We start from the raw sequence: 55988 nt of genomic DNA on the forward strand, positions 1-55988 counted from the left end.
GACGAGGTGTTCGAGCTGGAGGACATCAACTCCGAGTTCGCTCAAGCCGACGTGGCCTTCGTCATCGGCGCCAATGACGTGACCAACCCGGCGGCGAAGACCGATCCGACCTCGGCGATCTACGGCATGCCGATCCTCGACGTGGAAAAGGCCAAGACCGTGCTGTTCATCAAGCGCGGCATGGCGGCCGGCTATGCCGGCGTCGAGAACGAGCTGTTCTTCCGCGACAACACGATGATGCTGTTCGCCGACGCCAAGAAGATGGTCGAGGACATTGTGAAGAACCTCAACCACTGACGCCTTTGCCGCGAAAGTTGCCCGGCTTTCGCGATCAGCAAGGACGTGGGGAAGGAGGGGGCGGTTCGCCCCGGTCCGGGCAAACGCGAAGGTTGGCCGCTTTGGCCGCATCGGCCGGATCGTCCACCTCACTGCACTCACGGGTCAGCCAGAAAATACCGGAAAGGCCCGCCCAAAGGCGGGCCTTTTTCGTCTGTGCGGGCGGGGGCGGGTGGGTCCGATGCTGCGCTGCCGCAACGGATTTCATTGACGTCGTGTGTATTGCATACCAGACTTAGACCAAAGAAGAAGAAGCGTGACAGTTGAGGCTCCACCCAGAGGGATACGCCATGCTTGTCGCCGATCTCATGAAGCTGAAAAGCGCCCGCGTGCCGACCATCCGCATGGCCGAAACCGTTGAAATGGCAGCGACATTACTCAACCGCGAGCGTATCGGCGCCGTGGTGGTGAAGGACGCCTGCGGCTCCGAGGGTGTCACCGTCGTCGGCATCTTCTCCGAGCGCGACGTGGTGCGCGCGGTCGCCGAGCGCGGCGCGGCCGCCCTGCGGCTGACTGTGGGCGACCTGATGTCGCGCAACATGATCTCCTGCCGGATGGAAGACAGCGTCGACCATGTCCGTGCCCTGATGGAGGAGCACCATGTGCGCCATCTCCCCGTCATGGAGGAGCATCAACTGGTCGGCGTGCTCAGCATCCGCGACGTCCTCTCCCACGATGTGCGGGCGGCGGCGACGCTGTCGGGCGAGGCGCGGGCGGGCGCGACGGCGCCGCCACTCCCGGCATAACTCCTTGAGATAAAATAAAAACCGCCCGGCAGGCCGCCGGGCGGTTTCACGGTGATACAGGCACAGAGGCGCCGTCACATGGCGGGCGAATGGTCCTGCCGCATCGGCGCCGTCTCCATCTGGTGCACGCGGTCGATCACCGCCTTCTGCACCTTCTCGAACGCCCGGACCTCAATCTGGCGCACCCGCTCGCGCGACACGCCGAACTCGGAGGCAAGGTCCTCCAGCGTCATCGGGTCGTCGGACAGGCGGCGGGCTTCGAAGATGCGGCGCTCGCGCTCATTGAGCACCGACAGGGCCCCGGACAACGCGCTGCGCCGGTTGTCCATCTCCTCATGCTCGACCAGCACCGATTCCTGGCTGTCGCTGTCATCGGCCAGCCAGTCCTGCCACTCACCCCCACCCTCGACATCGCCGCGCAACGGGGAGTTCAGCGAGGCGTCGCCGCCCAGCCGGCGGTTCATCTCGATCACTTCCTGCGCGGTGACGCCGAGCTTGGTCGCGATCTGCTGCACCTGGTCGGGACGCAGATCGCCTTCCTCCAGCGCGGAAATCTGGCTCTTGGCCTTGCGCAGATTGAAGAAAAGCTTCTTCTGTGCCGCCGTCGTGCCCATCTTCACCAGGCTCCACGAGCGCAGGATGTACTCCTGGATCGAGGCCTTGATCCACCACATGGCATAGGTGGCGAGACGAAATCCCTTGTCGGGCTCGAAGCGCTTCACGGCCTGCATGAGGCCGACATTGCCCTCCGAGATGACCTCGGAGATCGGCAGGCCATAGCCGCGATAGCCCATGGCGATCTTGGCCACGAGACGCAGATGGCTGGTGACGAGACGATGGGCGGCGTCGGGATCCTCGTGCTCGCGCCAGCGCTTGGCGAGCATATATTCTTCCTGCGGCTCCAGCATGGGGAACCGGCGGATTTCCGCGAGGTAGCGGCTCAGGCCACCTTCGGCGGACGGTAGGCTCATAGCGGAACGGGCCATGACTGCACCCTCCTTGTCTCACGGTCCCCATCAGCGGGCGACCGGCATGCGGCCGCTTTGCAGCCGGCCTCAACGTATAATAGCAGGAAGAAGCCATTTTTGCGAAAGCGCAAGGCGCGGCGCGGTCACGAAGCGTTGAGCCGGCGGCTGGTCAGCCGCCGGCCGCGAGTGTCTCCTGAAGGCGGGCAAGGTCGGCGGGCAACGGGCTCTCGAATGCCATGAAGTCGCCTGTCGCAGGATGCTCGAAGCCGAGCCGGGCAGCATGGAGAGCCTGCCGGCCAAGTCCGTCCAGCGCCTGGCGCGTGGTATCGGGAAGCCGGCTGGCGCGGGTGCGCTGGCCTACTCCATAGACCGTGTCGCCGAGAAGCGGGTGGCCGATATGGGCCATGTGGACGCGGATCTGGTGGGTGCGTCCGGTCTCCAGCTGGCACTCGACCAGGGACGCGATCGGGCGGCCCAGCGTGTCGGCATAGGTGGCGAGGCGCTGCCAGTGGGTGATGGCGAACCGCCCGCCCGTCCGCACTGCGATGCGCTCACGGGCCACGGGGTGGCGGGCAAGCGGCGCGTCAACCGTGCCGCTGGGCAGATCCGGTGCGCCCCAGATGAAGGCGAGATAGGCCCGCTCCAGCGGGCCGGTGCGGCCGTGATCGGCGAACTGGGCGGCGAGCCTCTTATGGGCGCGGTCATTCTTAGCCACGACGATGAGGCCGGACGTGTCCTTGTCCAGCCGGTGGACGATGCCGGGGCGTCGGACCCCGCCAATGCCGGACAGGCTGGCCCCGCAATGGAACAGCAGCGCATTGACCAGCGTGCCGTCCGGGCTGCCCGGCGCCGGGTGCACCACCATGCCGGCAGGCTTGTCGACGACGATCAGATGGTCGTCCTCATAGACGATGTTCAACGCGATATCCTGCGCCGCCGGCGTGGCGTCCTCGGGCTCGGGCACCTCGACACTGTAGCTCTCGCCCGCAACCGCCTTCGCCGAGCCGCCGGCAATCGGCTGGCCGGCGCGCTGGACCCGTCCCTCGGCGATCAATGCCTGCAGGCGGGTGCGGCTGAACTCCGGCAGGTGCCGCGCCAGAACGCGATCGAGCCGAAGCCCTTCATCCTCCGGCCCGACGGTGATATCGACGCGCGTCGCGACCACCTCCGGCGCGACGTCGTCCATCTCCTCGTTGAGTTCCGGTGCCGGCATGACTTCTCCTGATTCAGACGACAAGCTCGACCCTGCGGCCGAGCGGGTGCTGCGCCGGATGCGCCGCTTCGCCGCCTTCTCGGGGCTTATCATGCTTCTGGGCTTTCTCGCCGTCTTCGGTGCCATCGGATACAAGCTGATGAGCGGCAGGAAAAGCACCCCGGCTGAAATCGCCGGCACGATCCAGCTGCCAAAGGGGGCTGAGGTACGCGCGGCGGTCGTCTCCGGCGATCTCATTGCGGTGACGGTAGCGCGCGAGGGCCGGGTCGAGACGCATCTGTTCGATCTGGAAACCCGCGCGCCGCGCGGCGTGCTCGGCTTCGCCAGCGCGCCCTGAGCGCGGACGGGGAGGGCTGTCCTGCACAGTGCCGGTGGAAAAACCGCCGCCACCCGGCCATGGCGCTTGATCACGCGGCCAAACCGCTCTATGAGACCGGCCTGCCTAGATGCGCCCATCGTCTAGCGGTTAGGACGTCGCCCTCTCACGGCGAAAACCGGGGTTCGATTCCCCGTGGGCGCGCCAGCACTTTCAAAGGGTTAGCTCCCTGCTGGCTGCGGAAAATCAAAACGTACGGAAGATATGTGGAATAGGTGCTCCCATGCTCATGGGAGCCCTGGTTAGCTTCCGCGCTCTTCAGACAAAAGGCGACGGGCCTTCGGCTGTCGCCTTTGGATGGAAGCGGAAGTCCGACCCAACTCTCCTCGTCATCCTCCGGCGGGTTGACGACGACCGACATGGCGCTGCCTGCATTGCGTGATCGGCAGCGAGAGTGGGTTCTCAGCGTCGCCCTGGAGCCTGACCTTGTCGTTGAACATGCCAAGGTGACGGGCCACGTTCTCCATCCCTTGTCGCGGTCGCGCAGTCTGACCTCAGTCCGTCCCTTGTGGCCTTGACCCCATTGAACAGCCGAAGGGCGGAGCCGGACAGCTGGTTCGTGTCCGTCGCCTGGGCCCGACCAATACCCCGGCCATTGCACTTCGGACATCGCGGGTGCGGGCTAAGCGTGGGGGCACCCCAGGCGTCGAGATCACAAAATGCCGGGTCGTTCACGTGGCGGAACAAGTCGCCCTCTCGGGAGGAAACTGGCGGCGCTCCGTCGACGCCCTGAGGTGTCTTGAGGTCGACGCGCGCGATCGGCCCGGCCGGAGCGGTTAGCTTCTCTGCCTAGGCGCATCGACCTGTGCCGCGCATTCCAAGAGCCGTGCGCAGGTAGGTGGCGCGGGTTGGATCTCGGCAGGCGTTGTGTCGACATGCCTGCCTTTGGGCGGATGATCGGGGCGTCGGTCAGGCGGTCGCGCCCCGTGTGTGTGTCTGGTGGATCTCGATCAGGCTGGGGCCGTTGCGCTCATTGGCCGAGGCGAGCGCGGCGGCCAGTTCCTCGACATCGGCGAGGCGCGTGGCCGGCACGCCATAGGCCTGCGCCACAGTGAGAAAGTCCGGCGCCGAGGGCTTCACCCCTTCCGGAGTGATGCCGTTCTCGATCATGTAGTTCTCGATCTCCTGATAGCCGTCATTGTTCCAGACGAGGAAGATCACCTTCGCCCCCGCATCCACCGCCGAGCCGATTTCGGCGAGGGAGAACTGGAAGCCGCCATCGCCGGTGAGACAGACGATGGGGCGTCCGGGTGCGCCAAGCGCGGCGCCGATGGCGGCCGGCGGCCCATAGCCCAGCGCGCCAAAGCCCGTTGCCGCGTTGAACCAGGAGAGCGGGCGGCCGAGATCGAGATAGAGATTGCCGGCATAGACCGCCTGGGTGGAATCGCCGACGACGATGGCGTCGGGCAGGGCGGCATAGATCGCGCCAATCACGCCGATCTCGGTGCGGATTTTCGGCGTCAGGCCTTGCCACGCCGCCTCGCGCACTGCCGCCGCCCGCGTCGCGCCGTCGCCCGTGCGGGCGGTGACGAGCGGGGCGAGGCCCTCCGCCACCGCTTCCACCGTGGAGAGCACGGCGATATCGGCGCGGGGTTCGCGGGAGAGCTGGAGCGCGTCGATGTCGACGCGCACAAAGCTGGCGATCGGCGGGAAATGGCCGTCGGCATACATGTCGTAATCGGTCTGGCCCATTTCTGTGCCCAGCCCGAGGACGAGGTCGGCGCCGGCGATGAGTTCGCGGGTTGTGGCGAGGCTCGGGCTCGCCGGCACGCGCAGTGGATGGCCGGCCAGCATTCCCCGCGCATTGACGGTCATGACGACAGGCGCGTCGAGCCTTTCCGCCAGCGCCTGCACCGCGCCGGCCGCCGAGACGGCGCCGCCGCCGCACATCAGTACGATGCGTCGGGCATGGTCGCACAGCGCGGCGATCTCGCGAAGCGTCGTCGGGGCCGCGCCGGGCCGGGCGGGCAGGGTGGCCTTCGCGACGACCTCGCTCGCGGGCAGTGGCATCACATCGGTCGGTATCTCGATATGCACCGGCCCAGGTCGCGCCGAGCCCATGACGGCGAAGGCCTGCGCGACAACCGAGGCGAGCTCCGCCGGATCGTTCAGCGTCCAGGACGCGGTGGCGAAGCTCTTCATCAGCGCCGACTGATCGGGCAATTCGTGCAGGCACCCTAGGCCCTGGCCGAGCGAGGAGCGCCGGTTGACGCCGGAAATGACCAGCATGGGCACGGAATCCTGCCGTGCCTGTGCCATGGCGGTGATGGTGTTGGTGAGCCCTGGGCCGGTGATAACAAGCGCGACGCCCGGCTTGCCGGTGACGCGGGCATAGCCATCGGCCATGAAACCCGCGCCCTGTTCATGGCGCGGCGTGATGTGGCGGATCGCCGACCCGGCGAGCCCGCGATAGAGCTCGACCGTGTGGACGCCGGGAATGCCGAACACCACCTCGACGCCATTGGCTTGCAGGAGGTCGATCAGCACCTCCCCGACCGTCTTAACACCCATGCCCGTTCTCCAGATCCGCCACGCCGCCGCTGTCGCCCAATCGTTCCTAGGCCCGCCGGACCTTCCGCCGCCCCGAGCGTGCGGCCAGCGCCGCCATCCGCCGGCACGCTTCCTCGATCCTATCGTCCGGGACGGTCAGGCTGAGGCGGACGAAATTGTTGCCGCCGGCGCCGAAGGAGGAGCCCGGCATGACCGCGACCTCCTCCTCGTCGAGCAGGGCCCGGGCAAAGTCCTCGCCACTCATGCCGGTGCCGCTCACATCGACGACGATGAACATGCCGGCCTCGGGCGGGAAGGGCACCAGCTCCGGTGCGCCCGACAGCGCGGCGAGGATGATGTCGACGCGCCGGCGATAGGAGCGGCGCATGATCTCCGACGTGTCGACGGGGTTATCGAGCGCATAGGCGGTCATGTCGGCGATGAAGGGTTGCTGCCCGAACAGCATGGTCTCGGAGACCGACAGCAGCCGGGAGCACAGTTCCGCCGGCCCGATCGCCCAGCCGCTGCGGAAGCCAGGCGCGGCGTGCGACTTCGAGATGGAGGAGCAGGCGATGGTGCGCTCGGCCAGCGCGGGCATGTCGAAGGGCGAAGCGAAGCGGCCCTCAAGGATCAGTTCCTCATAGACTTCGTCGGAGACAATCCAGAGGTCGTGCCGACGGCACACCTCGCCAATGGCGGCGATCTCCTCGGCGGTCAACACGGCGCCGGTCGGGTTGTGCGGCGTGTTGAGCAGCAGCACACGGCACTGTGGCGTGAGGACCCGCTCAAGATCCTCGGCCTGCATGTGGAAGCCCTTTTCCGGGCGCAGCGGCACGGGGACCATGTCGGCACCGGTCGCGCGGACCACGCCTTCATAGGTGGCGTAGAACGGATCGCCCACCAGCACCGCGTCGCCTGTCTCGACGAGACCGAGCATGACGGCGAAAAGCGCCGTCTGGGTGCCGGGGAAGCACAGCACGTTCTCGGCCGTGACGCCCGGCCGGCGCCGGGCATATTTGCGCACCAGCGCGTCGACGACGGTCGGCTCGCCGCGTCCGTTCGAATAGCGGTGGCGGCCGGCGGTCATGGAGCGGGTCGCCTCGGCGATCAGCCGCTCATGCGGCGGAAGGTCGGGCTCGCCGATCGTCAGCTCGATGATCGGCACCCCCTTTCCCTTGCGACGGCGCGCCTCGACATGCACCGCCCACTTCTCGGAGCCGAGGCGGGCCAGCCTATCGGTGATGGATGCGTAGCGCATCGCGGTACTCCCGGTCCGGCTCGGATTGGGTTGGCGCGGCGATCGGGTGGCCGATCAGCGCCTCGATGGAGGAGAAGGCGATCGAGACCAGCTCGCCCTCCCCGAAAAGTTCACCGGCGAGGCAGCCTTCCAGCCAGAGGCCGTCGAGGATGCCGTTCATGGCGATGGCGAGGGTGCGGTCGCGCGCCGGATCGGCCGCCATGCCCCTGGCGGCAAAGAAGTCCGCCAGAAGCTGCTCCAGCTCCTGGCGGAAGCTCAGATAGCCCTCGCGGTGGATCGCCGCGAGTGCCGGGTCGACGCTGACCCGGCTGATGAAGGCAGCCCAGAGCGACAGGCTCCGGCTGTTGGCAACCGGCTCGGTCAGGTTGACGAAGATGAAGCTGGAAAGCCGCTCCTCCGGCGTGCCGTCCAGGTTCTTCGCCTTCTCGGTCAGCCGGGCGATGAGCACCTTGTAGGCTTCCTGGAGGATAACCTCCTTCGACGCGAAGTAGTGCCGGATCAGGCCGGCCGTCACGCCGGCCTTGTTGGCGATCTGGCGCACGGTTGCGCCCTGCAGCCCGGCTTCGGAAATGCAGTCGAGTGTCGCCTCGATGAGGTCGTGACGCCGCTCGGCCTCGGTGGCCCTATGGAAGTCTCGGCGGCTCATGCCGCTCGACGCAGCACGGGCCGCGTCAGGCAGGTCGGGCCACCCTCGCAGGCGATGCATAGCGCGTCGGCGGCGAAGGTCGAGACGGTGCAGCCGGCGGCCTCCATGGCGGCCTTAGTCGCGGGGAAGCCCTCGACCATGATCACTTCGTTCGGCCGGGTGGGCAGCACGTTTAGCGACAGGCCGTTGCTGGCGTGGAACTCGTCGGCCGGCGCCTCGATCAGGCGAATGCCGCGCTTCTTGAGCAGCTGGTGGAACGCCGCCGGCAGCAGCGGCGCGAAGACGAGCGCGAGGTCGTCGGCCAGCGGGCTGATGACGCTCATGAGATGCAGGCAGGCCTCTTCCCCCTGCCAGAGCGGCAGGTCGAAGCCGAGCACGGCGACGCCGTGGGGCGCGAGGAGGGCGCCCAGCTGGTCGATACCCTCCTGATTGGTCCGCACGCCGCGCCCGACGATGAGGGTGCGCGCATCGAGCCACACGCAGTCGCCACCTTCCACCGTGCCAGGGGCCTCGATGCGCCCGAGGATCGGAATCTGCCGCTCGGCATAGGCCTTCTCATGCAGCGCGGGCTCTCCGGCGCGCAGCGGCTTGCCCATGCGCAGGATGATCGCACCATGGTCGGACATCAGCGAGGGATCATGGGTGAACATGGCGTCGGCCAGCCCATCGCCTTCGTCGTCGAGCCAGAGGATCTCGGTGCCGGACTGTTCGACGAGTTTAGCGAAGGCGCGATACTGGTGGATCGCCTTGGCGCCGTCGAAGGTCGGGCCGTAATGCCACTGCGCCGGGTCCGCCCGCATCAGGCTGGGGCCGGGCCGGCGCATCAAGACGCGCTGCAGCGGCGCCGACATATCCTGAGACCCGAAAGCCGACATATGCTACCTCTTTGACCATGAGCTGCCGAAATTTTGGCACTGCACAAAAACATCGCCTATCGATTTGTTATACGCTTGAATAACTGCGAGGGAAAGTGCACGTTTAGGCTGTGAGATGGGTGCGAGGGTCTGCGGCCCGCCATTTGCGTCGGGATTTCCAGGACGCAGCGGGTGGCGGATTCGGCAGGGAAGGGGAGACGGCATGAGCCAGATGCCTTGGTGTCAGCCTCCGGAGGCGCCCCTCCGATGACGGAGCGCGCCGAAGCCATCGCCGTTCGCGACCTGTGCAAGCGCTTCGGTGCGCTGGAGGTCCTCAAGGGCATCTCGCTCACGGCGCGCGAAGGCGAGGTCATCGCCATCATCGGCGGCTCGGGCTCCGGTAAGTCCACCTTCCTGCGCTGCATCAACCTGCTGGAAGTGCCGAGCAGCGGCTCGGTGGCGATCCGTGGCGAGCAGATCGCCCTGCGCGCCGACCGCCATGGCGGCCTCGTCCCGTCGGATCGCCGTCAGGTGCAGCGCCTGCGCGCGCGCCTCGGCATGGTGTTCCAGAGCTTCAACCTCTGGCAGCACATGACCATCATCCAGAATGTCATCGAGGCGCCGGTTCACGTGCTTGGCGTGCCGAAAGCCGAGGCGATCGAGCGCGGCGAGGCGCTGCTGCGGCGCGTCGGCCTGTTCGACAAGCGCGACGTCTACCCGGCCTTCCTCTCCGGCGGCCAGCAGCAGCGCGCAGCCATTGCGCGGGCGCTGGCGATCCAGCCGCATGCGATGCTGTTCGACGAGCCGACCTCCGCCCTCGACCCCGAGCTGGTCGGCGAGGTTCTGGGGGTCATCGGCGATCTGGCGAAGGAGCAGCGCACGATGATTCTCGTCACGCACGAGATGAAGTTCGCCCGCGACGTCGCCAGCCACATCGTGTTCCTCGCCCACGGCGTGATCGAGGAGCAAGGACCGCCGGAGCAGATTTTCGGCGACCCGAAGTCGGAGCTGCTGAGGAAATTCATCAGCTCCAGCCACTGAAAAAGCCCGGGAACCAGAGGGGAAAACCATGAAACACGCATTCAGGACGATGATCGCCGCCGCCGTCATCGGCATTGCCGGCGCCTGTGGCGCGGCGGCCGAACCGCTCAAGGTCGGCTTCGCCGCCGAGCCCTATCCGCCCTTCGCCTCGCCGGACGCCGGCGGCAAGTGGGAAGGCTGGGAAGTCGAGTTCATGCAGGCCATGTGCAAGCAGGCCAAGCTTGAATGTGTCATCACCCCCGTCGCGTGGGACGGCATCATCCCGGCGCTGACGTCGAAGAAGATCGACATGATCGTCGGCTCGATGTCGATCACGCCGGAGCGCCTGAAGACCATCGACTTCTCCGACAAGTATTACAACACGCCCACCGGCGTTATTGGCCCGAAGAGCGAGAAATTCGCGGCAACGCCTGAAGGGCTCAAGGGCAAGACCATCGGCGTGCAGGTCGCCACCATCCATCAGGACTACGCCAACAAGTATTTCGGCGGTGCGGGCGCGACCGTGAAGGAATACCAGACGCAGGACGAGGCCAATGCCGACCTCGCCGCCGGCCGCCTGGACGCGGTGCAAGCCGATGCGATCGCGCTCGACGCTTTCCTCAAGTCCGACCAGGGAAAGCAGTGCTGCGACCTGAAGGGCAATGTGAAGGATGACCCGGAAATCCTCGGGGCCGGCGTGGGCGTGGGCCTGCGCAAGGGCGAGACCGAGCTGAAGAACAAGATCAACGCCGCGATCAAGGCGATCCGTGCCGACGGCACTTATGACGCCTTCTCGAAGAAATATTTCGACTTCGACGTCTACGGCGGCTGATCGAAGGCGGGCCGGGCCGGCGCCTGGCGCCGGCCCGTGCCTCCCCAAGGCTGGGAGGGCACTATGGCGGCAGACATGATCAATTGGAGCCTGCTGGCACTCGAGCCGCCCGGCTGGGGCGGTGTGCTGCTCGCTGGCCTGATGAACTCGATCAAGATCGCGCTTGGCGGCTATTCGCTCGGGCTCGTGCTCGGTACCGGCGGCGCCTTCGGCAAGCTCTATGGCGGCCCGGTGACGCGGGACCTCATGGAAGTCTACACCACCGTCGTGCGCGCTGTGCCCGAACTGGTGCTGATCCTCCTGCTCTATTACGCCGGCACCGACCTGCTCAACCGCGTCAGCGCTGCGCTCGGCTATGGCTCGGTCGACATTAGCGGGCTGGCGGCGGGCATTTTCGTCATCGGCGTGGTGCAGGGGGCCTATTCGACCGAGGTGCTGCGCGGGGCGATCCTCGCCGTGCCGGCCGGCCAGATGGAGGCCGCGCGGGCCTTCGGCATGTCGCCGTTGATGATCATGCGGCGTGTCACCCTGCCGGCCATGCTGCCGCATGCGCTGCCGGGGCTCTCCAATCTCTGGCTCATCTGCACCAAGGACACGGCGCTGCTCGCGGTGGTCGGCTTCAGCGAACTCACTCTGGTTACTCGGCAGGCGGCGGGCACCACGAAAGCCTACATGCTCTTCTTCTGCGCCGCGGGGGTGCTCTATCTGCTGCTGACGCTGGTTTCCGGTCTCATCATCCGCGTCATCGAGGCCCGCGCCCGGCGCGGCTGGGCGGCGCGATGACAAAGCAGCAACGCGCCGCTACGCCCGAGGCGAGGGTCAAACTGCCGGCGGAGGAGAGCACCCTCGACGCCACGGCGCTGACCAGCCTGCCGAGCGGGCGGGCCCTGCTGGAGCCGCACCGCATCGTGCTGATGGCGGTGGGGGCGGGCATCATCTTCTGTGCGGCCTGGTTCCTGCGCTGGGACTGGCTGCCGAACTATGCCGGGGCCATTGTCTCTGGCGTTGGCGTCACGTTGCTGATGCTGGCGAGCACGTCGGTGCTCGGCTTCTTTCTCGCCGTGCCGCTCGGGCTGGTGCAGGTGACCGGCCCGTGGTGGCTGAGCCTGCCGGCACAGGGCTTCTGCACGGTCATTCGCGGCACGCCGCTGCTGCTGCAGCTGTGGCTGCTCTATTACGGGCTCGGTTCGCTATTTCCGCAATTCCCGGAGATCCGGCAGTCCGTCCTCTGGCCGTATCTGCGCGAGGCCTGGCCCTATGGCGTGGCGGCGCTGACCCTCTCCTTTGCGGCCTATGAGGGCGAGGTGATGCGTGGGGCCTTCGCCGGCGTGCCGAGGGGCGAGCTGGAGGCGGCCCGCGCCTATGGCATGAGCCGCTGGAAGCTGTTCTGGCGCATCTGGCTGCCGCGCGCCGTGCACCGTGCGCTGCCCACGCTCAATGGCGAGACGGTGCTGCAGCTGAAGGCCACGCCGCTGGTCGCCACCATCACGGTGATCGACGTCTATGCGGTCATTTCCAAGGTTCGGCAGGTCACCTTCCTGACCTATGAGCCGCTGCTGCTGCTGGCGCTGATCTACCTGATCCTGACCGCCCTTCTCGTTGCGGCGTTCCGCTATTTCGAGAAGAGAATACCAACCCGGAGTGCCTGAAGATGAACGTTCGCGCCATGCTCACCAACGCAATGCCCGAGCTGGTCGCGCTGCGCCGGGACCTGCACGCCCATCCCGAGCTCGGCCTCGAGGAGGTGCGCACCTCCGATGTCATCGCCCGCGAGCTGGACGCGCTCGGCTACCATGTCACGCGCGGCCTCGCCCGGACCGGGATCGTCGCCACGCTGTCCAACGGCACCAGCGGGCGCTCGGTCGGCGTGCGTGCCGACATCGACGCGCTACCGATTCATGAGGAGACAGGCCTGCCCTACACCAGCAAAACGCCGGGGTTGATGCATGCCTGCGGCCATGACGGCCACACCGCCATGCTGCTCGGCGCGGCGCGGGCGATTGCCGAGCGGAGAAATTTCGACGGCACCGTGCATCTCATCTTCCAGCCGGCGGAGGAAAATTTTGGCGGCGCGAAGATCATGGTGGAGGAGGGGCTGTTCGACCGCTTCCCCTGCGATGCCGTGTTCGCCCTGCACAATGATCCCGATGTGCCCTTCGGCACCTTCGTGTTCCGCGACGGGCCGATCATGGCGGCGGTCGACGAGTGCCGCATCACCGTGAATGGCCGCGGCGGGCACGGTGCCGAGCCGCAGGCAACGGCCGATCCCATCCTGGCGGGCGCCTCCATCGTGATGGCGCTGCAGTCCATCGTCGCGCGCAACATCCACCCGATGGACCCGAGCGTGATCACCGTCGGCGCCTTCAATGCCGGGGCGGCGAGCAATGTCATCCCCGCCCGTGCCGAGCTCGTGATCGGCATCCGCTCCTTCGATCCCGCCGTGCGCGACGAGCTGGAGCGCCGCATCAGGCTCATCGCCGAGGGACAGGCAGCGAGCTATGGCATGAGCGCGACGGTGGACTATCAGCGCAGCTATGACGCCACCATCAACCACCCCGCCGAGACCGCTTTCCTGCGCGACCTTGCCACGCGCTTTGCCGGACCGGAGAAAGTGCGGGAGATGGCGCGCCCCAGCATGGGAAGCGAGGATTTCGCCTATATGCTGAAGGCGCGGCCGGGCAGCTATTTCTTCCTCGGCGGACGGGCTTCGGAAGATGACCGGCCACTCCATCACCCCGGCTACAATTTCAACGACGACCTGCTGCCGATCGGTGCCGCCTTCTGGACCGAGCTGGTCGAAACCTATCTGAAGCCGGTGTGAGCGGGGGCGCCGCGCGCGAAGGACGACGACCGATGCGGCTACCCTCGACGCAGGCCCTGCGCGCGCTCGAAGCCTTCGCCCGGCATGGCACCGTTTGGCAGGCCGCCGCCGAATTGAACATCACACGCAGCGCAGTCAGCCACCAGCTGCGCTTCCTGGAACAGGATCTCGGTTTCGACCTGCTCCAGCGCGCCGGCAAGGGCGTGATGCTGACCCCGCAGGGCAAGCGTTACGCCGCCGATGTCCGCACCGCTCTTGCCCTGCTCGCCGATGCCGCCGTGCACTATGGTGACCGGGGGCTGCTGCAGGGCGCGATCACGGTCAGCTCGACCCCGGGCTTTGCCACCTTCTGGCTGTGCATACATGTCGCCGAGTTCCGCCAGCTGCATCCGGGCGTGACGTTGCGCATCGTCACGCCGCCACGTCTGGAGGATGTCGACGCGCCGGGCGTCGACGCCTTCATCGCCTATGGTGATGGCGACTGGCCGCGCCACAGCGTGGAACTGCTCAGCGTCGTCGACTTCATGCCGGTGTGCAGCCCGGTGCTGCTCAATCAGCTGGGCGGCCTCAATGAACCCGTCGACGTGCTCCGCTCGGTGCTGCTGCATCTCGACGGGCTCGGTGACTGGCTGACCTGGCTGACGGCGGCCGGCGTGGTCGGGCCGCGCACGGACCAGGGGGTGATCTTCTCCGACATGAACCTCGTGCTGGCGGCGGCGCTGGCGGGGCAGGGGATCGCCATCGGCGACAATTTCGTCTGCCGGCAAGCGGTCGAAACCGGGCGGCTGGTCGTGCCGTTCGAACTCACCATCCGTGCCGCGCGGGCCTATTATTTCGTCACGCCGCGCGACCGTCCCGGAAATCCGGCGATACAGGCCTTCGCGGCCTGGCTGAAGTCGCGGCTCGTGCAGACGGCGCCTGTCATGCGTAGTTGATTGATGCATTCATAGGCGACTTGTCTTCGGTGCCTAGGTCGTCGGCAATGAAGTGAATATTCTTCACGCCATGCGGGATTTTAATTCATTTGAGGTGAGAGGATCGCCAGATTAGGATTTCTACATATAACGGAGCGCGCAGCGAACGTGAGCAAACGGGCTGTCGGGTTGCAGGTGATCGGGATCGGCAAATCCTTCGGCCACTTCACCGCGCTGAAGGACATCACGCTTGACATCGCGCCCGGCGAGTTCCTGACCCTGCTCGGCCCCTCCGGCTCCGGCAAGACCACGTTCCTGATGTTGCTTGCCGGCTTTCAGGCGGCGAGCGAGGGCCAGCTTCTCAGCGACGGCGTCGACATTACCAATAGCCGGGCGGAAGATCGCTCCTTCGGCATGGTGTTCCAGGGCTACGCCCTGTTCCCGCACAAGAGCGTGGCGCAGAACATCGCCTTTCCGCTGCAGGTGCGCGGCATTGCCCGCGAAGACATCGCCCGGCGGGTCGACGCCATCATCGCCCGTGTCGGGCTGGTGGGACATGAGAACAAGCGGCCCGCCCAGCTGTCGGGCGGGCAGCAGCAGCGCGTGGCGCTGGCCCGCGCGCTGGTGTTCGAGCCGCCGGTTCTGCTGCTGGACGAGCCGTTCTCCGCCCTCGACAAGCATTTGCGCGGGCGCATGCAGGAAGAGGTGGCGCGCCTGCATGGCGAATTCGGCACCACCTTCGTCTTCGTCACCCATGACCAGAGCGAGGCGCTGTCGCTGTCCTCGCGCATCGCCATCTTCAACCATGGCCGCCTGCTTCAGCTCGGCGCGCCGCGCGACATTTATGAGCGGCCATCGAGCCGGTTCGTCGCCGAGTTCCTCGGCGAGATCAACCTGCTGCCGGTCGGCGGCATCGGCCATTGCGCGCGCGGCACCAGCGGCATGTTCGAGGGTGCGCGCCTGACCGCGCCCCGGCACGACCATCTCAACGGCAGCGCCGTGCTGGCGGTGCGGCCCGAGCACATGTCGGTCAGCGCCGAGCCGCCGGAAGAGGGCAACGGCGTTCCCGCCCGGCTTGCCGGCACCACCTATCTCGGCTCGGCCATGCGCCTGGCCTTCGCGACGCGCAGCGGCACCCCGCTCACCGTGACCCTGTCGAGCGAGGCTGCCGGCCGGATCCTCGATCGAGGCCCGGACTTCTGGGTCACCTGGTCCTTTGAGAATGGCTTCCTTCTTCCAGAGCAAAGCTGAAAACAGCAGGAGCACGCCGTGAACGACGCCTTCCGGAAAGACTGCCTCGACATCCTCGCGGCGAAGGCCGCACGGGGAGACATCAGCCGCCGCCGCTTCACCCAGCTTGCCGCCCTGATCTTCGGCGGCGCCCCGCTGCTGCTGCGCACGCCGGAGGCGCTGGCGCAGGTGCGCCAGCTCGTCCTGGTCAACTGGGGCGGCGACGCGCTGAAGGCCTACGACAAGGCCTATGGCCAGCCCTTCGAGAAGGCGACCGGCATCGTCGTCAAGGAGGACGGCACCGGCCCGACCGAGGGCGCCATCGCCGCCCAGTTCAAGAGCGGCAAGCCGACCTGGGATATCGTCGATGCCGACCCGTTCTCGGCCATCTCGCTCGGCAAGCAGGGGATGATCGAGCCGATCGACTACAGCGTCGTCGACAAGGCGAAGATGCGCCCCGGCTTTGACTGGGAATACGCGGCCTCGACCTATTTCTTCTCCTATGTCCTGGCCTATGACGCCGAGAAATATGGTGCCAATCCGCCCAAGAACATGGCCGACTTCTTCGATGTGAAGACGTTCCCGGGCAAGCGCACCATGTATAAATGGGGTGCGGGCATGTGGGAGGCGGCGCTGCTGGCCGATGGCGTCGCGCCCGACAAGCTCTACCCGCTCGACCTCAAGCGTGCCCACGCCAAGATCGCCGCGCTGAAGCCCGATGTCGCCGCCTATTGGGGCGGCGGCGCCGAGAGCCAGCAATTGATGTTGAGCGGCGACGCCTCGATGGGGCTGATCTGGTCGACCCGCGCCTCGCTGATCGAGAAGGATTCCGGTGGGCAGATCAAGTTCACCTGGGACCAGGGGCTGCTGTCGCCGGGCGCGCTGGCGGTGATCAAGAACAACCCCGGCGGCAAGGAGAATGCGATGAAGTTCATCGCCTCGACCTCCGTGCCCGAGCGCCAGCTCATCATGTTCGAGATGCTCGGGCAGGGGCCGGCCAACCCGGCGACCGATGCGCTGATCCCGGCCGACCAGAAGCGCTACAACCCGGTCGATCCCGCCAACATGAAGAGCCAGGTCGCGCTCGACATGCCCTGGTACGCCGACAATTACGGCGCCGCGCTCGACGAGTTCACCCGGGTCATCTCGGCGTGAGCCTCCCACCCTTCCGCGCGGCTCGCGCGGAAGGGCTGCCCGATCGACGGATCAAACCATGCGCAGTTCCTCGGCATTCTGGCCCGCACTCGCCCTGACGGCACCTCTGGTGCTGTTCCTGGCGTTTGCCTATGCCCTGCCGTTCTTCGGCGTGGCGCTCTGGAGCGTCACGCTGCCGGAGCCGGGGCTGGGCCAGTATGAGCGGCTGGTCGGCGACCCGCTGGTGCAGTCGGTGTTCCTGCGCACCTTCCGCATCTGCCTCATCGTGACGGTGATCGCGGTCGCCTGCGCCTACGCAGTGACCTATGTCTGGGTGCGCGGCTCCCGGCTGCAGCGGCGTCTCATCGAGATCTGCATCTTCGTGCCGTTCTGGATCTCGCTGCTGACGCGCGCCTTCGGCTGGCTGGCCCTGCTGTCGACGCGCGGCATCGTCAATTCGTCGCTGCAGGCGCTCGGGCTCACGGACGGGCCGCTGGCGCTGGTGCGCAACGAGCCGAGCGTGATCGCCGGCATGGTGCATGTGCTCATTCCCTTCGCGGTGCTGCCGCTCGCCTCGGCGATGCGGACGGTGGACGAGCGGATGCTGCTCGCCGCGCGCGGCATGGGCGCCTCGCGCCTGCGCATCTTCTGGTCGGTGTTCGTGCCGCTGACGCTGCCCGGCGTCATCGGGGCGACGCTGATCGTCTTCGTGTTTAGCCTCGGCTTTTTCGTCACCCCGGCCATTCTTGGCGGTGGCCGGTCGATCATGGTGGCCGAGCTGGTCTATCTGCGCATGTTCCAGAGCCCGGACTGGGGGCTGGGCGCGGCGATCAGCGTGGCGCTGGTCGTCATCGTCGCTGCGCTGATGGGCCTGCTCGCGCGTTTCGCCCGGCTCGGCCTGACGGGGGGCGGGCGATGAGGATCCAGCGCCCCGGCCCCGTCGCGGTCGTGCTCGCCCTTCTGGTGGGGGTTTTCCTGCTGCTGCCCTTGCTGGCGGTGGTGCCGATATCCTTCACGCCCGGCCGGCTGCTGACGCTGCCCAAGGGCAGCCTTTCGCTGACGCATTACCGCACGCTGTTCGAAAACCCGGACTGGCTGCGCAGCATCCTGCTGAGTGCCCGCATCGGCCTGTTCACCAGCGTCCTCTCCACCACTCTGGCGACCAGCTTCGCGCTGGGAATCTGGATGCTGCAGCCGCGCTTTTCGCAGCTTCTGGTCGGCTTCGTGCTGCTGCCGATGATCGTGCCGCCGGTGGTCTCGGCGATGACGCTGTATTTCCTGCTGACCGGCATGTCGCAGATGTCCCATTCCATCGGCTTCGACAGCGTCGTCGGCGTGACCCTTGCCCACACGGTGATGACCGTGCCCTTCGCGGTGGTGATGGTGCTGGTGGCGCTGGCGCAGTTGGACCGGCGCATCGACCTCGCCGCGCGCGGCATGGGCGCGAGCGTCGCCCAGCGCATCCTCCACGTTATCCTGCCCAACATCGCCTTCGGCGTCGCGACGGCGGCGCTGCTGGTCTTCGTCCTGTCCTGGGAGGAGATCGGCGTCACGCTGTTCATCACCAGCGTCGACGCGATCACCCTGCCGCGCCTGATGTGGATGGGGCTTCGCGACAATGTCGACCCGGCGATCGCCGCCATCTCGGTGGTGCTGATCGTCGTCACCCTGCTGATCCTGCTGGCCCGCATGGTGTTCCAGCGCCGCCCCGAATTCGAGGAGGAGTGAGATGGACGAGGTATTCGGCCGCAAGGATATGATCAGCCCGTCCCGGCTCAAGGAGCTGAGCCTGAAATCGGATGTCTCGGGCTTCATCCAGCTCGGGAGCCATCTCGGCGCGCTGGCGATCACCGGCACGGCGCTCTGGTTCAGCTGGGGCACATGGTGGATGGTGCCAGCGTTCATGGTGCACGGCGCGTTGATCAACTTCCTCTATGCCGGCCAGCATGAGATGAGCCATTCGACGGTCTTCAAGACCAAGGCGCTCAACGAGTCCTTCGGCCGCCTGTTCGGCTTCGTGCTGATCTATCCCCGCGATTTCGACCAGATCCAGCACTTCGCCCATCACCGCTATACGCAGGACTGGGAAGGCGACGGCGAATTGGGCCGCGAGCGCTACTCGATGCTCTCCTACCTGCTCTGGGTGCTCGGCCCCACCTATTGGTACACCCGCATCCGTCGCGTCATCCGCTTTTCGCTCGGCATCGTCAGCGAGCACTATATTCCCGCGGACCAGCACCCGAAGGTGATCCGCGAGGCGCGCTGGCACCTGGCGGGCTATGCCCTGATTGCCGTGCTTTCCGTGGCGACGGGCAGCTGGATCGCGGTCAAGCTCTGGCTGCTGCCGATGCTTGTCATGAAGCCGGTGCACCAGCTGCAGAACACCATCGAACATCTCGGCCTGCCTCATATCGACCAGATCACCGAGAACACCCGCACGACGCGCACCAACGCGATCATGCGCTGGATGTGCTGGAACATGCAGTTTCACACCGCCCATCACGCCTTTCCCGGCGTGCCGTTCCACCGGCTGCCGGACCTGCACCGCACGATCTTCGTCGAGAAGGGTCGGAAGCCGCATTCGATGACCTATCTCGGCTTCCAGCTGGCGGTGATCAGGGCGTTCTGGAACGGGCGCACCGAGGCCGACTATCCCGACGACAAGATCTGGATCATGGACGATACCGACCTTGAGCCGGTCGGGCCTCGCACCGCGAAGCAGGCCTGACCCATGCCGCTCAAGGTCTACCAGTCGCTCTGGGCCACCGAACAGCGCCACCCCGGCACGCCGGAGCGGCCGGTGGCCGAGCGCTTCGACGCGGTGAAGGCGGCCGGCTTCGACGGAATGGCGATCGATCTCGGCGCCATGGACATCGAGGCCGCGCGTGAAACGGTGCCGGAATTCGCCCGCACCGGGCTTGGCGGGCTGCTGACGGCCTTTCCGCGCTCGATCGAGGAACTGCGCCCGGCGCTGCACCTCGCCAAGGAGATCGGCGCGCCTTTCGTCATCGTCATCGGCCAGGTGATGCCGCTCTCGGTGGCGGACATGGTGCCTGTCATCGAGGCGTGGCTGCGGGTCGGGCGGGAGGAGGGCGTGCCGCTGCAGTTCGAGACGCATCGCAACTGCATCACCAACGACATGTTCGCAACGCTGCTGCTGCTCGATGCGATTCCCGAGATGCGGCTCGCCGCCGACCTGTCGCATTATGTCGTCGACCGCGAGATGATGCTGCCGATCAGCGCCGACTACCAGGCGCAGGTGGGTCGGCTGCTGGAGTGCTCGGATTCCTTCCAGGGCCGGGTCGCCAATCGCTGCCAGGTGCAGCTGCCGCTGCATTTCCCCCAGCACCAGCCCTGGGTCGCCGTGTTCCGCGACTGGTGGCGGCGTGGGTTCACCTCATGGCAGGCGCGCCACGGCACGGACGCCGACTGCCTGTTCCTGTGCGAACTCGGGCCCCGCGACTACGCCATCACCGATGCGCAGGGCGAGGAATTGTCGGACCGCGCGGAGGAAGCCCTGCAACTGCGCCAATGGGCGCTTGAGGACTGGGACGCCGCCGCTGCGCGCCCCGTTGCCGAACCGAACTGAGGAAAAGCCATCATGGCCGTCGCCAGCCTGAGCCCCGATATGAGCGCCGCCGAATGGCAGCAGCGGGTCGAACTCGCCGCCTGCTATCGCCTGCTGGCGCATTTCCGGATGACCGACCTGATCTACACCCATTGCACCGTGCGGGTGCCGGGCGAGCCGGGGCGGTTCCTCATCAACCCCTATGGCCATCGCTGGGAGGAGATCACCGCCTCCTCGCTGGTGAAGATCGACGTCGACGGCAACAAGGTCGGCGACAGTCCGCACCGGGTGAATCCGGCCGGCTTCACCATCCATTCCGCCGTGCATATGAGCCGGCACGACGCGGCCTGCGTCATCCACACCCATACCCGCGCCGGCATGGCGGTGGCCTCGCTGAAGGAGGGGCTGCTGCCGCTCAACCAGATCGCGCTGCAGTTCTATGGCCGGTTGGGCCTGCATGATTATGAGGGTATCGCGCTCGACCTCGACGAGCGCGAACGCATCATCGCCGACCTCGGCACGAAATGCGGCCTGCTGCTGCGCAATCACGGTCTGCTGACCGTCGGGCGCACCGTCGCCGAGGCGTTCAACCTGATGTTCTATCTGGAGCGGGCCTGCGAGGTGCAGGTGGCGACCCTGTCCATGGGCCGCGAGATCGTGCTGCCGCCCCGCGAGGTCTGCGAGAAGGTCGGCGCGCAATACGACCAGATGAATTTCGACGACGGCGACCTTCAGCTCGAATGGGACGCCCATCTGCGCATGCTGGACGAGATCGATCCCTCCTATCGCACCTGAAATTTGAACGGATCGCCAAGATCCGAAAGCCCGGGAGAACCGCACATGAGCGCCGAAACCTACGCCGCCACCAGCGGCATGTTCGATTGGACCCTGCCGGCCAGCGACTATTGCGATCCTGCCCTTTACCAGCGCGAGCGCAAGGAGATCTTCGCCCGCAACTGGATGCTGTTCACCTGGTCGGAACGGCTGAAGCAGCCGGGCGACTATGTCTCCGGCACGCTGGCAGGCTTTCCCGTCTTCGTCATCCGCGACGATGAGGGCGTGGTCCGCGCCTTCCACAATGTCTGCCGCCATCGCGGCGCGCAGCTGCTGGAGAAGGAGGAGGGCCACTGCGGCAAGCTCGTGGTCTGTCCCTATCACAGCTGGAGCTTCACCCGTTCCGGCAGTCTCAACAAGGCGGTGGATTTCGGCGAGGGCATCACCTTCGACCCCCAGGCCTGGGGGCTCTACGCCATCGATGCCGAGGAATGGCGGGGCCTTGTCTTCCTGCGCATCGAGCGTGGCGGCGAGAACCTCATTGAATGGCTCGGCCCGATCCACGACATGGCGGCGGATTATCCGCTGGAGCAGCAGCACTATTTCATGGCGAAGAACCGCGACTGTGCGGTCGACTGGAAAGTCTACGGCGAGAACTATCTCGAATGCTATCACTGCCGGACCATGCATCCGGGCCTGTGCGAGTCGATGGACATCGACAATTACCGCATCGACACCTATGCGAAAGACAAGTTCTTTCACCTGCACGCGCCCAAGCGCGATGGCGGGCTGACGCGGGGGCTTTATTTCTATCGCTTCCCCTTCCTGATGCTCAACCTCTACGACTGGGGCTCCTCCATCGCCACCGTCGAGCCGCTGGGGCCGGGGCGCATCCGCCACATCAACTGGTACTTCTTCAACGACGTCTCGCCGGAGAAGGCGGAGGCCAACCGCCAATCGGCCGAGTGGTCGGCGCAGATCGTCACCGAGGATCTCGACATCATCACCGGCGTGCAGCGCAACCTTGAGGCCGGCATCTACACGCGCGGGCCACTCTCGCCGAAATACGAATACGCGGTGAAGGCCTTCCAAGGAATGTGCCGCGACGGGCTCGAACCGAAGGCCCCGCTGCGCGGTGTCGCTGCGGAGTAATTCGTGCCGTCCTTCGGACAGCCATCAGTCAGCTTGGGGTTGAAGCGATGAGTGCCGACATCACCGTAGGCAAGGTTTACGACGCCATCATCATCGGCGCAGGGCATAACGGGCTCGTCTGCGCCAACTATCTCGCCAAGGCGGGGCAGAAGGTGCTGGTGCTGGAGCGGCGCGACGTCGTCGGTGGCGCGGCGGTGACGGAGGAGATCGCCCCGGGATTCCGGGCCTCGATCTTCTCCTATCTGATGAGCCTTCTTCACCCGCGCATCATCCGCGAACTGGAGCTCAAGAAGCATGGGCTCGAAGTGCTGCCCTGTTCGGACATGGTCTCCCCGCTCGACGGCGACAACTACATCCTGTTCTCCGACAATATCGCCAAGTCGCAGGCGAGCTTCGCCCGCTTCTCCCAGCACGATGCGGACATCTACCCCGAATTCGACCGCTATCTGAACGAGGCGGCCAATATCGTGCGCAAGCTGCTGTGGGAGACGCCGGTCGATCCGACCAAGCGCGACTGGCGCACCTTCAAGGATGGTGCCTCGTTGCTGTGGCGCCATCGCAAGATCGGGCGGAAGATGTACCGCATCGTCGACATGCTGACGATGAGTGCCTACGACTTCCTGCGCGAATGGTTCGACGACGACCGCATCATGGCGGTGCTGGCCTATTACGCCTCGATCGGCACCTTTGCCGGGCCGAAAACTCCAGGCTCGGCCTATGTCATCATGCATCACATCATGGGCGAGCATGAAGGCGCTGGCGGCTGGGGCTTCATCAAGGGCGGCATGGGGTCGATCACACAGGCGCTGGCCGACTCGGCGCGCGAGAAGGGTGTCGACATCGTCACCGGCGCGCCGATCAAGGAAGTGCGAATCCAGAACGGCCGCGCGACGGCAGTGTCGACCACCACTGGCGAGACCTATGCGGCGAAGACCATCATCTCCAATGCCGACGCCAAGACCCTCTATCTCAACCTTGTCGGCGAACGGCATCTTCCCGAGGAGGTGGTGCGGGAGATTAAGGGCTACCGCACCTTCTCAACGGCCTTCAAGATGAACATCGCCTGCGAGCGCCCGCCGCAATATCGCATTCTGGACCGGGTGCGGCGGGAGGGGACGCTCGGCAGCTTCGACTATCCCACCTACATGCACATCGCGCCCGACATCGACTATCTCGAACGCGCCTATGACGAGGCCAAGCATGGCTGGTACTCGTCCCGCCCCTTCATCACGCCCGTCGTGCCGACCATGGTGGACACCACGCTGGCGCCCCCGGGCAAACATGTGGTCAACCTGTTCGGCGGCCACGCGCCCTACACGCTGAAGGGGGCCGATTGGGCCACCGAGAAGGAGAACTTCCGCAAGACCGTGTTCGACACGATCGAGGACTATGCCCCCGGCTTCCGTGACGACGTTATCGAGGCGCAGCTGCTCGTCGCGCCTGACATTGAGAACATCGTGAACCTGCCGCAGGGCCACATCTTCCATGGCGAGCTCTCGACCGACCAGTTGTTCTTCCAGCGGCCTGTCTCGGGCTATGCCGATTACCGTACGCCGGTGAAGGGGCTCTATATCTGCGGTTCCTCGATGCATCCCGGCGGCGGCGTCTCCGGCATTCCGGGCTTCAACGCCGCCCGCGAAGTGTTGCGTGACATAAAGGCCCGGAGAAACTGAGAGCGCCGCTACGAATTCCGGCAGCGGCGCCCCTTCTGGCTTTGCCCATCCGGCGCGGCTGCCGGAAGATGGCCCTTGCCCGATATTCCGGAAACCAAGAACCTGCCGTCGGTCAGGCCGCCAAGCCGGCCCTCTCCCAGAGCCTGTGCGCGACATAGGGCAGGATGCCGCCGGCCTTCAGATAGTCCATCTCGACGGCGGTATCGACGCGCAGCCGCGCGGAGAAGCCGATTGTGCTCCCGTCCGCCCGGTGCAGAAGCATCGGGACGTTCTGGCGCGGCACGAGATCGGCCAGCGGGGTGGCGAGCGACAGGCGCTCCCTGCCGCCAATGCCGAGCATGAGGCGGTCCACCCCTTCCGCGAATTCCAGAGGCAGCACACCCATGCGGACGAGATTGGCCCGATGGATGCGCTCGAAGCTCTCGGCCAGCACCGCCTTGATGCCGAGCAGCCGGGTGCCCTTCGACGCCCAGTCGCGCGCCGAGCCGGCGCCATACATCTTGCCGGCCACGACGATCAGATCCTCGTTCCGGTCGAGGCAAGCGCGGCTGGCGGCGAAGATGTCGAGCGTCACATCCTCGGGCAGCAGGCGGGTGAAGCCGCCGCCCCGGTCGGCAAGCTCATTGCGCAGCCTTGTGCCGGCGAAGGTGCCGCGCACCATCACCTCATGCGCGCCGCGCCGCGCGCCATAGGCGTTGAAGGCGCTCGGCGCGATGCCCTGCTCGCGCAAATAGCCGGCCGCAGGTCCCCAGGCGGCGATCTGCCCGACCGGCGAGATATGATCGGTCGTCACCATGTCGCCAAGAACGAGGAGCGGCCGCGCCGCGCGGAGGACAGGCGCGCCGGGGGCGAACAGTGGCGGGAGGTCGAAGAAGGGCGGCGAGCGCAGGAAGGAACTGTCCGGATGCCAGGGGAAGCAGGCATCCTCAGTCGCCGCGAGATTCTGCCAGTCCGGCGTGCCCTCTTCGATGCCCGCGTAGCGACGCTCGAACGGCTGGCGGGTGACATGTTCGGTAAGGGCGGCGTCGATCTCCGCCGCGCTCGGCCATAGATCGTCCAACAGGACGGGGCGGCCCTCGCGGTCATGGCCGACGGGATCGCGGGTCAGGTCGACGAGAACCGTGCCGGCCAGCGCATAGGCGACCACCAGAGGCGGCGAGGCGAGGAAGTTCGAGCGCACCTTGGCGTGGATGCGCCCCTCGAAGTTGCGGTTGCCCGACAGCACCGAGACCAGATGGGCCGGCGCGGCGTCATAGGCGGCCTCGATGTGCGGCTTCAGCCCGCCGCCATTGCCGACGCAGGTGGCGCAGGCATAGCCCACCACCTGGAAACCCAGGGCGGCGAGATGGTCGAGGCAGCCGGCGGCGTCGAGATAGTCCGTCACTACCTGCGAGCCGGGCGCGAAGGAGGTCTTCACATGCGCCGGCACGGCAAGGCCGCGCTGGCGGGCACGCCGCGCCAGCAAGCCGGCGGCCATCATGGCGGAAGGGTTGGAGGTGTTGGTGCAACTGGTGATGGCGGCGATGGCGATGTCGCCGTCGCGCAGCACGGTCGATTCTGTCCGCTGCGCCCCGATCGCTGCCGCGGCGACGGCCGGCATGTCGGCGAGGTCGCGGGCCTGTTCCGGCCGGCTTGGACCCGAGACCACGCGCCGCAATCCGTCGAGGCGGAAGGTGAGGCGGTCATCGGTGTCCGGCACGAAATCAGGCTCGAACCAGAGGCGGTTATGCCGGAGATAGGCCTCAATGCAGCCGACCCGCCGCTCGTCGCGGCCGGTGAGCCGCAGATAGTCCAGCGTCCGGCTGTCGGTCGGGAAGAAGGAGCAGGTGGCGCCGAACTCCGGCGTCATGTTGGCGATGGTCACCCGGTCGGCGACGGCGAGCGCGGCGACGCCGGGGCCGTAGAATTCCAGCATGGCGCCGACCACGCCGTGCCGGCGCAGCCGCTCGGCCAGGGCGAGCACGATATCGGTGGCGAGAATCCCCGTGGGCACATCGCCTTCCAGCCTTATGCCGACGGTCGGCGGCAGCTGCATCGACACCGCCTCGCCCAGCAGCACGGCTTCGGCCTCGATGCCGCCGACACCCCAGCCCACCACGCCGAGGCCGTTGACCATGGGCGTGTGGCTGTCGGTGCCGATCACCGTGTCGGGGTGCAGCCAGACGCCGTCGGGGCGCGAACGTTCGCTAACCACTTCGGCCAGATGTTCGATGTGGACCTGGTGGACAATGCCCTTGCCGGGCGGCACCACGCGCAGGCCATCGAAGGCGCGCTGCGCCCATTTGAGAAAAGCGAAGCGTTCCGTGTTGGCGTCGAACTCCTGCGCGAGGTTCAGCGCGGCGGCGTCCGCCCGCCCGGCGGCCTCGGCGATCAGCGAATGGTCCACCACCAGCGCCGAAGGAACGGCCGGATGCAGGCGCGCCGGATCGAGGCCGCGCACGGCGGCCGCATCGCGCAGGCCGGCGAGGTCCAGCAGCACCGGCAGCCCGGCATAATCCTGCATCACCACGCGGCCGGGGTGGAAGGCGATCTCCACATCGCCGCCCGCCCTGCCGCTGGCGACCGCCTCGATGTCGGCGCTCGTGACGCTGGTACCGTTCTCGTGCCGGAGCAGGTTCTCCAAGAGAATGCGCGAGGAAACCGGCCTTGTCGCCACCTTCGGAAAGCGGCGGGCCATCGCTCCGAGATCGACGATGTGGTGCCCCTCGAACGAGGCGCGCGTGCCGAAGCTGTCCCGCATGACGTCACCCCTCGCTTCAGTCCGGCTCGGCCAGGGTGCGGCGGCCGACGCCGGCATAGCGATAGCCGAAGGCAGGCGGTGTCGGCCCCTTGATGCGCCCGCCTTGCTGCGCCTGCTCATGCGCGTGCGCCATGATGCCGACCGAGCGCGACAGGATGAACAGCCCGCGCGCCAGCATCGGCGAAAAGCCCAGTTCGGCGAAGATCACGGCGGTCACGCCGTCGATATTCATGGTCAGCCGCCGGTTCTTCGCCGCCGCCAGCCAGTCTTCCACGCCGAGGCCGATGGTGACGAAGTCGCCGCCGATGGTGTCCGCCGCGACCGCCTCGCGCGCTAGCGCGATCAGCCGGGGCGCGCGGGGGTCGACGGGGTGGAAGCGATGGCCGAAGCCGGGGAGGGGCTGGCGAGCCTCAATCAGCGGTCGCAGCACCGTCTCCAGCGCCTCGGCCAGGCTCTCGCCGGCGCGGGTGCGCGCGTCGATGGCGAGATAAAGCTCCAGCGCCGCCTGTCCGGCGCCGCCATGCACGTCGCCGAGCACGTTGGTGGCGGAGGCCATGGCGTTGTTGATGTCGATGCCGCAGGTCATCGACATGCGGGCAATGGCGATGGAGGGCGCCTGCGGGCCGTGATCGACGCCGGCGACGAGGCACGCCTCCAGCAGCGCCGCCCGCTCCGGGCCGGGAAGCTCGCCGCGCACCATCAGCCAGACCATCTCGGCAAAGCCGATGCGGCCGATCAGCTCCTCGATGGGATAGCCGCGAAAGGCGATCTTGCCGGGCTCGATATCGACGATGGCGGTGGACCACCAGTCCTTGATGCGGTCTTCGGGCGAACTGGTCATGTCGGGTCCTCGGCTCAAAACGCCTGGTCCAGCAAAAGGCGATAATCGGCGGCGTCCAGCGGGCGCGGATTGGTTTTGTGCGCGTTGTCCTGCAGCGCCTTTTCCGGGATCGGCGCGAGGTCCTCCCGCGTGAGGCCCAGCTCGGAAAGGCGCCGGGGCACGCCGAGCCGCCGGTTCAGCGCGTCGAGCGCCTCGGCGATGCCGGCGCCCGGCGCAAGCCCCATCGCCTTGCGCATGGCATCGAGCTTCGGCCCGAGCACGGCCGCGTTGTGGTGCACCACGAGGGGAAGAAAAATCCCGTTCAGCGTGCCGTGGTGATGCCCGAGCGCGCCGATGGGGTGGGAGAGGGCATGCACCGCGCCCATGCCCTTCTGGAAGCACACGGCGCCTTCAAGCGAGGCCATCATCATCTGCCAGCGCGCCAGCATGTCCGCCCCGTTCACGGTGGCCGCCTCCAGCGCGCCGAAGGCGCGAGCCAACCCGTCAAGGGCGATGGCGTCGGCCGGGGGATTTACGGTCGGCGAACAGAACGTCTCCACGCAATGCGACAGCGCGTCGAGGCCGGTGACGGCGGTGATGCGACCGGGCAGGCCGGCGGTGAGTTCGGGGTCGTCGATGGCGGCGGTGACGATCGAGGGGCAGCCGACGCCCGCCTTGATGCCATTGTCGAAGACGATGACCGCCGAGCGCCCGACCTCGCTGCCCGAGCCGGAGGTAGTCGGCATCAGGATCAGCGGCGCGGGGCCGACAATCGGGCGGGGCCGGGCGTGCCGGTTGCAGAAATCCCAGAGCGGCGCGTCGTCGGTTGCGAGAATAGCGATGGCCTTGGCGAGATCGAGCGCCGCGCCGCCGCCGACACCGATGATCCCGTCACACCTCTCGCGCCGGTAGAGCGCCGCGCCGTCGCGCGAGGCGGCTTCGGTCGGGTTGGGCGGAGTGTCGAGGAAGCGGGGCGCCTGCGCCGCACTCGGCGCCGCCGCCAGCGCCATGTCGAGCACGCCGGCGGCGGCGACGCCGGGATCGGAGATGATGAGCGGCCGGCGCATGCCGGCGCGGGCGACCAGATCCGGCAGGCGCGCCCGTGCGCCGCAGCCGAAATGCACCTGGGTGTTGAACTGGAGAATGGTGATGGTGGTCAGATCGGGCGGGGCGGGAAAGCTCATGGCTGCAAATCCTCACCGGCGAGGCGCATGGTCACCGATTTGGTGACGAGATAGGCGTCGAGGCCTTCAACGCCGCCTTCCGAGCCGTAGCCGCTTTCCTTGACGCCACCGAAGGGCGAGGACGGCGTCGAGACGGTGAAGTGGTTCACCACCACCATGCCGGCCTCGATCGCCCGCGAAAGCCGGTCGGCCCGCGACAGTGAGCGAGTCATCACATAGGAGGCGAGGCCGAAGGGCAGGGCGTTGGCCTTGGCCACCGCCTCGTCGAGGCTCGCTACCTTCTGGATCGGCGCCACGGGGCCGAAGGGCTCCTCCGACATCATCCGTGCCGTGTCCGGCACGTCGGCGAGCACCGTCGGCTCATAGAACAGCCCGTCATTGCCGATGCGCCGTCCGCCCGTGGTGATACGTGCGCCGCGCTCGACCGCATCACGGACCAGCCCCTCAATGGCGCTGAGCTGGCGCGCATTGGCGAGCGGACCCATTTCGACGCCGGGCTCCAGGCCGTTGCCCACCACGATCTTGCGCGTCGCCGCTGTGAAGGCGTCGACAAAGGCGTCATAGACGCCCTCCTGCACGAAGAAGCGGGTGGGGCAGGTGCACACCTGCCCGGCATTGCGGAACTTGGCCTTGACCGCGAGCGCGGCGGCCGAGGCGACATCCACGTCGTCGCAGACGATCACCGGCGCATGGCCGCCGAGTTCCATCGTCGCCCGTTTCGCGCCCTGTGCAGCGAGACCCAGCAAATGCTTGCCGACCGGGGTCGAGCCGGTGAACGTTATCTTGCGAATGACCGGCGAGGCGATGAGATGGGCTGAAATCTCCGCCGATCGGCCGAAGACAAGGTTCAGCACGCCGGGCGGCAGGCCGGCATCGTGGAAGGCACGGACCAGCTCGAACGCGGTGAGCGGGGTCTCCTCGGAGGGCTTTAGGATCAGCGAGCAGCCGGCCGCCAGCGCCCCGGCGATCTTGCGCAGCGGGGTCAGCGCCGGGAAGTTCCACGGCGTGAACGCTGCCACCGGGCCGATCGGCTCGCGATGGACGAATTGCTGGATGCCCGGCGTGCGTGGCACCAGGATGCGGCCATAGGCGCGGGTGGCCTCTTCCGCCATCCATTCGAGATTGTCGACCGAGATGGCGATCTCGCCCTTGGCCTCGGTCAGCGGCTTGCCCTGCTCCAGCGTCATGACTCGGGCAATGGCGTCGATGCGCTCGCGAATGAGGCGGCAGCCCTCGATGAGGCGGCGGCCGCGTTCATGTGCGAGGGTCTGGCTCCAGACGCGGAAGCCGCTGGCCGCGGCCGCGAGCGCGTCGTCGAGATCGGCCGTGCCGGCGGCGCCGACCGTGCCGACGCTCTCGCCCGTCGCCGGATTGATGACGGGCTTGGCGGCCGGCGTGGCACGCCATTCGCCGCCGATATAGAGGCTTGCATGCATGGGAATAATCCTCGCTGGCTGCCGGGAAGCTCAGGCGGCCTTGATGCGCACGAGCTGCTTGCCGATGTTTCCGCCCTGCAGCATGCTGATGAAAGCCTGTGCGGCGTTGTCGAGGCCGTCGGTCACGGTCTCCTCATAGACCAGCCTTCCCTCGGCATAGGCCTGTTCCAGCTCCCGGGTGGCGCTGTCCCACACATCGCGATGGTCGGAGAGCACGAAGCCACGAAGGGTGAGGCGCTTGTTGAACACTTCCCGCAGGTTGCGCACGCCATAGGGCTCGGCCGCGTTGTATTGCGAGACGAGGCCGCAGAGCGGGATGCGGCCGAACAGGCGCATCAGCGGCAGGGTGGCGTCGAAGATCGGCCCGCCGACATTGTCGAAATAGACGTCGAACCCCGAGCCGGCGGCCTCCGCGAGGCGTTCGGTGAAGTCGGGCGCCTTGTAGTCGACGCAGTCATCGAAGCCGAAGCGCTCGCGCACGACAGCGCATTTGCGCGCTCCGCCGGCAATGCCGACGACGCGGCAGCCGCGCGCTTTCGCGAGCTGCCCCACCACGCTGCCGACGGCGCCGGAGGCGGCGGAGACGAGCACGCTCTCGCCTTGCTTCACGCCGGCAATATGCACGAGGCCGATCCAGGCGGTGATGCCGGTGGAGCCGAGGGAGCCGAGATAAGCGGAGATCGGCGCGCGGTCGGGATGGATGAACTGCACATCCGCCTTGGTGCCGACCGAATAGTCCTGCCAGCCGAGGCGCCCCACCACCCACGACCCCACCGGAACTGCGGCGTCGCGGGTCTCGACCACCTGCCCGACGGTGCGTCCCACCATGGTCTCGCCGATCGCCATGACCGGCGCGTAGGAATCCTTCGCCTCCATCCGCATGCGGATATAGGGGTCGAGCGAGAGATAGTGGTTCTCGACCAGAACCTGCCCCTCGCCGAGCGCTGGAAGGGGCCGGCTTTCCAGCGAAAAGCAGGAGGCGTCCGGCATGCCGTTGGGACGGCGGGCGAAGGTGACGACGCGGGTGCTCAGGGGGCGGTTCATGCCGGGGCTCCTACGGTGGTCGCTTCACGCGGCTGCCAGTGCAGCAGGCGGGCCTCGACGATGCCGACAATGGCGTCGAGGATCAGGGCAAAGAAGGTGAGCAGGATGACACCGGCGAACACGCCATTAATGTCGAACAGGCCTTCCGCCTCCAGGATGAGGTAGCCGACACCGGCGGAGGAGCCCATATATTCGCCGATCACCGCGCCGACGAAGGCCATGCCGACCGCCGCATGCAGGCTGGAGAACACCCAGCTGGTGGCGGAGGGGATGTAGACGGTGCGCAGCAGCTGGGCGCGGGAGGCGCCGAGCATGCGCGCATTGGCGAGCGTGACCGGGCTCACCTCGCGCACGCCCTGATAGACGTTGAAGAACACCACGAAGAAGACAAGGGTGATGCCGAGCGCGATCTTGGAGGTGACGCCGAGGCCGAACCACACCGCGAAGATCGGCGCGAGGATGACGCGCGGCATCGCGTTGAAACCCTTCAGATAGGGCGAGGCGAGCAGCGAGGCCGTCGGGCTTAGCGCCAGCCACAGCCCGACCAGAAGCCCGAGCACCGAGCCGAGGATGAAGGCGACGACGGTCTCATAGAGAGTGATACCGAGATGCCTGAAGATCATCCCGGTCGAGAACCAGTCGTAGAGGCGAGCCGCGACGACGAAGGGGTCACCAACAAAGAATTTCGACATGATGCCGAAGGTCGTCAGCGCTTTCCATCCGGCGATGAACAGAATGAAGATCAGGATTTGAACGAGGACGATCCTCGGATTTTTCAAGCGGAACATCCCGTGGCTCTCCTCTGGAGCATTTTCGAGCGAAGTGGGTTCCGGTTCGCGTGTGGAAAATGCGTAAAACAAAACCCTGGAGCACATCAGGAACCGGCTTTCACCGGCAGTGCTCTAGAGCCCTTTCCGATCAGGTGGAATCATCTGATCGATCAGAAAGTGCTTTGTATTCAATAAGCTAGAGCATTTTCTCGTCGCGAAAGTCTGTCAACTTTCGCGGAAAATGCTCTAGCGCTTGCCTTGCGCGTAACCCTTGAGAACCTCGTCCTTGAGGGCCTCCCAGATTTGCGCATGCAGGCGGCTGAATTCACCGAGGTGCCGGATCTCGGCGACGTCGCGCGGGCGCGGCAGGTCGATTTTGAACTCGCCGATGGGATGCGTGCCCGGTCCGGCGGCAAGGGCGATCACCCGGTCGGAGAGGGCGATGGCCTCTTCGAGATCGTGGGTGATGAACATCACCGACTTGCGGTCGGCCTGCCACAGCTCCAGCAGTTCGTTCTCCATCAGCTGCCGGGTCTGGACATCGAGCGCGCTGAACGGCTCGTCCATCAGGATCACTTTGGGGTCCATGATGAGCATCTGCGCCAGCGCCACACGCTTGCGCATGCCGCCCGAAAGGTGATGGGGATAGGCCTTCTCGAAGCCGGCAAGGCCGACACGGGCCATCCAATCCCGCCCGAGGCGGTCGGCCTCGGCGCGGTTCATGCCGGCGAATTCGGGGCCGACCACGACGTTTTCCAGTGCGGTGCGCCAGGGCATGAGCGCATCGGCCTGAAACATGTAGCCGGCCTGCCGGTTGATGCCGGTCAGCGGTTTGCCGAACACCTCGACCGTGCCCTGGCTCGGCTTGAGCAGACCGGAAGCGACGTTAAGCAAGGTCGACTTGCCGCAGCCCGTCGGGCCGACGATCGAGACGAATTCCCCGGGCGCGATGGTGATGGTCGAATCGCGGACGGCGGTATAGGTGCCGCCGGGATTGCCGCGCGCGGGAAAATGGCAGGCGATGTCACGAAGCGCGAGGGCCGGAACGGCCGTTTCGATGCCGGGCATCACCCTGTTCTCCCGATCGGCAACTTGAAGGGCTGCGGCGCTCATCGCTCAGCCCCCCGCCCCGGCCTTGTCGACAAAGACGTTGGTGTAGGTGGCATCGAGATCGACGTTCTTGGCGTCGCGGACCTTTGGATTGTAGATCTTCAGCGCCTCATAGGTGGTCTCGACCGCTTCCTTGGACAGCCGGCCATCGGGCGAGAAGGCGGGGCGGACGCGGTCCAGCATCTCGCTGTAGAGCGCGCGATCCCCACCCACCATCATGTCGGCGGGCAGCACGTCGAGGATCTCTTCATTCGAGGCGGTCTGGATGAAGTGGAGCGCCTTCACCATGGCGTTGGTGAGCGCCTGCACCGTCTTCGGGTTCTTCTCGATGAAGGCCGTGGTCGCGGAGAGCGAGGCGGCCGGCATCGGGCCGCCATAGACCTGCTCGGTGCCTTCGAGCGTGCGGGTGTCGACCTTCGGCTCGGCCAGTCCCTCGCTGACCAGCAGCGTGCTGGCGGGGTCGGCCTGCACGGTGGCCTGGATCTGGCCGTTGCGGAAGGCCGCGAGCACGCTGGGGCCCGCGCCGACGCCGATGATGGATACGTCGCTCGGCTTCAACCCGCCGCGGATCATCAACAGGTCGATCATCTTGTTGGTGCTGGAGCCGGGGGCGGTGACGCCGACATTCTTGCCGACCAGCGATTCCACTCCCTTCCAATCCTTCGCCAGTTCCGGCGTGACGCTGAGCACGAAGCCGGGATAGCGGCCCTGCAGCACGAAGGTCGTGAGCGGCTGGTCGAGCACCTGCAGGTTGATCATGTGCTCATAGGCCGAGGACAGCACGTCGGCGCTGCCGCCCACCACGGCCTGCACCGATTTCGAGCCGCCCTGGAAGTCGGCGATGGTGACGTTGAGGCCTTCCTCCTTGAAGAAGCCCTTCAGGTCCGCAATGTTGAGCGGAAGGTAGTAGAGCGCCAGCTTGCCGCCGACGGCGATGGTCACGTCGGGCTTTTCAAGCTGCGGCTTGGCCGTCTGGGCGAGCGCAGGGCCGGCAAGGCCGAGGCCGATGGCAAGTGTCGCGGCGAGTAGATGAAGGCTTTTCATCGTTTCCCTCCCAGGAACCTGATTGGTTGGCTGTCGTCCCGTTTGCCGGGGCGTTTGTTTTTGAGATCATTCGCCGGCTGGCGGCCGCCTCAGGCGGCTCCGCTATGGGCCGGGTGAAGCTGTTCGCGCGGCGGTCGGGCATCGGCGCGCACGATGCCGGCGCCGATCAGCGCCTCGATGTCGGCGGCGCCATAGCCGAGGCCCGTCAGCACGGCGCGCGCGTCCTCGCCGACGAGCGGCGGGTCGGAGAGCACATGGTCCGGCACGCCTTCCATCTGGATGGGGGTACGCGGCAGCGCGGTACGAGTGCCGTCCGGCAGCTCGGTCGCCATCAGCCCGCCGGTCGCCTTGAGATGGGGATCGGTGAACAGGTCCTCGGGGCGGGCGATCGGCGAGAAGGGAATATGCGCGCTCTCGCACAGCGCCGATGCGGAGGACAGGTCGAGATTGGCGAACATCTCCACCAGCAGCGCCATCAGGCGGGACCGCGCGACGATGCGCTGGTTGTTGGTCTTGAGGTCGGGATCGTCCAACAGTTCCGGCCGCCCCATGGCGCGGCAGAAGCGCTGCCAGTGATTGTCGCTGGTGATGCCGACGAAAAGCTGCTGGCCGTCCCGCAGCTGGAACACGTCATAGACCGCCCACGCCGACACGCGCTCGGGCATGGGCGGGATGGCGACGCCGGTGCGGGCGGCGTAGCAGAGGTGCTGGCCCATCAGGAACACGGCGGTCTCGAACAGGGCGGTGCGCACTTCCTCGCCGAGGCCGGTCTCGTCGCGCCGCCGCAAGGCGAGGAGGATACCGATCACGCCGAACAGGCCGCCGGTGATGTCGACCACCGAGGTGCCGGCGCGCAGCGGCCGGCCGCTCGGACCTGTCATGAAGGCGAGGCCGCTCATCATCTGCACCACCTCGTCGAGCGCGAGGCGCTGGCTGTAGGGGCCCTCGAGAAAGCCCTTGAGGCTGGCATAGATCAGGCGCGGGTTGCGCGCGTGCAGCGCTGTGAAGCCGAGGCCGAGCCGGTCCATCGTGCCGGGGCCGAAATTCTCGATCAGCACATCGGCGCTGTCGCACAGCCGCAGAATGATATCGCGGCCTTCATCGGTTTTGGCGTCGACGGCGATCGAGCGCTTGTTGCGGTTGAGATAGCCGAAATAGCCCATGCCGAACCCGCGCAGGTCGCGGGTGGGGTCGCCCTTCGGCGCCGGCTCGACCTTGATAACCTCGGCGCCCATGTCGGCGAGGATCAGGCCGCAGGACGGACCCATGACGGTGTGGCCGAAATCCAGCACGCGAATGCCCGAAAGGGGCGCGGAAGGCGATGTCATTGGCGTTCCTCGCCGCACCGGATCGAGCCGGTACGATACTTAAGTTCTGTCTAGCAGAACGTGATTGCATCTGTTAGAACATGTGAGGCGTGGGAAGGTCAAGTCGGAACCTTCAGAAGGAGGACGCATGCCGAGCAGGAAGGTGTCGGGGGAAGGGGCGCCGCCCAAGGCCGAAGGAGGTGTCGACGCGGTGGACCGTGCGTTGGCGATCCTGTCGGCCTTCGCCAGCCATGACGGCCAGATGTCGCTGGCGCAGATTTCGGAAGCAACCGGGCTCTACAAGAGCACAGTCCTGCGCATCGCCGCCTCGCTGGAGCGCGGGGGCTTCCTGTCGCGGCAGGAAAACAAGCTGTACCGGCTCGGCCCGCAACTCTTCCGCCTCGGGCTGCTCTACCAGCGCTCGTTCAAGATCGAGGACATGGTGCGCCCCGTTCTGCGCCGTCTCGTCGAGACGACCGGCGAGAGCGCGTCGTTCTTCGTGCGGCAGGGCGAGGTGCGCCTGTGCCTGTTCCGCGAGGAATCGCAGCACGCCGTGCGCGACCATGTGATGGAGGGCGCGACCCTAACGCTCGACCGTGGCGCGGCCGGCCATGTACTGGTGGGCTATGACAGCCGGGCCGTGGTGTCCGAGGAGCTTCGCAGCCGCATGGCGCGGCTGCCCATCGTCAGCATCGGCGAGCGCAGTGCCGAGGTCGCGGCCGTCGCGGTGCCGGTCTATCGGCGGGGAGCGGGCGGTGTCGAACTGGCCGGGGCGCTCACCGTTTCCGGGCCGCGCACGCGGATCGCCGACACGGAGACGATCCGGCAGATCGGCGCGGCCTTGCTGGAACAAGGGCGGCTCTTGTCGCGGCAGCTGGGTGCGGACGAGGCATGGCGGCTGTGAGCCATCCCGCTGCCCGGCGCCGGCTTTGAATCCCGTCGCCCGGCGCCGGGCGGGGTGTTTCAGCCCGTCACGGCGCTTGGCTCAAACGACGCTTGGCTCAATCCGATGACGGTCCGAAGGCCGCCCGCAGGCTCGCCGCGATGTCGGGCACCACCTGCGCCAGCACGGCCGCGCCCTTTTCCGCCGAGGCGGACTTCGCCGAGGAAAGCACGCCGGTCGGCGGGATGGGCCGGGTGTCGAAGGGATAGACGTCATAGGGCGGGAAGTCGGCGGCGGGATCGTCGGGGATCTTGTCCTGCCGGACCAGATCGGGCCGCACATGCAGCATGATCGAGGTTTCCATGACGGCGGCATGTTCGAGTTCCCAGCTCGGGAAGCCGTCGGGGAAGAGCACCGCCTCGGTCGTCTTGTTGATGAAGTCCCAATAGCCGAGCTTGATGATCTTCACGTCGGTGCGGCCCAGCATGGCTTGATCGCGCAGCGCGAGGTCGGCGGCTTCGACCAGGAACCACTGGTTCTCCATATGCCCGTCGAACAGCACGATCTTGCGCGCGCCATGGCGGACCAGCTCGTTGATGATGTTGCGCGCGAGAGCGATGAACACGCCGGCATCGAGGCTCAGCGTGCCGGGAAAATGATTGCCGCCGCCGGATTTGGGCTGCGACTTGTAGCCATAGCTCACCGCCGGGGCGACCATGCCGCCCATCTCCGCCGCCACCGCCTCGGCCACCGTGACGGGGAGGATCACGTCGGTCACCAGCGGCAGATGCGGGCCGTGCTGCTCCACCGAGCCGGTGGGCAGCAGGACGATGGGGTCCCCCTTCACCCGGTCGGCGAATTCGTACCAGGTCATGTCGGCGATGCGGATCAGTGGCGATGAAGGGATGGGAGTGCTCATCTTCGGGGCTCCGCCTTGGGTCATGCCGGCCACATGTCGCTGGTGCCGACAAGGCGGTGAATGCCGAGGTCGACCTGATTGCAGCGGCGGTGGATGGCGTCGAAAGCGGGGGCGAAGGCGCGGTTCGCGGCCTCGACGCCGGAATGATAATCGTTGAAGGCGGGCATCAGCGACCGCAGTTCGGCCAGCAGCGCCTTCTCGTCGATCTTGGTCAGCTGGCCATTCTCGACCACGATCTCGCCATTGACCATCACCTTCTCGATCGACGAGCCGTTCTCGCTGTAGACAAGGTGGTTGAGAAGGTCGTGGCGCGGCGTGAAGCACACCGTGTCGAGGTTGATCACCAGCAAATCCGCCTTCTTCCCGGCCTCCAGCGAGCCGGTCTCATGGCCGATCAGGGCGCTCCTGGCGCCGGCCAGCGTGCAGGCGTGCAGCACCTCGGCGGAACTGAGCCACTGGGTGTAGTCGGGTGTCGTCACTTTGTGGATCAGGCCGCAGGCATGCATCACGTCGAACATGCGCGGGGTGTCGTTGGTGGAGATGCCGTCGGAGCCGAGGGCGACATTGACCCCGGCATTCAGCAACTGGCGTACCGGCGCGACGCCGGCGCCCAACTTCTGGTTGGAGATGGTGTTGTGCACCACCGACACGCCGGCCTCGCCCATCAGGGCGATGTCGTCCTCGCTCACCCAGATCGAATGGGCGATGGTGGTGCCTGAGTGCATCAGGCCAAGATCGGCCATGTAGCGCATCAGCGACTTCCCATACATCGCCGGGCCGGTGACGCCCTGCACCTTGGTCTCGACGATATGGGTGTGGAACGGCACCTGCCATTCCAGCGCCAGCGCGTTCACCGCCTGCATCAGTTCGGGCGTGCAGCGCTGCGGCGCGGACGGCGCCAGCATGAAGCGGATGCGGCCCGAGCGGCCATGGAATTGCGCATAGGCCTCCTTAGCGAAGGCGAGGTACTCGTCCGTTGTCGGCGGGGTGAGCTTGGCCACTTCCGCCTGCAGCTGGGCCGGCACATGCTCGCGCGAGAAGGGGATGGAATCGAGGAAGTCGCGGTCCATCACATGGCCGGAGACGGTGGCGCGGATGCCGGCATCGTCATAGGCCGACACCGCTGCGCCGAGCTGGGCCAGCGACTGGCGCGGCGCCTCGAAGATGTCGTCGGTCAGGCAGGTGACGCCGGTCTTCAGCGATTCGATGGCGACCACCATGCTGCGCAGATAGATCATCCGCTCGCTCAGCGCCTTGGCGCCGAGGATCGGGTAGGCGTAAAGCATCCAAAGTTCGAGCGGCAGGTTGTCGTAGCGGCTCTTGAACAGCGCCTCGCCGGAATGCAGATGCGCGTTGATGAGGCCGGGCATCACCAGCTTGCCGGTGCCGTCGATAACACTGGCGCCTTCCGGCACCTGAAGGCCCTCGCCGATGGCCTTGATGCGGTCGCCCTCGACATGGACATCGCCGAGGAAGGGGGTGCTGCCATTCGGGCCGCCCATGGCGAGCACGGTGGCGCCGCGGATGAAGGTCGACATCGCATTCACTCCATAAATCAGCCAGGCAAAATTCAACCGGGGAGAAAGAACCCCTGCTGCGGCGACCAGCGGGCGACCACCGGCTGGCCGACCGCCAGCGGGGTGTTCTCCATCTCGTGCAGCGAGCGCTGGGCGCGCAGTTCGCAGCCGCCCTCGGTCTCCAGGAAGACGGTGACGGTCGAGCCGACGAACTCGACGGTGACGACGCGCGCCTGCACCTCATTGCCGGCGCCGGTGCTCGTCCCCGCCAGCTCGATCCGGTCGGCGGGAACCACGAGTGTGGCGGCGCCGCCGGTGACGATGCCGCCCTCCATGGGGGCGGGCGCATGAACCGTGCCCACCAGGCCGGCGAGGGCGATCGAGCCATCGTCCTCGAACCGCGCCGTGCCGGTGAAGATGTTGTTGCCGCCGACGAATTCGGCCACAAAACGGTTGGCGGCGCGACGGTGGATGTCGCGCGGCGCGCCGATCTGCTGGATGCGTCCCTCATTCATGATCACCACCCGGTCTGCCATGGCGAAGGCCTCGGAATGGCTGTGGGTGACGCAGATGAAGGTGATGCCGAGCTCGCGGTGCAGCCGCACCAGCTCCGACTGCATCCGCACCCGCAGATGCGGGTCGAGAGCGGAGAGCGGTTCGTCCAGCAGCAGCATTTCCGGCTCCAGCGCCAGCGCCCGGGCGAGAGCCACGCGCTGGCGCTGGCCGCCGGACAGCTGGTCGACGCCGCGCTCGGCGAAGCTCGCAATGCCGAGGCGCTCCATCCATTCATCGGCCTTCTTGCGGCGCTCGGCGGCCGGCAGGCCGCGCTGCTTGAGGCCGAATTCGACATTCCGGCGCACCGACAGGAACGGGAACAGCGCGTAGCTCTGCCACACCAGCGGCGCGTCGCGCTCCCAGGGCGCGTCCTCGTTGAGGCGTCGGCCCCAGAGCCGGATTTCCCCGGAGGTCGGCTGGTCGAGGCCGGCGATCATCCGCAGCGTCGTGGTCTTGCCGCAGCCGGAGGGGCCCATCAGCGCAACGAACTCGCCCTTCTCGATGGTGAAGGAGACATCGGCCACGGCGGCGTGATTGCCATAATGCTTGGCGACACGGTCGAGCTCGATCATGGGGGTGGCCATGCGCGTCATCCTTTCTTCCGGGCGGCGCGGCCGGACATGCGTCCGAGCAGCAATTGGGCGAGCACGACGAGGGTGATGCTGACGCCGAACACGATGGCGCCAATGGCGTTGATGCGCGGGCTCACCTGCCCCTGCAGCATGGCGAGCACGCGCACCGGCAGCGTTTCGTTCACGCCCGAGACGAACCAGGCGATCATGAACTCGTCGAAGGAGACGGCGGCGGTCAGGAACAGCGCCGCGAGGATCGCGGGCGTGCAGAACGGCACGATCACGCCGAACATGGTGGCCCAGGGCGAGGCGCCAAGATTCCAGGCCGCGCGTTCGATATCGGGGTCGAGATCGGCGAGCCGCATCCGCACCAGCGCCATGGCGAAGGGCGTGCTCAGCACGACATGGCCGACGATGATGCCCTGAAGCGTCCCCGACAGGCCGACCCGCCCCTCGAAGGTGAGCAGCGCCACGCCAAGGATGACCACCGGCACGGTCGGCGGCAGCGCCGCGAGGGCGAGATAGATCGACTTGCCGAGGAAGCGGTAGCGGTAATCGACATAGGCGGCGGAGAAGCCGAGGAAGGTGGCGATCACGCAGGTGACGCCGGCCACGATAAGGCTGTTCATCAGCCCGCGCTGGATCGTCGCGTCGGCGAAGATCGCCTCGTACCATTGCAGGCTGAACCCGCCCCAGGGCAGGCTGGGGAAGCGGTCGGCGTTGAAAGAGAACACGATGGTCGAAACGATGGGCGCGAAGATGAAGGCGAACACCAGCGCCGTATAGGCGAGGAGAAGAAGGCGGCGGAGCGCGGCCATGCTCATGCCTTTTCCTTCCGCCGGCCATAGGCGAAACCGATCATGACCAGCATCACCACCATCAGCGTCACGATCATCATCACCGCCACCACCGAGGCGCGCGGCCAGTTATTGCCTGATTTCACCTGGTCTGCGATGAGGATGCTGAGCGTGGGCGGCTTCGAGCCGCCCAGATAGGTCGGCGCCACATAGTCGCCAAAGGCCAGCACGAAGGCGAAGGTGCCGGCGACGATCAGGCCGATGCGGGCCGAGGGGATGATCACCGTCCAGATGGTGCGCAGCCGGCCGCAGCCGAGATTATGCGCGGCCTCGATCAGGATGCGCGGCACATTGGCGAGGGCGAAGGTCTGCAGCAGCACCACCAGCGGCAGCGTGAGCACGAGATAGCCCACCACCGTGCCGGTCGGGGTGTTCAGTACGTGAAGCGGGCCGAGCCCGAGCGGCACCAGCACGGTGTTGATGATGCCCTGTGGGCTGAAGAAGATCTGGGTGGAATAGATTCGGACGGGATAGCTGGTGAAGAACGGCACCACCAGCATGAAGATCATGAAGCGTCGGACCGCGGGGCTAACCTTGTAGGCAAGCGTATAGGCGGCCGGGAAGGCCGCGACGCTGGCGATCGCCGCCGTCAGGGCCGAGAGCCAGAACGTATAGACATAGGCGTTGCGGAAGAAGCCGGCATTGAGGATGAACATCCAATTGGCCAGCGTCGCGTCGGGTGTGAGACGGAAATTCTTCACCGACCAGAAGGTCATGGCGACGAGGAAGCCGAGCGGCACCAGGAAGAACGCGGCCTGCCACAGCGCCGGCGGCGCGCCCCAGAACACGGCAAAGCGTGCCTCCGTGGCGCGTCGCGACGTCCCTTTGAGGGGAGCGGATCCGGTGTCCGGCGTGGGCAAAGGTTCGCTCATGAAGCCTTCGGGTCAGGTACGGAGAGGCGAGGCAGGCGATCATCGGCAGGCGGCGCTGGGCCGCCTGCCGGGTGGCGTGCGGGCTACATCGACTTGAATTCGGACCAGACGTCGTTCCACTGCTCGATAGTCTGCTTCACCGGCGTCTTGCGGATGTAGATCTTGCCGTCCTTGTATTCGTCCATGACGTTGCGGGCGTCGAAGGTGTGGCGCAGCGCCTTGGCCTCGGCCTGGTGGTCCTTGTTCAGCAACTCCCAGCCCTTCTTGTTGGGGATCGAGGCCCAGTAGGCCGGCATGATCGACGAGCGCACCTGGCCTTCGGGCGAGGACATGTACTGGATAAAGGCCTTGGCGAGGTCCTTCTTGGTGGAGGAGGAGACGATGGACATCGATTCCGTCCACTGGATGCCGCCCTCGTCCGGCACGGTGGCCGATACCGGAACGCCACTCTTCTGCAAGAGCAGCACCACCCAGTCGCCGACGCCGGGAATGGCGGCGGCGGTGCCGTTGGTGAGCATCGAGAACTGGTCGGCCATGGAATAGAAGCCGGCGGTCTGCGGCTTCAGCGAGAACAGCGTTTCCTTCAGCTTGCCGAAGGCGGCGTCGGAAATGTCGAAGGGCGGCTTGTTGCCGTCATAGAGGCTGAGGCAGCCCATGGTCGGCAGGTACCAGTCGAAGAAGCCCAGCTTGCCCTTGATCTTGGGGTCCCACAGCGCCTTGTAGGACTTCACGTCGGCTTCGGAGAGCACGTCGGTGCGGTAGGCGATGCCGAGATAGCCGAAGCGGATCAGCACCGAATAGAGGTCCTCGCCGACCCAGTGCGGCTCGAACTTCTGGAACTCCGGCCAGTAATCGGCGAGCGGGTAGTCGGCCGGGTTCATCTTGTCGATGAAGCCGCCCTCTTTCAGCATGTGAATGTATTCGGCGTCCGCCAGCACCACGTCGAACGAGCCGGGAGGTGACTGGTTCATCAACGCCAGCATGGGCTCGCCGCCGACATATTCCTTGGCGACGACCTTCACGCCGTACTTGTCCTCGAACGGCTTGACCACGGCGGGATCGGCATGGCCGGGCCAGGAGAGCAGGTTCAGCACCTTGTCCTGTGCATAGGCCGGCTCGGGGGCGGTGGCGGTCACGCCGAGCGCGGCGGCGCCGGCGAGCAGGCTGGCGCCCTGGAGCAGCCGGCGGCGATTCATCGGGTGCAGCAGCGCCCGGAAATCGGTGATCGGACCGTCGAACTCGTTCATGTCGTCGTCTCCATCGGGAAGGTCGTTTTGATTGGGCCGGCACTCACTGGAACGGGCTGAAGCCGGGCGAGGCCGCCCATTCGTCGAGCACGTCGCGCGCCTCGGTGGGGAGCAGGCGTTCGGCGGGGAGGGTGCGCGCATGAAGGTCGCTGCGGACCATGGCTGTGAGCGGTTCCAGCTTGAAGCCGATATCGGCGCAGTCCTTCAGCGTATTGGCGTAATAGAGCCGGCTGATCCGCGCCCAGAACATCGAGGCGACGCACATCTCGCAGGGCTCGCAGGTCGTGTAGAGATCGCAGCCGCTGAGGTCCCAGCTCTTGAGGTTCCGGCCGGCGTCGCGGATCGCCTCGACCTCGCCATGCGAGGTGGCGTCGTGGTTGTTGACGACATTGTTCACGCCCTCGCCGACGATCACCCCATCCTTGACGATGACGCAGCCGAACGGCGCCGCGCCGTCTGCCCGCATCTTGTCGCGGCTGATCTCGATGGCACGGCGCATGAAGGTCTCGTGAGTGCTCATGACGTGTTCCTCATGATGTGGCTCGCGGAGCGGGAAGGGCGGCAGAGAGCGGGAGCGACGAGGTCGACGGGGACAGCCTCGCCCAGAGTTCGGCGATGCTCTGGAGCCTGACCGGCAGGCCTTCGCCCGCGATCCCGGCCGTCACCTCCGCGACCACGACGGCCGGCGCGCGCCGCGCGATGGCCATCCGGTCGAAAGGCCAAGCGCTGCCGCCACCGCCAGGCGATGGCAGCGCAGAATTCGTGCTGAAGGCATACCGTGTCTCCCGACGCCACGGGTCGCGGGGGGAGCTTTCCGTGGCTCGACGAGACGAGAGGCTAGAGATAAGCGGCGGTGTTCGACAAAGATGATTTTCCAATCATCAGTATAGGCTGAACCTATCGCATCTATTTATAGGCAATCGCAATGGCTGATTGGCTGATATAACTATCGGTTTTTATTGAACTATCAATGATAAAATGCCTATAGATTATGCAAATGATCATTTGTTCATCAGTTTGACTTTTAGCTGCCAGCACGCAGAGTTCAGGCGTGTGAAAGGTGGTTCATGGATCTTCGCCAGCTGAAATACTTCGTGCAGATCACGGAAAGCGGCAATTTCTCCCGCGCCGCCGAGATGTTGCGGATCGCCCAGCCCTCGTTGAGCCAGCAGGTGAAGAACCTCGAAGAGGAGCTGGGCGTCGAGCTGTTCCTGCGCCATGCGCGCGGCGTCACCCCGACCGAAATGGGCCAGCAGCTCTACGACCATGCCCGCCGCATTCTGGAGGAGGTCGAGCGCGTCAGGGATGTGGTGCGCTCGCAATCGGTATATCCCTCCGGCCGCGTCGCGGTCGGGTTGCCGACCTCGGCCTGTCGCGGCCTTTCGATGCCGTTGATCACCGCCATGGCCGAGCGCCAGCCCAGGATCACCTTGCGCGTGGTGGAGGCGATGACCGGCTATCTCGACGAGTTCCTGCAGATGGGCCGACTCGACGTCGCCCTGCTCTATGACCGCCGGGCCTTCGAGAACGTCGCCTGGACCGAGATGATGGTCGAAGAACTGATGCTCTTTGTGCCGCCGGGCCATCCTCTGGCCGCGGGTGACGGGGTGACGCTGCGCGCCGTGTTCGAGCACCCCATCGTCCTGCCGGGCGCGCCCAATGTGTTGCGCACCGTGATCGAGCAGTTCGCCGCCCGCCATGACATCAGGGCGGTGGCGATGGATTGCGACAGCCTGCCGGCGATCGCCCAGCTGGTGCAGCAGGGCCGGGCGCTGGCGGTCATGCCGCATTTCGCCTTTGTCGACGAGATGCGGCGCGGCGAGATGGTCGCCGTTCCCATCCTGGACCCGACGCCCTCCTGGCGCCTGTCGGTGGTGGTGTCGCCGCGCACGATGAACCCGCGCGGCAGCGACGCGGTGGCGAAGGTGATGGCAGACGTCATCGCCGGCATGGTCGAGACCGGCGCCTGGCGTGCCCGGCTGCGCGCGGAGAAAAGCCGGGGCGAGGCGGCGCGGGCCGGGCCACGCTGAGCCACCCGTCCCCTCAGTCGATGTCGGACCCGGAAGCCTTGGCGCCGCGCGGCGCATCCATGCGGGACAATTGCTCCCAGACCGTGGCTTCGACAGGCGTAGCCTGGTTGGCCAGTCGCACCGCGGTGACGTCGAGATCGCAATAGGGAAGGCTGGCCGAGAGATCGGCGAGATCGCCAGCCTCGATCCGCGCGCGGGCAAGGGTCGAGGGCACCCAGGCCACGCCGATGCCGTTCGCCGCGAGCTCCAGCGCCGCAAGCGTCAGCTCGGTTTCCACCTTGGGAACCATATGGCTGGCGCCGTGGATGGCGGGCAGCACGATCTGGTCCATCACCTCGCCGAGGAACACCTCCGGGGGATAGGCGATATAGGGCACTTCGCCCTGCGCAAACTGCCCGTTGAGCCGCGCGCCATGGGCACGGGCGAAAACCGGGATCAGCCGATCGCGCCCGATGATCGTCGTCTCGATGTAGTTGGCCGCGATGGGGTGTTCCTCTCCGATGCGCCGGTACACCACGGCGATATCGGCCTGCCGCGACAGCAGGAAGGCGAAGCACTCATCCAGGTTCGCCGATTTCAGCTTCAGGAAGATATCGGCATTCTTCGACTGGATCGTGTCGATGAAGCGCGGCGCCCATGAGGCAGTCAGGGCATGCTGGCTGGCCAGAACCAGCCGGTTGCCGGCGGTGCGGTCGCCCCGGCGCAGATCATCGGTCAGCTGGCGCAGGGTGCGGGCGAGCCGCGCGATCTGGTCGCGCTGTTCGGCGGTGGTCGGGCGCAGCTGTACCGGCTTGCGCGAACGGTCGAACAGCGCCACCCCGACATGGTCCTCGATGTGCTGCACCCGCCGCGAAAAGGCCGACTGCGTTAGCCGTCGCCGCTCGGCCGCCTCGCTGAAGGAGCCTGTCTCCGCAACCGCGAGAATATCCTCCAGCCACTCCAGCCGCATCAGCACCTCCTAACATGCGCAACTTGCATCTTATGTGAATAATTTCGCATTTGAAGTGCCGAAGATGATCTGCAAACATCGAAATACGCAAGTTGAGGATTGTTTCATGCATTTCGCCCGCTTCCCCCGCATCCGCCTCGCGCATCTGCCCACGCCGCTGGAGCGGCTCGATCGTCTGAGCCGCGAACTGGGAGGTCCGGAGATCTGGATCAAGCGGGACGACTGCACCGGGCTTTCCACCGGCGGCAACAAGACCCGCAAGCTCGAGTTCCTTATGGCCGAGGCCATGGCGCAGGGCGCCGATCTGGTGATGACGCAGGGCGCCACCCAGTCCAACCATGCCCGCCAGACCGCCGCCTTCGCTGCCCGGCTTGGCCTCGCCTGCCACATCCTGCTGGAGGACCGGACCGGCTCCAATGATCGCAACTACAAGACCAACGGCAATGTACTGCTCGACCATCTTCACGGCGCGACGACCGAGACGCGGGCCGGCGGGCTCGACATGAACGCCGAGATGGAAAAGGTCGCCAATCGCCTGCGGGGCGAGGGGCGCAAGGTCTATACGATCCCGGGCGGCGGCTCGAATCCCACAGGTGCGCTCGGCTATGCCAATTGCGCGCTGGAACTGATCAATCAGGCCAATGATATCGGCCTTGCCATCGACCATATCGTCACCGCCACCGGCAGCGCCGGCACGCAGGCGGGGCTGATCGTTGGCCTCAAGGCCATCAACGCCCAGGTGCCGCTGCTGGGCATCGGGGTGCGTGCGCCCAAGCAGAAGCAGGAGGAGAACGTCTTCGCCCTTGCCGAGCGCACCGCGCAGAAGCTGGGCTGCCCCGGCGTGGTGCAGCGCGAGGACGTGGTGGCCGACAGCAATTATGTCGGCCGCGGCTACGGCATTCCCGGCGCGGACACGCTGGAGGCCATCCGTCTTTTCGCCGAGCTTGAGGGAATCCTTCTCGATCCGGTCTATTCCGGCAAGGGCGCGGCCGGCCTTATTGACTATGTCCGCAAGGGCATTTTCAAGAAGGGCGAACGCATCGTCTTCCTGCACACCGGTGGCTCCGCGGCACTGTTCGGCTATGACGCCTATTTCGCCGACGACCAGCCCGCGCACGCCACGGCCTGACCCATGCGACCGCCCCGTTTCACCGGAAGCTTCACCCAGCAGCTGCCGCTCCCCGAGGACGCTATCGCTGCCGCCGAGGCGGTGATGCGCTCCGGCCGGTTGCACCGCTACAATGTCGCTGCCGGCGAAGTGTCGGAAGCGGCCCGGCTGGAGGAGGCATTCGCCCGCTGGCAGGGCGCGCGCTACTGTCTGGCTCTGGCCTCCGGCGGGCAGGCGATGCAGATCGCGCTGCGTGCGGCGGGCGTGGGACCGGGTGAGCGCGTGCTCACCAATGCCTTCACCCTCGCTCCCGTGCCCGGGGCGATCGCGGCGATTGGCGCGGTGCCGGTGCTGGTGGAGACGACGGACGATCTCGTCATCGATCTCGACGATCTCAGCTCCAAGGCCACGGCCTCGGGCGCGACTGCGCTGCTGCTGTCGCATATGCGCGGCCATATCTGCGACATGGACAAGCTAACTGCCTTGGCGAGCGCGCATGGCCTGCGCGTCATCGAGGATTGCGCCCACACGATGGGCGCGCGCTGGAACGGGGGGAGATCGGGCGCCTTCGGCCTCGCTGCCTGCTTCAGCACCCAGACCTATAAGCACCTGAACTCCGGCGAGGGCGGGCTGCTGACCACCGACGATGCCGAGCTGATGGCGCGGGCCGTGCTGCTGTCGGGCTCCTACATGCTCTATGAGCGCCACGGCGCGGCGCCTGCGGCCGAAATATTCGCCGGGCTGCGGCTCGACACCCCCAACATGTCGGCGCGCATGGACAATCTGCGCGCGGCGCTGCTGCGCCCGCAGCTGGCGCGGATTGAGGACGCTCTCGCCGGCTGGAACGTGCGCCACGACCATCTCGCGGCGCGCCTTGCCGCGCATCCGGCGGTGCGGATGCCGCAGCGCCCACCGCAGGAAAGCTATGTCGGCTCCTCGATCCAGTTCCGCGTGCCGGCGCTGTCCGCTGCGGGCTGCACGGCCCTTCTTTCGGCAGCGGCCGAACGGGGCGTGGAGCTGAAATGGTTCGGCGCCGCCGAACCGGTAGGCTTCACTTCGGCACACTCTTCGTGGCGCTACATCGCCCAGCACGAACTGCCGCAGACCGAGCGCGTGCTCGCCACGCTGTTCGACATGCGTATTCCGCTTACTTTCACGCTCGACGATTGCGAACTCATTGCCACCCATATTCTCGGTGCGCTGGATGAGACGCTGGCGGAAGGGGCACGCTGATGCCGCGCCGGGTCGGCATATTGGGCGGCATGGGGCCGCAGGCGACAGTGCTGCTGATGAGCCGGATCATCGCGGCGGTGCCGGCGGCGGATGACCGCGACCATGTCCCGCTGATCGTCGACCAGAACCCGCAAGTGCCCTCGCGCATCGCCCGGCTGATCGAGGGCACCGGCGAGGATCCCGCGCCTGTGCTGGTCGCGATGGCGCGGCGGCTGGAGGCGGCGGGCGTCGAGGCGCTGGCCATACCCTGCAACACGGCGCACCATTTCGCCCCGGCGATCACGGCGGCGGTGGGCATTCCCTTTCTCGACATGGTGGCGCTTTCGGTCGCCCATGCCGTGCGCCTCGCCGGCTCCGGCGGGCGCGTCGGCGTGATTGCCTCCCCCGCGCTGCGCCGCATCGGCCTGTTCGACGGCAAGCTCGCCCGGGCGGGGCTGACGGCGGTCTATCCCGAGGACGAGGACGCGCTGCTCGGCGCCATCCGCCGCATAAAGGCCGGGGGCGTCGATGCCGGCTCCCGCGACGTCTTCCGCCGCGCCTCCGCGCAGCTGCTGACGGCGGGCGTCACCACGCAGATGATCGCCTGCACCGAGTTCTCGCTCATGGCCGACAGTGCTGAACAGGGCGCGAAGGCCTTCGACACGCTCGACGTGCTGGTGGGCGCCATCGTTGATTTCTCGCTCGCGCGGGACGTTTGAATTCACGGGCCCACAGAAGGCCCGGCCACCACGACCGACCTGACAGAGGAGTTAAGTGACATGAGCAAGACCATGCGAGGCCTGATGGCGGGTGCTGTCGCCCTCGTCCTTTCCGCCGGCTCCGCCTATGCGGAGAAGATCGTCATCGGCCATTTCGGCAACCCCACGCCGATGCAGGTGGCGCGCGCCGAGGGCCTGTTCGAGAAGGCTACGGGCTGGGAGATCGAATGGCGCAAATTCGCTTCCGGCGCCGAGATCATCGCCGCCATGGCCTCAGGCGACGTCAAGGTGTCCGAGCTGGGCTCCTCGCCGATGACCATCGCCATGAGCCAGGGCGTCGACATCCAGATGTACATGCTCGCCATCGTCATCGGCCAGGCTGAGAGCCTGATCGCGCGCGACGGCGCGGGCATCACCAGCGTCGCCGACCTCAAGGGCAAGCGGGTGGCGGTGCCGATCGGCTCCACCGCGCATTTCTCGCTGATGGGCGCGCTGCAGCATGAGAAGGTGCCGGTGAGCGAGGTCACGATCATGGGCATGCCGCCAGACCAGATCGCCGCCGCCTGGGAACAGGGCGCCATCGACGCCGCCTTCATCTGGGAACCCGCCCAGAGCCGGATCATCAAGACCGGCAAGCGCATTCTCGGCGCCGACATCACCGCCAGCTGGGGTTTCCCGACCTTTGACGGCTGGGTGGTCGACAAGGAGTTCGCGGCCAAGAACCTCAAGCAGATGGCCGCCTTCGCCAAGGTCGCCGACGAGGCCAACGCCGCCTATCTCGCCAACCCCGCCGCCTGGACCGCGACCAGCCCGCAGGTGCTCACCATCGCCAAGATGACCGGCGCCTCGCCCGAGGAAATCCCGGATTCGATGAAGGGCTACACCTTCGTGCCGCTGGTCGAGCAGCTGAGCGACAAATGGCTCGGCAGCGCCCCGGCGACGCTCAAGTCCACCGCCGAATTCCTCAAGAGCGCCGGCCGCATCGAGAAGGTGGCTGAGAGCTACGCGCCGTTCGTGAACACCGCCATCGCCAAGGCCGCCACGGCCAAGTAAGCCCCGGATCTTGACGCCGGGTGGGCGGGCAAGCGGCCTGCCCGGCGTTCTGGAGGACATGCAATGGTGCTCATCGTTGACGACGTCTCCGTCGTCTATCCGGCCGCCAATGGCCGACCGCCGGTCGAGGCGCTGCGCAGGATCGACCTGACGATGGACCGCAACGATTTCGTTGTCGCCCTCGGCGCGTCAGGCTGTGGCAAGTCGACCCTTCTCAACCTGCTGGCGGGCTTCCTCTCGCCCAGTTCCGGCACCATCCGTCTCGACGGCACCGCCGTCACCGGGCCCGGGGCCGACCGTTCGGTGGTGTTCCAGAAGCACGCGCTGATGCCGTGGCTCAATGTGCGGGACAATGTGGCTTTCGGGCTGCAAATGCAGAACGTGCCGCTGCGCGAGCGCCACGCCACGGCGGAGACGTACATCGCTTTGCTGGGGCTGGACGGCTTCCAGAGCTCGCCGGTCTATCAGCTCTCCGGCGGCATGCAGCAGCGTGTCGGCATCGCCCGGGCGCTCACCTGCGACCCGCGCCTTCTGTTGATGGACGAGCCGCTGGGGGCGCTCGACGCGCTCACCCGCGAGAAGGCGCAGCAACTCATCTTGCGGGTGTGGAACAGCACCGGCAAGGCGGTGTTCTTCATCACCCATGATGTGGAAGAGGCGCTGTTCATGGGTACGCGGCTCATCGTCATGTCGCCGCGCCCGGGGCGTATCGCCCATCGCTTCGACCTGCCGTTCTCCCGGCGCTTCCTCGATGGCGCCTCGGCGCGCGAGGTCAAGGCTTCCCCCGAGTTCATCGCCCTGCGCGAAGAAGTGCTGGGCATCATCTTCGCCGACGAGGAAGCCGCCGCATGAGCCCCGTCGATCACATCAGCCCCGTCGAACAAAAGCCGCGCCCGCGGCTGTCGTCCCGGCTGGCGGCGCTGGCGCGTGGCCGCTCGGTCAAGCCCGGCCAGGCCTATGGCGTTCCGGGCGATGGCGACACGCTGTGGCTGTCGCTGCTGTCCATCGGCCTGCTGCTCTTCGTCTGGTGGCTGGTCACCGAGATGGGCTGGGTCAAGCCGCTGTTCCTGCCCTCGCCGGGCGCGGTGGTGCAGAAGTTCCTGGACGTCGCCCGCGACGGCTTCACCAACACGCCGTTCTGGCAGCACATCGCGATTTCCGCCGCCCGGGTGTTCGGCGCCTTCCTGCTCGCCTGCGTGATCGGCATTCCGCTCGGGCTCGCCATGGGCATGAGCCCGGCCATGCGCGGCATTCTCGATCCGCCGATCGAGTTCTACCGGCCGATTCCGCCGCTGGCCTATCTGCCGTTGATGATCATCTGGTTCGGCATCGGCGAATTGTCCAAGGTGCTGCTCATCTTCCTCAGCGTCTTCGCCCCGGTGGCGCTCGGCGCGCGGGCGGGGGTGAAGTCGGCGGCGATCGAGCAGATCCACGCCGCCTATTCGTTCGGCGCCTCGCGCTGGAAGGTGCTGCGCTATGTCATCCTGCCGGCCTCGCTGCCGGAGATCCTCACCGCAATGCGGATCGGCATCGGCTTCGGCTGGACCACGCTGGTGGCGGCCGAGATGATCGCGGCGACCGAGGGGCTCGGCTACATGGTGCTCTCCGCCAGCCAGTTCCTGCAGACGTCGACCGTCATCATGGGCATCGTGGTGATCGCGGCGATCGCCTACCTCTTCGACATGCTGATGCGCCTTATCGAGCGCCGGATTGTGCCCTGGAAGGGCAAGATGTGAGCATTGCCATGACCGTGACCTATCTCAAGAAGGCTGTCCGTACCGCCCATTCCGATGAGGGCGACGTGAGGGATGCCGTGGCCGCCATGCTCACCGCCATCGACGCGGAAGGCGAGGCCGCCGTGCGCCGCTTCTCCCGCGAATTCGACAAATGGGAGGGCGAGATCGTCCTCTCGCCCGAGGCACGGCAGGCCGCCATAGCCCGTGTGCCTGACAAGACCAAGGACGACATACGCTTCGCCCATGCCAACATCGCCCGGTTTGCGGAGGCGCAGAAGGCGACGGTGCTGGATTGCAGCATCGAGGTGATCCCCGGCCTCATGGCCGGACAGAAGCAGATTCCGGTCGAGGCGGCCGGCTGTTATGTGCCCGGCGGGCGCTATGCCCATATCGCCAGCGCGATCATGACCATCACCACCGCGCGGGTCGCGGGGGTGCGCCATATCGTGGCCTGTTCGCCGCCCCGGCCGGGGGACGGCATTCCCCCCGAGATCGTCTTCGCCATGGATCTGTGCGGGGCGGACGTGATCCTCAATCTCGGCGGCGTGCAGGGCGTGGCGGCGATGGCCAACGGGCTGTTCGGACTGCCCAAGGCGGATGTGCTCGCCGGGCCCGGCAACCAGTATGTCGCCGAGGCCAAGCGCATTCTCTATGGCCGCGTCGGCATCGACATGTTCGCCGGCCCGACCGACAGCATGATCCTGGCCGATGAGAGCGCGGATGCTGAGTTCGTCGCCAACGACCTGATCGGCCAGGCCGAGCACGGCTATAATTCGCCGGTGTGGCTGGCGACGACCTCGGCGGCGCTGGCCGAGGCGGTGATGGCGCGCGTGCCTGACCTGATCGAGGCGCTGCCGGAGCCGAACCGCTCCAGCGCCCGTGCCGCCTGGGCGGACTATGCCGAGGTGATCCTGTGCGGCGATGCCGAGGAGATGGCTGATATCGCCGACCGCTACGCCCCCGAGCACCTGCATGTGCAAGCGGCCGATCTCGACTGGTGGCTCGGGCGCCTTCAGGCCTATGGCTCGCTGTTCCTCGGCGAGGAGACGACGGTGGCCTTCGGCGACAAGACCTCGGGACCCAACCATGTGCTGCCGACATCAGGGGCGGCGCGCTATACAGGCGGGCTGTCGGTGCACAAATTCATGAAGACGGTGACGTGGCAGCGCGCCACCCGCGCGGCGGCGCGCGATCTTGGCGTCGTCACGGCCCGCATCTCCCGCAAGGAGGGCATGGAAGGCCACGCCCGCAGCGCCGATGTGCGCCTCGCCCGCTTCTTTCCCGGCGAGACCTTCGATCTCGCGCCGGCGGAGGACTGAAAGGGGCCGTTCAGGCTCCGCAGCTCGTCGCCACCAGCACCGGCGCCATGGTGTAGAGCGTGGCGATCAGGCCGATCCAGAGGCCGAGCCGGGGAATCCCGGCCTCTGGCCCGAGCGTCGCCTTCACCCGCGCCAGCAGCACGAGGCAGAGGAGGATCGCGGCGAGGGAGGGCAGGGCGATGGCCACGCGCTGCAGGCTGGCCGGGCCGACATTCACCGCCGGCCAGCCCAGTTCGCAGCCCAACCCGTGCAGGCCGTACGCCACGGAAAAGGCCGCCGCCCACGCCGTCGGGCCGGCGATCAGCCAGCCGAGCCAGACCATGCCGCCCACCCGCCTCATGACGCCGCTTCCTGCGCCCAAAGGGCCGCCGTCGCCAGCGCGGCGGCAGCGAGGGTATAGCCCAGCCACAGCCCCCCATTGCGCAGCGCCCCGGCCCGGCCGGGCGCCAGTTCGCCCCGCCGCGCCTGATCGAGCGCGAAGGCGCTGAACAGGATGCCAATGATGACGTGCAGGCCGACATAGGCGACAAGGGCGGCACGCACCGCGTCGCCCGCATGGCGGGTGGGGTCTGGAAGACCGAAGGCCAGCGCGGCGAGGGCGACAAGCGCCGCCAGATTGACGATCACACAGCCGAGCAAGGCCGCCCCGGCGGGCCGGCCGGCCTCCACTCGCCCCAGCGCCCAGCGTGCGCCAAGGGCCCCCGCCGCGAGGAGCGCCAGCACGGCGAAGGCGGCCAGCAGCACCGTCTGGTCCGCTCCCCATGTCGGCAGGGGCGGGCCGGGCGAGACCAGCGAGAGGAATGCCAGCCCGAACAGCAGCGAGGCGAAGAATGTCCCGTCGGCGAACAGCAGGCAGCGCAGCCCGCTCTGGGTCAGCGTGGCGCCGCCCTCAGGTTGAACCGGCAGAAGCAGGCCGGGCGCGACCTCCACCGGTGCCGCGTCGACGGCGACGACGGCGCGCCGCGCCCAGGCCCAGATCAGGCCGATGACGGGTATCAGCGCCACCGGCGCCACCGTATAGAAGCCCGCCAGCATCAGCAGCACGAAGCCGCAGATGGCGAGCGCGAGCGCCAGCGGCAGGGCGGTGTTGAACGGCAGCAGCGCCACATGCTCGGGCCGGGCCGCGCCGACCGAGGTGACGAGGATCTCGCGCCGCCCGCGCGGGGCGCCGGGCAGGAAGCCCTCGCCGCGCGCCAGTTTCAGCATCGCGCCGGCGGCGCCGGCCTGCTGCAAATCCGCGCCGGGCAGCGAGGCGAAATTGTAGTTGGGCGGCGGCAGCGCCATCGCCCAGTCGAGCGACGGGGCCTGCCAGGGATCGCGCACGCTGCGCTTGCCGAACCCCGCCTGCAGGATCAGGTCGATGGTGAACAGGGCGAAGCCGATGGTCATGACGAAGCCGAAGAAGGAGGAGGAGAGGTTCAGCCACATCCATTCGGGATTGTCGGCATAGGTCGGAATCCGGCGCGGCATGCCCATCAGGCCGGTGAGGTGCATGAGGAAGAAGGTGCCGTGGAAGCCGATCAGGATGAGCCAGAACGCCGCCTCGCCCAGCCCCCGGATGCGCCGGCGCCCGCTCATCAGCGGCATCCACCACGTCACCCCCGCCAGCATCGGGAAGACAAAGCCGCCGATCAGCACATAGTGCAGATGCGCGGTCACAAAGGCGGTGTCGTGCGCCTGCCAATTGAACGGCACCACGGCGAGCATGACGCCGGTCAGCCCGCCCATCACGAAGGTAAAGAAGAAGCCGAGAATATACAGCATCGGCAGCTTCAGCTCGGGCCGCCCGCGCCACATCGTGCCGATCCAGGCGAAGATCTGCACCGCGGTGGGCACCGCCACCAGCATCGAGGCGGCCGAGAAGAAGGCCAGCGCCAGATGCGGAATGCCCACTGTGAACATGTGGTGCACCCAGAGCCCGAAGCTTAGGAACACCATGCCGAGGATCGCCGCGACGATGGCGCCGTAGCCGACGATCCTCGTGCGGCACAGCACGGGAATGACGGTGGAGAGCACGCCCGCCGCCGGCAGGAAGATGATGTAGACCTCCGGGTGGCCGAACAGCCAGAACAGGTGCTGCCACAAAAGCGGGTCGCCGCCGCGCTCGGGGTCGAAGAACGGCCAGCCGAAGGCGCGCTCCATCTCCAGTAGCACCGAGCCGAGGATGAGCGGGGGAAAGCCGGCCAGCATCATCGCGGCGGTGCCGAGGATGTACCAGGCAAAGAGCGGCATCTGGGTCAGCTTCATCCCCGGCGCCCGCAGGCGCAGGATGGAGACCATCAGCTCGATCGCCGCCGCCAGCGCCGAAATCTCGACAAAGGTCACGCCCAGCAGCCAGACATCGGCATTGATGCCCGGCGAATAGGTTTTGCCCGACAGCGGCGTGTACATGAACCAGCCATCCGCCGGCGCGACCCCGCCCAGCAGGGCGGCGATCAGGATGGCTCCGCCGAGCAGGTAGCACCAATAGCCCAGTGCCGAGAGCCGGGGAAACGCCAGGTCGCGCGTGCCCAGCATCTTCGGCAGCAGGTACATCGCCAGCCCTTCGAGCATGGGGATGGCGAACAGGAACATCATGATGCTGCCATGCATCGTGAAGATCTGGTTGTAGAGCGCGGTGTCGAGAAAGGCGCTGTTGGGGGTCGCCAGCTGCGCGCGGATCAGCATCGACAGAATGCCGCCAATGCCGAAGAACACGAAGGCGGTCGCCATGAAGCGCAGGCCGAGCGTGGTGTGGCTGACGCTGGTGACCTGCCCCCACAGGCCGGGACCGTTGCGCCAGACCCTGTCCAGCTCCCGGTGCAGCGTGAGCGCCCGGCGCGGCGGGTTGGCGGGGATTGCCGTCACATCTGGCTGGCTCATGGGCGGATGCCCTCCGTGGTGGGCAAAGGCGGCCAGGCGGCGGGATCATGCGCGATCACCTCGAAGCGCATGGCCGCGTGCTCCAGCCCGCAGAATTCGGCGCACAGCCCCTCATAGG

Annotated in this window: 53 protein-coding genes and 1 tRNA gene (1 of these 54 running past the window's edge); 28 read left to right on the forward strand and 26 right to left on the reverse strand. The window is 66.8% G+C overall.

Features of this window, described 5'->3' with window-relative positions; genetic code table 11:
- Positions 1–297, forward strand: a 297-nt coding sequence (locus J2S76_RS12475) for an NAD(P)(+) transhydrogenase (Re/Si-specific) subunit beta (protein ID WP_307060777.1), incomplete at its 5' end; no start/stop codon positions are given.
- Positions 298–626: 329 nt separating this feature from the next.
- Positions 627–1082: a CBS domain-containing protein gene (locus tag J2S76_RS12480; protein WP_307060778.1), complete on the forward strand. Its 456-nt coding sequence runs from the start codon at positions 627–629 to the stop codon at positions 1080–1082.
- Between the two features lie 74 nt (positions 1083–1156).
- Here the strand turns inward: J2S76_RS12480 and rpoH are convergent, their stop codons facing one another.
- Together rpoH and J2S76_RS12490 are read right to left on the reverse strand one after the other, a co-directional pair.
- Positions 1157–2068: an RNA polymerase sigma factor RpoH gene (rpoH, locus tag J2S76_RS12485; RefSeq protein ID WP_026221099.1), complete on the reverse strand. Its 912-nt coding sequence runs from the start codon at positions 2066–2068 to the stop codon at positions 1157–1159.
- A gap of 151 nt (positions 2069–2219) precedes the next feature.
- Positions 2220–3263, reverse strand: coding sequence for an RluA family pseudouridine synthase (locus J2S76_RS12490; protein ID WP_307060779.1), 1044 nt, complete (start codon positions 3261–3263; stop codon positions 2220–2222).
- On the opposite strand from J2S76_RS12490, the gene J2S76_RS12495 reads away from it, so the two are divergent.
- Positions 3262–3600 carry a DUF6476 family protein gene (locus J2S76_RS12495; protein ID WP_018387358.1) on the forward strand — a complete coding sequence of 113 codons (339 nt, stop codon included), beginning with the start codon at positions 3262–3264 and terminating at the stop codon, positions 3598–3600. The two genes, J2S76_RS12490 and J2S76_RS12495, sit on opposite strands and share 2 nt — an antisense overlap.
- Before the next feature lie 111 nt (positions 3601–3711).
- A tRNA-Glu gene (locus J2S76_RS12500) sits at positions 3712–3786 on the forward strand.
- A gap of 762 nt (positions 3787–4548) precedes the next feature.
- Here the strand turns inward: J2S76_RS12500 and J2S76_RS12505 are convergent.
- From J2S76_RS12505 to J2S76_RS12520, 4 genes are read right to left on the reverse strand one after another with little or no spacing between them, the layout of a single operon-like run.
- Positions 4549–6150, reverse strand: coding sequence for a 5-guanidino-2-oxopentanoate decarboxylase (locus J2S76_RS12505; RefSeq protein ID WP_307060780.1), 1602 nt, complete (start codon positions 6148–6150; stop codon positions 4549–4551).
- 46 nt (positions 6151–6196) lie between these two features.
- A complete protein-coding gene (locus J2S76_RS12510) occupies positions 6197–7387 on the reverse strand; it encodes a pyridoxal phosphate-dependent aminotransferase (protein WP_307060781.1) in 1191 nt (396 codons plus the stop codon).
- Positions 7362–8033: a TetR family transcriptional regulator C-terminal domain-containing protein gene (locus J2S76_RS12515; RefSeq protein ID WP_307060782.1), complete on the reverse strand. Its 672-nt coding sequence runs from the start codon at positions 8031–8033 to the stop codon at positions 7362–7364. Before J2S76_RS12515 ends, J2S76_RS12510 begins: the two co-directional genes overlap by 26 nt.
- Positions 8030–8908, reverse strand: coding sequence for a dimethylarginine dimethylaminohydrolase family protein (locus J2S76_RS12520; protein ID WP_307060783.1), 879 nt, complete (start codon positions 8906–8908; stop codon positions 8030–8032). Before J2S76_RS12520 ends, J2S76_RS12515 begins: the two co-directional genes overlap by 4 nt.
- A gap of 246 nt (positions 8909–9154) precedes the next feature.
- On the opposite strand from J2S76_RS12520, the gene J2S76_RS12525 reads away from it, so the two are divergent.
- The 15 genes from J2S76_RS12525 (at position 9155) to J2S76_RS12595 (ending at position 24005) form a co-directional block, all read left to right on the forward strand.
- A complete protein-coding gene (locus J2S76_RS12525) occupies positions 9155–9928 on the forward strand; it encodes an ABC transporter ATP-binding protein (protein ID WP_307060784.1) in 774 nt (257 codons plus the stop codon).
- A 28-nt stretch (positions 9929–9956) separates the two neighbouring features.
- On the forward strand, positions 9957–10739 hold the full coding sequence (locus J2S76_RS12530) for a transporter substrate-binding domain-containing protein (protein WP_307060785.1): 783 nt from the start codon (positions 9957–9959) through the stop codon (positions 10737–10739).
- 63 nt (positions 10740–10802) lie between these two features.
- On the forward strand, positions 10803–11522 hold the full coding sequence (locus J2S76_RS12535; protein ID WP_307060786.1) for an ABC transporter permease: 720 nt from the start codon (positions 10803–10805) through the stop codon (positions 11520–11522).
- Positions 11519–12388 carry an ABC transporter permease gene (locus J2S76_RS12540; protein ID WP_370874739.1) on the forward strand — a complete coding sequence of 290 codons (870 nt, stop codon included), beginning with the start codon at positions 11519–11521 and terminating at the stop codon, positions 12386–12388. Before J2S76_RS12535 ends, J2S76_RS12540 begins: the two co-directional genes overlap by 4 nt.
- A 2-nt stretch (positions 12389–12390) precedes the next feature.
- Positions 12391–13560: a M20 aminoacylase family protein gene (locus J2S76_RS12545; protein WP_307060787.1), complete on the forward strand. Its 1170-nt coding sequence runs from the start codon at positions 12391–12393 to the stop codon at positions 13558–13560.
- A 32-nt stretch (positions 13561–13592) separates the two neighbouring features.
- Positions 13593–14495 carry a LysR substrate-binding domain-containing protein gene (locus tag J2S76_RS12550; RefSeq protein ID WP_307060788.1) on the forward strand — a complete coding sequence of 301 codons (903 nt, stop codon included), beginning with the start codon at positions 13593–13595 and terminating at the stop codon, positions 14493–14495.
- A gap of 174 nt (positions 14496–14669) precedes the next feature.
- Positions 14670–15725: an ABC transporter ATP-binding protein gene (locus J2S76_RS12555; protein WP_307061151.1), complete on the forward strand. Its 1056-nt coding sequence runs from the start codon at positions 14670–14672 to the stop codon at positions 15723–15725.
- 18 nt (positions 15726–15743) lie between these two features.
- The gene (locus J2S76_RS12560) at positions 15744–16859 is read left to right on the forward strand and encodes an ABC transporter substrate-binding protein (RefSeq protein WP_307060789.1); all 1116 of its coding nucleotides are present in this window, start codon (positions 15744–15746) and stop codon (positions 16857–16859) included.
- Positions 16860–16917: 58 nt separating this feature from the next.
- The gene (locus J2S76_RS12565) at positions 16918–17757 is read left to right on the forward strand and encodes an ABC transporter permease (RefSeq protein WP_307060790.1); all 840 of its coding nucleotides are present in this window, start codon (positions 16918–16920) and stop codon (positions 17755–17757) included.
- Positions 17754–18566, forward strand: a complete 813-nt coding sequence (locus J2S76_RS12570; protein ID WP_307060791.1) for an ABC transporter permease — start codon at positions 17754–17756, stop codon at positions 18564–18566. Before J2S76_RS12565 ends, J2S76_RS12570 begins: the two co-directional genes overlap by 4 nt.
- A 1-nt stretch (position 18567) precedes the next feature.
- A complete protein-coding gene (locus J2S76_RS12575; RefSeq protein ID WP_307060792.1) occupies positions 18568–19566 on the forward strand; it encodes a fatty acid desaturase in 999 nt (332 codons plus the stop codon).
- 3 nt (positions 19567–19569) lie between these two features.
- Positions 19570–20427, forward strand: a complete 858-nt coding sequence (locus J2S76_RS12580) for a sugar phosphate isomerase/epimerase family protein (RefSeq protein ID WP_307060793.1) — start codon at positions 19570–19572, stop codon at positions 20425–20427.
- A gap of 12 nt (positions 20428–20439) precedes the next feature.
- Positions 20440–21201, forward strand: a complete 762-nt coding sequence (locus J2S76_RS12585; RefSeq protein ID WP_307060794.1) for a class II aldolase/adducin family protein — start codon at positions 20440–20442, stop codon at positions 21199–21201.
- Positions 21202–21246: 45 nt separating this feature from the next.
- The gene (locus J2S76_RS12590) at positions 21247–22332 is read left to right on the forward strand and encodes an aromatic ring-hydroxylating oxygenase subunit alpha (RefSeq protein ID WP_307060795.1); all 1086 of its coding nucleotides are present in this window, start codon (positions 21247–21249) and stop codon (positions 22330–22332) included.
- Positions 22333–22379: 47 nt separating this feature from the next.
- Entirely contained in the window at positions 22380–24005 is a 1626-nt protein-coding gene (locus J2S76_RS12595; protein ID WP_307060796.1) for a phytoene desaturase family protein, read from the forward strand.
- A gap of 112 nt (positions 24006–24117) precedes the next feature.
- Here J2S76_RS12595 and acnA read toward each other — a convergent pair whose 3' ends face one another.
- From acnA to J2S76_RS12640, 9 genes are all read right to left on the reverse strand, one after another.
- On the reverse strand, positions 24118–26745 hold the full coding sequence (gene acnA / locus J2S76_RS12600) for an aconitate hydratase AcnA (RefSeq protein WP_307060797.1): 2628 nt from the start codon (positions 26743–26745) through the stop codon (positions 24118–24120).
- A gap of 16 nt (positions 26746–26761) precedes the next feature.
- On the reverse strand, positions 26762–27586 hold the full coding sequence (locus J2S76_RS12605) for a citryl-CoA lyase (protein ID WP_307060798.1): 825 nt from the start codon (positions 27584–27586) through the stop codon (positions 26762–26764).
- 14 nt (positions 27587–27600) lie between these two features.
- Positions 27601–28749, reverse strand: coding sequence for an iron-containing alcohol dehydrogenase (locus J2S76_RS12610; RefSeq protein ID WP_307060799.1), 1149 nt, complete (start codon positions 28747–28749; stop codon positions 27601–27603).
- On the reverse strand, positions 28746–30185 hold the full coding sequence (locus tag J2S76_RS12615; RefSeq protein ID WP_307060800.1) for an NAD-dependent succinate-semialdehyde dehydrogenase: 1440 nt from the start codon (positions 30183–30185) through the stop codon (positions 28746–28748). The genes J2S76_RS12610 and J2S76_RS12615 overlap by 4 nt, the downstream gene beginning before the upstream one ends.
- Before the next feature lie 30 nt (positions 30186–30215).
- On the reverse strand, positions 30216–31229 hold the full coding sequence (locus J2S76_RS12620; RefSeq protein WP_307060801.1) for an NADP-dependent oxidoreductase: 1014 nt from the start codon (positions 31227–31229) through the stop codon (positions 30216–30218).
- A complete protein-coding gene (locus J2S76_RS12625; RefSeq protein ID WP_370874747.1) occupies positions 31226–32008 on the reverse strand; it encodes an ABC transporter permease in 783 nt (260 codons plus the stop codon). The genes J2S76_RS12620 and J2S76_RS12625 overlap by 4 nt, the downstream gene beginning before the upstream one ends.
- Positions 32009–32245: 237 nt before the next feature.
- Positions 32246–33067 carry an ABC transporter ATP-binding protein gene (locus J2S76_RS12630; protein WP_307060803.1) on the reverse strand — a complete coding sequence of 274 codons (822 nt, stop codon included), beginning with the start codon at positions 33065–33067 and terminating at the stop codon, positions 32246–32248.
- A 48-nt stretch (positions 33068–33115) separates the two neighbouring features.
- Complete coding sequence (locus J2S76_RS12635; protein WP_307060804.1) at positions 33116–34153, reverse strand: ABC transporter substrate-binding protein; 1038 nt, start codon at positions 34151–34153, stop codon at positions 33116–33118.
- 89 nt (positions 34154–34242) lie between these two features.
- Positions 34243–35481, reverse strand: coding sequence for a CaiB/BaiF CoA transferase family protein (locus J2S76_RS12640; RefSeq protein WP_307060805.1), 1239 nt, complete (start codon positions 35479–35481; stop codon positions 34243–34245).
- A 127-nt stretch (positions 35482–35608) separates the two neighbouring features.
- Here J2S76_RS12640 and J2S76_RS12645 point away from each other — a divergent pair, with 127 nt between their 5' ends.
- On the forward strand, positions 35609–36364 hold the full coding sequence (locus J2S76_RS12645; RefSeq protein ID WP_307060806.1) for an IclR family transcriptional regulator: 756 nt from the start codon (positions 35609–35611) through the stop codon (positions 36362–36364).
- Positions 36365–36461: 97 nt separating this feature from the next.
- On the opposite strand, the gene J2S76_RS12650 is transcribed toward J2S76_RS12645, so the two are convergent.
- From J2S76_RS12650 to J2S76_RS12680, 7 genes are all read right to left on the reverse strand, one after another.
- Positions 36462–37262: a creatininase gene (locus J2S76_RS12650; protein WP_307060807.1), complete on the reverse strand. Its 801-nt coding sequence runs from the start codon at positions 37260–37262 to the stop codon at positions 36462–36464.
- A gap of 20 nt (positions 37263–37282) precedes the next feature.
- A complete protein-coding gene (locus tag J2S76_RS12655; protein ID WP_307060808.1) occupies positions 37283–38800 on the reverse strand; it encodes an amidohydrolase family protein in 1518 nt (505 codons plus the stop codon).
- A 32-nt stretch (positions 38801–38832) separates the two neighbouring features.
- Positions 38833–39918, reverse strand: coding sequence for an ABC transporter ATP-binding protein (locus J2S76_RS12660; RefSeq protein ID WP_307060809.1), 1086 nt, complete (start codon positions 39916–39918; stop codon positions 38833–38835).
- 5 nt (positions 39919–39923) lie between these two features.
- Positions 39924–40724: an ABC transporter permease gene (locus J2S76_RS12665; RefSeq protein WP_307060810.1), complete on the reverse strand. Its 801-nt coding sequence runs from the start codon at positions 40722–40724 to the stop codon at positions 39924–39926.
- 2 nt (positions 40725–40726) lie between these two features.
- Entirely contained in the window at positions 40727–41635 is a 909-nt protein-coding gene (locus J2S76_RS12670; protein ID WP_307060811.1) for an ABC transporter permease, read from the reverse strand.
- 83 nt (positions 41636–41718) lie between these two features.
- Positions 41719–42882: an ABC transporter substrate-binding protein gene (locus J2S76_RS12675; RefSeq protein WP_307060812.1), complete on the reverse strand. Its 1164-nt coding sequence runs from the start codon at positions 42880–42882 to the stop codon at positions 41719–41721.
- A gap of 43 nt (positions 42883–42925) precedes the next feature.
- Positions 42926–43402 carry a nucleoside deaminase gene (locus J2S76_RS12680; RefSeq protein ID WP_307060813.1) on the reverse strand — a complete coding sequence of 159 codons (477 nt, stop codon included), beginning with the start codon at positions 43400–43402 and terminating at the stop codon, positions 42926–42928.
- Between the two features lie 547 nt (positions 43403–43949).
- Here J2S76_RS12680 and J2S76_RS12685 point away from each other — a divergent pair.
- On the forward strand, positions 43950–44912 hold the full coding sequence (locus J2S76_RS12685; RefSeq protein WP_307060814.1) for a LysR family transcriptional regulator: 963 nt from the start codon (positions 43950–43952) through the stop codon (positions 44910–44912).
- 13 nt (positions 44913–44925) lie between these two features.
- On the opposite strand, the gene J2S76_RS12690 is transcribed toward J2S76_RS12685, so the two are convergent.
- Complete coding sequence (locus J2S76_RS12690) at positions 44926–45861, reverse strand: LysR family transcriptional regulator (RefSeq protein ID WP_307060815.1); 936 nt, start codon at positions 45859–45861, stop codon at positions 44926–44928.
- A gap of 106 nt (positions 45862–45967) precedes the next feature.
- Between J2S76_RS12690 and cuyA the strand changes: the two genes are divergently transcribed.
- From cuyA to hisD, 7 genes are all read left to right on the forward strand, one after another.
- Positions 45968–46990, forward strand: a complete 1023-nt coding sequence (cuyA, locus tag J2S76_RS12695; protein WP_307060816.1) for a D-cysteate sulfo-lyase — start codon at positions 45968–45970, stop codon at positions 46988–46990.
- A gap of 3 nt (positions 46991–46993) precedes the next feature.
- Positions 46994–48202: a DegT/DnrJ/EryC1/StrS family aminotransferase gene (locus tag J2S76_RS12700; RefSeq protein ID WP_307060817.1), complete on the forward strand. Its 1209-nt coding sequence runs from the start codon at positions 46994–46996 to the stop codon at positions 48200–48202.
- A complete protein-coding gene (gene cuyB / locus J2S76_RS12705; protein WP_307060818.1) occupies positions 48202–48900 on the forward strand; it encodes a cysteate racemase in 699 nt (232 codons plus the stop codon). The genes J2S76_RS12700 and cuyB overlap by 1 nt, the downstream gene beginning before the upstream one ends.
- 60 nt (positions 48901–48960) lie before the next feature.
- Positions 48961–49953 (forward strand): taurine ABC transporter substrate-binding protein, encoded by a 993-nt coding sequence (tauA, locus tag J2S76_RS12710; protein WP_307060819.1) that lies wholly within the window; start codon positions 48961–48963, stop codon positions 49951–49953.
- A gap of 63 nt (positions 49954–50016) precedes the next feature.
- Complete coding sequence (locus J2S76_RS12715) at positions 50017–50805, forward strand: taurine ABC transporter ATP-binding protein (RefSeq protein WP_307060820.1); 789 nt, start codon at positions 50017–50019, stop codon at positions 50803–50805.
- Entirely contained in the window at positions 50802–51689 is an 888-nt protein-coding gene (locus tag J2S76_RS12720; RefSeq protein ID WP_307060821.1) for an ABC transporter permease subunit, read from the forward strand. Before J2S76_RS12715 ends, J2S76_RS12720 begins: the two co-directional genes overlap by 4 nt.
- An 8-nt stretch (positions 51690–51697) precedes the next feature.
- Entirely contained in the window at positions 51698–53008 is a 1311-nt protein-coding gene (hisD, locus tag J2S76_RS12725; RefSeq protein WP_307060822.1) for a histidinol dehydrogenase, read from the forward strand.
- Between the two features lie 10 nt (positions 53009–53018).
- Here the strand turns inward: hisD and J2S76_RS12730 are convergent, their stop codons facing one another.
- The 3 genes in view from J2S76_RS12730 to coxB are tightly spaced (each overlapping or abutting the next) and all read right to left on the reverse strand, a layout consistent with a single transcriptional unit that may run on beyond the window.
- The gene (locus tag J2S76_RS12730; RefSeq protein WP_307060823.1) at positions 53019–53348 is read right to left on the reverse strand and encodes a hypothetical protein; all 330 of its coding nucleotides are present in this window, start codon (positions 53346–53348) and stop codon (positions 53019–53021) included.
- Entirely contained in the window at positions 53345–55870 is a 2526-nt protein-coding gene (gene ctaD, locus J2S76_RS12735; RefSeq protein ID WP_307060824.1) for a cytochrome c oxidase subunit I, read from the reverse strand. Before ctaD ends, J2S76_RS12730 begins: the two co-directional genes overlap by 4 nt.
- Positions 55867–55988, reverse strand: the 3' end of a protein-coding gene (gene coxB / locus J2S76_RS12740) for a cytochrome c oxidase subunit II (protein WP_307060825.1). 541 nt of this gene lie beyond the right edge of the window; only the last 122 of its 663 coding nucleotides appear in the window; the start codon falls outside the window, past its right edge — the gene reads right to left on this strand; the stop codon is at positions 55867–55869. Before coxB ends, ctaD begins: the two co-directional genes overlap by 4 nt.

The organism is Ancylobacter vacuolatus (assembly GCF_030813595.1).
GTDB classification, from domain to species: Bacteria; Pseudomonadota; Alphaproteobacteria; order Rhizobiales; family Xanthobacteraceae; genus Ancylobacter; species Ancylobacter vacuolatus.

Coding starts and splice junctions, on each gene's coding strand:
- J2S76_RS12480 (WP_307060778.1), top strand. CDS start 627: ATGCTTGTCGCCGATCTCATGAAGCTGAAAAGCGCCCGCGTGCCGACC.
- rpoH (WP_026221099.1), bottom strand. CDS start 2,068: ATGGCCCGTTCCGCTATGAGCCTACCGTCCGCCGAAGGTGGCCTGAGC.
- J2S76_RS12495 (WP_018387358.1), top strand. CDS start 3,262: ATGACTTCTCCTGATTCAGACGACAAGCTCGACCCTGCGGCCGAGCGG.
- J2S76_RS12490 (WP_307060779.1), bottom strand. CDS start 3,263: ATGCCGGCACCGGAACTCAACGAGGAGATGGACGACGTCGCGCCGGAG.
- J2S76_RS12505 (WP_307060780.1), bottom strand. CDS start 6,150: ATGGGTGTTAAGACGGTCGGGGAGGTGCTGATCGACCTCCTGCAAGCC.
- J2S76_RS12510 (WP_307060781.1), bottom strand. CDS start 7,387: ATGCGCTACGCATCCATCACCGATAGGCTGGCCCGCCTCGGCTCCGAG.
- J2S76_RS12515 (WP_307060782.1), bottom strand. CDS start 8,033: ATGAGCCGCCGAGACTTCCATAGGGCCACCGAGGCCGAGCGGCGTCAC.
- J2S76_RS12520 (WP_307060783.1), bottom strand. CDS start 8,908: ATGTCGGCTTTCGGGTCTCAGGATATGTCGGCGCCGCTGCAGCGCGTC.
- J2S76_RS12525 (WP_307060784.1), top strand. CDS start 9,155: ATGACGGAGCGCGCCGAAGCCATCGCCGTTCGCGACCTGTGCAAGCGC.
- J2S76_RS12530 (WP_307060785.1), top strand. CDS start 9,957: ATGAAACACGCATTCAGGACGATGATCGCCGCCGCCGTCATCGGCATT.
- J2S76_RS12535 (WP_307060786.1), top strand. CDS start 10,803: ATGGCGGCAGACATGATCAATTGGAGCCTGCTGGCACTCGAGCCGCCC.
- J2S76_RS12540 (WP_370874739.1), top strand. CDS start 11,519: ATGACAAAGCAGCAACGCGCCGCTACGCCCGAGGCGAGGGTCAAACTG.
- J2S76_RS12545 (WP_307060787.1), top strand. CDS start 12,391: ATGAACGTTCGCGCCATGCTCACCAACGCAATGCCCGAGCTGGTCGCG.
- J2S76_RS12550 (WP_307060788.1), top strand. CDS start 13,593: ATGCGGCTACCCTCGACGCAGGCCCTGCGCGCGCTCGAAGCCTTCGCC.
- J2S76_RS12565 (WP_307060790.1), top strand. CDS start 16,918: ATGCGCAGTTCCTCGGCATTCTGGCCCGCACTCGCCCTGACGGCACCT.
- J2S76_RS12570 (WP_307060791.1), top strand. CDS start 17,754: ATGAGGATCCAGCGCCCCGGCCCCGTCGCGGTCGTGCTCGCCCTTCTG.
- J2S76_RS12575 (WP_307060792.1), top strand. CDS start 18,568: ATGGACGAGGTATTCGGCCGCAAGGATATGATCAGCCCGTCCCGGCTC.
- J2S76_RS12580 (WP_307060793.1), top strand. CDS start 19,570: ATGCCGCTCAAGGTCTACCAGTCGCTCTGGGCCACCGAACAGCGCCAC.
- J2S76_RS12585 (WP_307060794.1), top strand. CDS start 20,440: ATGGCCGTCGCCAGCCTGAGCCCCGATATGAGCGCCGCCGAATGGCAG.
- J2S76_RS12590 (WP_307060795.1), top strand. CDS start 21,247: ATGAGCGCCGAAACCTACGCCGCCACCAGCGGCATGTTCGATTGGACC.
- J2S76_RS12595 (WP_307060796.1), top strand. CDS start 22,380: ATGAGTGCCGACATCACCGTAGGCAAGGTTTACGACGCCATCATCATC.
- acnA (WP_307060797.1), bottom strand. CDS start 26,745: ATGCGGGACAGCTTCGGCACGCGCGCCTCGTTCGAGGGGCACCACATC.
- J2S76_RS12605 (WP_307060798.1), bottom strand. CDS start 27,586: ATGACCAGTTCGCCCGAAGACCGCATCAAGGACTGGTGGTCCACCGCC.
- J2S76_RS12610 (WP_307060799.1), bottom strand. CDS start 28,749: ATGAGCTTTCCCGCCCCGCCCGATCTGACCACCATCACCATTCTCCAG.
- J2S76_RS12615 (WP_307060800.1), bottom strand. CDS start 30,185: ATGCATGCAAGCCTCTATATCGGCGGCGAATGGCGTGCCACGCCGGCC.
- J2S76_RS12620 (WP_307060801.1), bottom strand. CDS start 31,229: ATGAACCGCCCCCTGAGCACCCGCGTCGTCACCTTCGCCCGCCGTCCC.
- J2S76_RS12630 (WP_307060803.1), bottom strand. CDS start 33,067: ATGCCCGGCATCGAAACGGCCGTTCCGGCCCTCGCGCTTCGTGACATC.
- J2S76_RS12635 (WP_307060804.1), bottom strand. CDS start 34,153: ATGAAAAGCCTTCATCTACTCGCCGCGACACTTGCCATCGGCCTCGGC.
- J2S76_RS12640 (WP_307060805.1), bottom strand. CDS start 35,481: ATGACATCGCCTTCCGCGCCCCTTTCGGGCATTCGCGTGCTGGATTTC.
- J2S76_RS12645 (WP_307060806.1), top strand. CDS start 35,609: ATGCCGAGCAGGAAGGTGTCGGGGGAAGGGGCGCCGCCCAAGGCCGAA.
- J2S76_RS12650 (WP_307060807.1), bottom strand. CDS start 37,262: ATGAGCACTCCCATCCCTTCATCGCCACTGATCCGCATCGCCGACATG.
- J2S76_RS12655 (WP_307060808.1), bottom strand. CDS start 38,800: ATGTCGACCTTCATCCGCGGCGCCACCGTGCTCGCCATGGGCGGCCCG.
- J2S76_RS12660 (WP_307060809.1), bottom strand. CDS start 39,918: ATGGCCACCCCCATGATCGAGCTCGACCGTGTCGCCAAGCATTATGGC.
- J2S76_RS12665 (WP_307060810.1), bottom strand. CDS start 40,724: ATGGCCGCGCTCCGCCGCCTTCTTCTCCTCGCCTATACGGCGCTGGTG.
- J2S76_RS12670 (WP_307060811.1), bottom strand. CDS start 41,635: ATGAGCGAACCTTTGCCCACGCCGGACACCGGATCCGCTCCCCTCAAA.
- J2S76_RS12675 (WP_307060812.1), bottom strand. CDS start 42,882: ATGAACGAGTTCGACGGTCCGATCACCGATTTCCGGGCGCTGCTGCAC.
- J2S76_RS12680 (WP_307060813.1), bottom strand. CDS start 43,402: ATGAGCACTCACGAGACCTTCATGCGCCGTGCCATCGAGATCAGCCGC.
- J2S76_RS12685 (WP_307060814.1), top strand. CDS start 43,950: ATGGATCTTCGCCAGCTGAAATACTTCGTGCAGATCACGGAAAGCGGC.
- J2S76_RS12690 (WP_307060815.1), bottom strand. CDS start 45,861: ATGCGGCTGGAGTGGCTGGAGGATATTCTCGCGGTTGCGGAGACAGGC.
- cuyA (WP_307060816.1), top strand. CDS start 45,968: ATGCATTTCGCCCGCTTCCCCCGCATCCGCCTCGCGCATCTGCCCACG.
- J2S76_RS12700 (WP_307060817.1), top strand. CDS start 46,994: ATGCGACCGCCCCGTTTCACCGGAAGCTTCACCCAGCAGCTGCCGCTC.
- cuyB (WP_307060818.1), top strand. CDS start 48,202: ATGCCGCGCCGGGTCGGCATATTGGGCGGCATGGGGCCGCAGGCGACA.
- tauA (WP_307060819.1), top strand. CDS start 48,961: ATGAGCAAGACCATGCGAGGCCTGATGGCGGGTGCTGTCGCCCTCGTC.
- J2S76_RS12715 (WP_307060820.1), top strand. CDS start 50,017: ATGGTGCTCATCGTTGACGACGTCTCCGTCGTCTATCCGGCCGCCAAT.
- J2S76_RS12720 (WP_307060821.1), top strand. CDS start 50,802: ATGAGCCCCGTCGATCACATCAGCCCCGTCGAACAAAAGCCGCGCCCG.
- hisD (WP_307060822.1), top strand. CDS start 51,698: ATGACCGTGACCTATCTCAAGAAGGCTGTCCGTACCGCCCATTCCGAT.
- J2S76_RS12730 (WP_307060823.1), bottom strand. CDS start 53,348: ATGAGGCGGGTGGGCGGCATGGTCTGGCTCGGCTGGCTGATCGCCGGC.
- ctaD (WP_307060824.1), bottom strand. CDS start 55,870: ATGAGCCAGCCAGATGTGACGGCAATCCCCGCCAACCCGCCGCGCCGG.